Source organism: Arthrobacter sp. 210 2 (genome assembly GCF_059093025.1).
Genome location: NZ_JBNHIE010000003.1, coordinates 110,212 through 164,509, shown reverse-complemented (window position 1 = coordinate 164,509; position 54,298 = coordinate 110,212). Strand labels below are relative to the sequence as shown.

General features: G+C 66.8%; 58 protein-coding genes (2 of these 58 running past the window's edge). 35 read left to right on the top strand and 23 right to left on the bottom strand.

The window, feature by feature from the left end:
• The 5 genes from AC5RWA_RS08080 to rplI all read left to right on the top strand — a co-directional run.
• Positions 1 to 534, top strand: partial view of an amino acid permease gene (locus tag AC5RWA_RS08080; protein WP_494057199.1) — the end only. Its footprint begins 882 nt before the window's first position; 534 of the gene's 1,416 nt are visible here — the last part of the coding sequence; the start codon falls outside the window, past its left edge; it ends in the stop codon at positions 532 to 534.
• A 289-nt stretch (positions 535 to 823) separates the two neighbouring features.
• Positions 824 to 1,129 (top strand): 30S ribosomal protein S6, encoded by a 306-nt coding sequence (gene rpsF, locus AC5RWA_RS08075; protein WP_015939036.1) that lies wholly within the window; start codon positions 824 to 826, stop codon positions 1,127 to 1,129.
• 74 nt (positions 1,130 to 1,203) lie between these two features.
• The gene (locus tag AC5RWA_RS08070; protein WP_079597906.1) at positions 1,204 to 1,782 is read left to right on the top strand and encodes a single-stranded DNA-binding protein; all 579 of its coding nucleotides are present in this window, start codon (positions 1,204 to 1,206) and stop codon (positions 1,780 to 1,782) included.
• Between the two features lie 128 nt (positions 1,783 to 1,910).
• Positions 1,911 to 2,150: a 30S ribosomal protein S18 gene (rpsR, locus tag AC5RWA_RS08065; RefSeq protein WP_003800144.1), complete on the top strand. Its 240-nt coding sequence runs from the start codon at positions 1,911 to 1,913 to the stop codon at positions 2,148 to 2,150.
• Positions 2,151 to 2,167: 17 nt separating this feature from the next.
• Positions 2,168 to 2,620: a 50S ribosomal protein L9 gene (gene rplI / locus AC5RWA_RS08060; RefSeq protein WP_079597905.1), complete on the top strand. Its 453-nt coding sequence runs from the start codon at positions 2,168 to 2,170 to the stop codon at positions 2,618 to 2,620.
• A gap of 63 nt (positions 2,621 to 2,683) precedes the next feature.
• Here rplI and AC5RWA_RS08055 read toward each other — a convergent pair whose 3' ends face one another.
• Positions 2,684 to 3,106 carry a DUF1801 domain-containing protein gene (locus AC5RWA_RS08055; RefSeq protein ID WP_494057198.1) on the bottom strand — a complete coding sequence of 141 codons (423 nt, stop codon included), beginning with the start codon at positions 3,104 to 3,106 and terminating at the stop codon, positions 2,684 to 2,686.
• 129 nt (positions 3,107 to 3,235) lie between these two features.
• Between AC5RWA_RS08055 and AC5RWA_RS08050 the strand changes: the two genes are divergently transcribed.
• Together AC5RWA_RS08050 and AC5RWA_RS08045 are read left to right on the top strand one after the other, a co-directional pair.
• Positions 3,236 to 3,862 (top strand): FMN reductase, encoded by a 627-nt coding sequence (locus AC5RWA_RS08050; RefSeq protein ID WP_494057197.1) that lies wholly within the window; start codon positions 3,236 to 3,238, stop codon positions 3,860 to 3,862.
• Positions 3,863 to 3,922: 60 nt separating this feature from the next.
• Complete coding sequence (locus AC5RWA_RS08045) at positions 3,923 to 4,249, top strand: TFIIB-type zinc ribbon-containing protein (protein ID WP_079597903.1); 327 nt, start codon at positions 3,923 to 3,925, stop codon at positions 4,247 to 4,249.
• A 32-nt stretch (positions 4,250 to 4,281) separates the two neighbouring features.
• Here the strand turns inward: AC5RWA_RS08045 and AC5RWA_RS08040 are convergent, their stop codons facing one another.
• Positions 4,282 to 4,854: a hypothetical protein gene (locus tag AC5RWA_RS08040; protein WP_079597902.1), complete on the bottom strand. Its 573-nt coding sequence runs from the start codon at positions 4,852 to 4,854 to the stop codon at positions 4,282 to 4,284.
• A 4-nt stretch (positions 4,855 to 4,858) separates the two neighbouring features.
• Positions 4,859 to 5,317, bottom strand: a complete 459-nt coding sequence (locus AC5RWA_RS08035; RefSeq protein WP_494057196.1) for a hypothetical protein — start codon at positions 5,315 to 5,317, stop codon at positions 4,859 to 4,861.
• A 661-nt stretch (positions 5,318 to 5,978) separates the two neighbouring features.
• On the opposite strand from AC5RWA_RS08035, the gene dnaB reads away from it, so the two are divergent.
• Positions 5,979 to 7,361, top strand: a complete 1,383-nt coding sequence (dnaB, locus tag AC5RWA_RS08030; RefSeq protein WP_079597900.1) for a replicative DNA helicase — start codon at positions 5,979 to 5,981, stop codon at positions 7,359 to 7,361.
• Between the two features lie 9 nt (positions 7,362 to 7,370).
• Here dnaB and AC5RWA_RS08025 read toward each other — a convergent pair whose 3' ends face one another.
• The 3 genes from AC5RWA_RS08025 to AC5RWA_RS08015 all read right to left on the bottom strand — a co-directional run bounded on the left by AC5RWA_RS08025 (position 7,371) and on the right by AC5RWA_RS08015 (position 13,630).
• Positions 7,371 to 8,342, bottom strand: coding sequence for an acyl-CoA thioesterase (locus AC5RWA_RS08025; RefSeq protein ID WP_494057195.1), 972 nt, complete (start codon positions 8,340 to 8,342; stop codon positions 7,371 to 7,373).
• 112 nt (positions 8,343 to 8,454) lie between these two features.
• The gene (locus tag AC5RWA_RS08020; protein ID WP_494057194.1) at positions 8,455 to 12,858 is read right to left on the bottom strand and encodes a rhamnogalacturonan lyase family protein; all 4,404 of its coding nucleotides are present in this window, start codon (positions 12,856 to 12,858) and stop codon (positions 8,455 to 8,457) included.
• Between the two features lie 337 nt (positions 12,859 to 13,195).
• Entirely contained in the window at positions 13,196 to 13,630 is a 435-nt protein-coding gene (locus AC5RWA_RS08015; RefSeq protein ID WP_079597898.1) for a DoxX family protein, read from the bottom strand.
• A 191-nt stretch (positions 13,631 to 13,821) separates the two neighbouring features.
• Here AC5RWA_RS08015 and AC5RWA_RS08010 point away from each other — a divergent pair, with 191 nt between their 5' ends.
• The 3 genes from AC5RWA_RS08010 (at position 13,822) to AC5RWA_RS08000 (ending at position 16,251) form a co-directional block, all read left to right on the top strand.
• Entirely contained in the window at positions 13,822 to 15,174 is a 1,353-nt protein-coding gene (locus AC5RWA_RS08010) for an MATE family efflux transporter (protein ID WP_494057193.1), read from the top strand.
• 25 nt (positions 15,175 to 15,199) lie between these two features.
• Positions 15,200 to 15,790, top strand: coding sequence for a DUF308 domain-containing protein (locus AC5RWA_RS08005; protein WP_494057192.1), 591 nt, complete (start codon positions 15,200 to 15,202; stop codon positions 15,788 to 15,790).
• A gap of 104 nt (positions 15,791 to 15,894) precedes the next feature.
• Positions 15,895 to 16,251: a hypothetical protein gene (locus AC5RWA_RS08000; RefSeq protein WP_494057191.1), complete on the top strand. Its 357-nt coding sequence runs from the start codon at positions 15,895 to 15,897 to the stop codon at positions 16,249 to 16,251.
• Positions 16,252 to 16,276: 25 nt separating this feature from the next.
• On the opposite strand, the gene AC5RWA_RS07995 is transcribed toward AC5RWA_RS08000, so the two are convergent.
• Positions 16,277 to 16,822, bottom strand: a complete 546-nt coding sequence (locus tag AC5RWA_RS07995; RefSeq protein ID WP_079597894.1) for a CGNR zinc finger domain-containing protein — start codon at positions 16,820 to 16,822, stop codon at positions 16,277 to 16,279.
• 71 nt (positions 16,823 to 16,893) lie between these two features.
• Here AC5RWA_RS07995 and AC5RWA_RS07990 point away from each other — a divergent pair, with 71 nt between their 5' ends.
• On the top strand, positions 16,894 to 17,955 hold the full coding sequence (locus AC5RWA_RS07990) for an EamA family transporter (RefSeq protein ID WP_494057190.1): 1,062 nt from the start codon (positions 16,894 to 16,896) through the stop codon (positions 17,953 to 17,955).
• Between the two features lie 93 nt (positions 17,956 to 18,048).
• Here the strand turns inward: AC5RWA_RS07990 and AC5RWA_RS07985 are convergent, their stop codons facing one another.
• Positions 18,049 to 18,315 carry a WXG100 family type VII secretion target gene (locus tag AC5RWA_RS07985; protein WP_079597892.1) on the bottom strand — a complete coding sequence of 89 codons (267 nt, stop codon included), beginning with the start codon at positions 18,313 to 18,315 and terminating at the stop codon, positions 18,049 to 18,051.
• Positions 18,316 to 18,527: 212 nt separating this feature from the next.
• Here AC5RWA_RS07985 and AC5RWA_RS07980 point away from each other — a divergent pair, with 212 nt between their 5' ends.
• On the top strand, positions 18,528 to 18,800 hold the full coding sequence (locus tag AC5RWA_RS07980) for a DUF2277 domain-containing protein (protein WP_079598081.1): 273 nt from the start codon (positions 18,528 to 18,530) through the stop codon (positions 18,798 to 18,800).
• Here AC5RWA_RS07980 and AC5RWA_RS07975 read toward each other — a convergent pair whose 3' ends face one another.
• From AC5RWA_RS07975 to AC5RWA_RS07950, 6 genes are all read right to left on the bottom strand, one after another.
• Positions 18,801 to 21,131, bottom strand: coding sequence for a heavy metal translocating P-type ATPase (locus AC5RWA_RS07975; protein ID WP_494057189.1), 2,331 nt, complete (start codon positions 21,129 to 21,131; stop codon positions 18,801 to 18,803). It abuts the gene before it with no gap.
• 21 nt (positions 21,132 to 21,152) lie between these two features.
• A complete protein-coding gene (locus tag AC5RWA_RS07970; RefSeq protein ID WP_115526069.1) occupies positions 21,153 to 21,392 on the bottom strand; it encodes a heavy-metal-associated domain-containing protein in 240 nt (79 codons plus the stop codon).
• A gap of 58 nt (positions 21,393 to 21,450) precedes the next feature.
• Positions 21,451 to 21,792, bottom strand: coding sequence for a metal-sensitive transcriptional regulator (locus AC5RWA_RS07965; protein WP_494057188.1), 342 nt, complete (start codon positions 21,790 to 21,792; stop codon positions 21,451 to 21,453).
• Positions 21,793 to 22,058: 266 nt separating this feature from the next.
• On the bottom strand, positions 22,059 to 22,577 hold the full coding sequence (locus AC5RWA_RS07960; RefSeq protein ID WP_494057187.1) for a universal stress protein: 519 nt from the start codon (positions 22,575 to 22,577) through the stop codon (positions 22,059 to 22,061).
• 54 nt (positions 22,578 to 22,631) lie between these two features.
• On the bottom strand, positions 22,632 to 23,408 hold the full coding sequence (locus AC5RWA_RS07955; RefSeq protein ID WP_494057186.1) for a class F sortase: 777 nt from the start codon (positions 23,406 to 23,408) through the stop codon (positions 22,632 to 22,634).
• 108 nt (positions 23,409 to 23,516) lie between these two features.
• Positions 23,517 to 24,221 (bottom strand): hypothetical protein, encoded by a 705-nt coding sequence (locus AC5RWA_RS07950; RefSeq protein WP_494057185.1) that lies wholly within the window; start codon positions 24,219 to 24,221, stop codon positions 23,517 to 23,519.
• Between the two features lie 280 nt (positions 24,222 to 24,501).
• On the opposite strand from AC5RWA_RS07950, the gene AC5RWA_RS07945 reads away from it, so the two are divergent.
• The 3 genes from AC5RWA_RS07945 to AC5RWA_RS07935 are packed head-to-tail and all read left to right on the top strand — an operon-like array spanning position 24,502 to position 26,126.
• Positions 24,502 to 24,702, top strand: a complete 201-nt coding sequence (locus AC5RWA_RS07945; protein ID WP_079598089.1) for a hypothetical protein — start codon at positions 24,502 to 24,504, stop codon at positions 24,700 to 24,702.
• Positions 24,703 to 24,739: 37 nt separating this feature from the next.
• A complete protein-coding gene (locus AC5RWA_RS07940) occupies positions 24,740 to 25,846 on the top strand; it encodes a WD40/YVTN/BNR-like repeat-containing protein (RefSeq protein WP_494057184.1) in 1,107 nt (368 codons plus the stop codon).
• Positions 25,839 to 26,126 (top strand): MoaD/ThiS family protein, encoded by a 288-nt coding sequence (locus tag AC5RWA_RS07935; RefSeq protein ID WP_494057183.1) that lies wholly within the window; start codon positions 25,839 to 25,841, stop codon positions 26,124 to 26,126. Before AC5RWA_RS07940 ends, AC5RWA_RS07935 begins: the two co-directional genes overlap by 8 nt.
• 92 nt (positions 26,127 to 26,218) lie before the next feature.
• Here the strand turns inward: AC5RWA_RS07935 and AC5RWA_RS07930 are convergent, their stop codons facing one another.
• On the bottom strand, positions 26,219 to 26,455 hold the full coding sequence (locus tag AC5RWA_RS07930; RefSeq protein ID WP_079598073.1) for a hypothetical protein: 237 nt from the start codon (positions 26,453 to 26,455) through the stop codon (positions 26,219 to 26,221).
• A 178-nt stretch (positions 26,456 to 26,633) separates the two neighbouring features.
• Between AC5RWA_RS07930 and AC5RWA_RS07925 the strand changes: the two genes are divergently transcribed.
• Positions 26,634 to 27,044 carry a hypothetical protein gene (locus tag AC5RWA_RS07925; RefSeq protein WP_494057182.1) on the top strand — a complete coding sequence of 137 codons (411 nt, stop codon included), beginning with the start codon at positions 26,634 to 26,636 and terminating at the stop codon, positions 27,042 to 27,044.
• Here the strand turns inward: AC5RWA_RS07925 and AC5RWA_RS07920 are convergent.
• From AC5RWA_RS07920 to AC5RWA_RS07910, 3 genes are read right to left on the bottom strand one after another with little or no spacing between them, the layout of a single operon-like run.
• The gene (locus AC5RWA_RS07920; RefSeq protein ID WP_494057181.1) at positions 27,041 to 28,267 is read right to left on the bottom strand and encodes a pyridoxal phosphate-dependent aminotransferase; all 1,227 of its coding nucleotides are present in this window, start codon (positions 28,265 to 28,267) and stop codon (positions 27,041 to 27,043) included. The genes AC5RWA_RS07925 and AC5RWA_RS07920 overlap by 4 nt on opposite strands.
• A 54-nt stretch (positions 28,268 to 28,321) precedes the next feature.
• Entirely contained in the window at positions 28,322 to 30,016 is a 1,695-nt protein-coding gene (locus tag AC5RWA_RS07915) for an alpha-amylase family protein (RefSeq protein WP_494057180.1), read from the bottom strand.
• Positions 30,013 to 31,029, bottom strand: coding sequence for a TIGR03885 family FMN-dependent LLM class oxidoreductase (locus AC5RWA_RS07910; RefSeq protein ID WP_494057179.1), 1,017 nt, complete (start codon positions 31,027 to 31,029; stop codon positions 30,013 to 30,015). Before AC5RWA_RS07910 ends, AC5RWA_RS07915 begins: the two co-directional genes overlap by 4 nt.
• Before the next feature lie 151 nt (positions 31,030 to 31,180).
• On the opposite strand from AC5RWA_RS07910, the gene AC5RWA_RS07905 reads away from it, so the two are divergent.
• Positions 31,181 to 32,104, top strand: a complete 924-nt coding sequence (locus AC5RWA_RS07905) for an AEC family transporter (protein ID WP_494057178.1) — start codon at positions 31,181 to 31,183, stop codon at positions 32,102 to 32,104.
• A 57-nt stretch (positions 32,105 to 32,161) separates the two neighbouring features.
• Positions 32,162 to 33,238 (top strand): ATP-dependent DNA ligase, encoded by a 1,077-nt coding sequence (locus AC5RWA_RS07900; protein ID WP_494057177.1) that lies wholly within the window; start codon positions 32,162 to 32,164, stop codon positions 33,236 to 33,238.
• Here the strand turns inward: AC5RWA_RS07900 and AC5RWA_RS07895 are convergent.
• The 5 genes from AC5RWA_RS07895 to AC5RWA_RS07875 all read right to left on the bottom strand — a co-directional run bounded on the left by AC5RWA_RS07895 (position 33,235) and on the right by AC5RWA_RS07875 (position 39,821).
• The gene (locus AC5RWA_RS07895; RefSeq protein WP_494057176.1) at positions 33,235 to 34,884 is read right to left on the bottom strand and encodes an ATP-binding cassette domain-containing protein; all 1,650 of its coding nucleotides are present in this window, start codon (positions 34,882 to 34,884) and stop codon (positions 33,235 to 33,237) included. The genes AC5RWA_RS07900 and AC5RWA_RS07895 overlap by 4 nt on opposite strands.
• Complete coding sequence (locus tag AC5RWA_RS07890) at positions 34,881 to 35,711, bottom strand: ABC transporter permease (RefSeq protein ID WP_494057175.1); 831 nt, start codon at positions 35,709 to 35,711, stop codon at positions 34,881 to 34,883. The genes AC5RWA_RS07895 and AC5RWA_RS07890 overlap by 4 nt, the downstream gene beginning before the upstream one ends.
• On the bottom strand, positions 35,704 to 36,645 hold the full coding sequence (locus AC5RWA_RS07885; RefSeq protein ID WP_494057174.1) for an ABC transporter permease: 942 nt from the start codon (positions 36,643 to 36,645) through the stop codon (positions 35,704 to 35,706). Before AC5RWA_RS07885 ends, AC5RWA_RS07890 begins: the two co-directional genes overlap by 8 nt.
• 18 nt (positions 36,646 to 36,663) lie before the next feature.
• Entirely contained in the window at positions 36,664 to 38,220 is a 1,557-nt protein-coding gene (locus AC5RWA_RS07880; RefSeq protein WP_494057173.1) for an ABC transporter substrate-binding protein, read from the bottom strand.
• Positions 38,221 to 38,501: 281 nt separating this feature from the next.
• On the bottom strand, positions 38,502 to 39,821 hold the full coding sequence (locus tag AC5RWA_RS07875; RefSeq protein ID WP_079598062.1) for an MFS transporter: 1,320 nt from the start codon (positions 39,819 to 39,821) through the stop codon (positions 38,502 to 38,504).
• A gap of 226 nt (positions 39,822 to 40,047) precedes the next feature.
• Here AC5RWA_RS07875 and AC5RWA_RS07870 point away from each other — a divergent pair, with 226 nt between their 5' ends.
• From AC5RWA_RS07870 to AC5RWA_RS07795, 16 genes are all read left to right on the top strand, one after another.
• Positions 40,048 to 40,878, top strand: a complete 831-nt coding sequence (locus tag AC5RWA_RS07870; protein WP_494057172.1) for an IclR family transcriptional regulator — start codon at positions 40,048 to 40,050, stop codon at positions 40,876 to 40,878.
• A gap of 128 nt (positions 40,879 to 41,006) precedes the next feature.
• Entirely contained in the window at positions 41,007 to 41,888 is an 882-nt protein-coding gene (locus AC5RWA_RS07865) for a shikimate dehydrogenase (protein ID WP_494057171.1), read from the top strand.
• Positions 41,888 to 43,792, top strand: coding sequence for a bifunctional sugar phosphate isomerase/epimerase/4-hydroxyphenylpyruvate dioxygenase family protein (locus tag AC5RWA_RS07860; protein WP_494057170.1), 1,905 nt, complete (start codon positions 41,888 to 41,890; stop codon positions 43,790 to 43,792). The genes AC5RWA_RS07865 and AC5RWA_RS07860 overlap by 1 nt, the downstream gene beginning before the upstream one ends.
• A gap of 55 nt (positions 43,793 to 43,847) precedes the next feature.
• Positions 43,848 to 44,714: a protocatechuate 3,4-dioxygenase subunit beta gene (gene pcaH / locus AC5RWA_RS07855; RefSeq protein ID WP_079598059.1), complete on the top strand. Its 867-nt coding sequence runs from the start codon at positions 43,848 to 43,850 to the stop codon at positions 44,712 to 44,714.
• A 4-nt stretch (positions 44,715 to 44,718) separates the two neighbouring features.
• Positions 44,719 to 45,285: a protocatechuate 3,4-dioxygenase subunit alpha gene (gene pcaG, locus AC5RWA_RS07850; protein ID WP_494057169.1), complete on the top strand. Its 567-nt coding sequence runs from the start codon at positions 44,719 to 44,721 to the stop codon at positions 45,283 to 45,285.
• Complete coding sequence (locus tag AC5RWA_RS07845; RefSeq protein ID WP_494057168.1) at positions 45,282 to 46,745, top strand: lyase family protein; 1,464 nt, start codon at positions 45,282 to 45,284, stop codon at positions 46,743 to 46,745. Before pcaG ends, AC5RWA_RS07845 begins: the two co-directional genes overlap by 4 nt.
• Positions 46,738 to 47,556: an alpha/beta fold hydrolase gene (locus tag AC5RWA_RS07840; protein ID WP_494057167.1), complete on the top strand. Its 819-nt coding sequence runs from the start codon at positions 46,738 to 46,740 to the stop codon at positions 47,554 to 47,556. Before AC5RWA_RS07845 ends, AC5RWA_RS07840 begins: the two co-directional genes overlap by 8 nt.
• Positions 47,553 to 48,008: a 4-carboxymuconolactone decarboxylase gene (gene pcaC, locus AC5RWA_RS07835; RefSeq protein WP_079598055.1), complete on the top strand. Its 456-nt coding sequence runs from the start codon at positions 47,553 to 47,555 to the stop codon at positions 48,006 to 48,008. The genes AC5RWA_RS07840 and pcaC overlap by 4 nt, the downstream gene beginning before the upstream one ends.
• Positions 48,009 to 48,092: 84 nt before the next feature.
• Entirely contained in the window at positions 48,093 to 49,310 is a 1,218-nt protein-coding gene (locus AC5RWA_RS07830) for a thiolase family protein (RefSeq protein ID WP_494057166.1), read from the top strand.
• A 3-nt stretch (positions 49,311 to 49,313) separates the two neighbouring features.
• Positions 49,314 to 49,997, top strand: coding sequence for a 3-oxoacid CoA-transferase subunit A (locus AC5RWA_RS07825; protein ID WP_494057165.1), 684 nt, complete (start codon positions 49,314 to 49,316; stop codon positions 49,995 to 49,997).
• 1 nt (position 49,998) lies between these two features.
• Positions 49,999 to 50,676, top strand: coding sequence for a 3-oxoacid CoA-transferase subunit B (locus tag AC5RWA_RS07820; RefSeq protein WP_115526094.1), 678 nt, complete (start codon positions 49,999 to 50,001; stop codon positions 50,674 to 50,676).
• A gap of 36 nt (positions 50,677 to 50,712) precedes the next feature.
• Complete coding sequence (locus AC5RWA_RS07815) at positions 50,713 to 51,519, top strand: IclR family transcriptional regulator domain-containing protein (protein WP_494057164.1); 807 nt, start codon at positions 50,713 to 50,715, stop codon at positions 51,517 to 51,519.
• A gap of 3 nt (positions 51,520 to 51,522) precedes the next feature.
• On the top strand, positions 51,523 to 51,855 hold the full coding sequence (locus AC5RWA_RS07810) for an MmcQ/YjbR family DNA-binding protein (RefSeq protein ID WP_494057163.1): 333 nt from the start codon (positions 51,523 to 51,525) through the stop codon (positions 51,853 to 51,855).
• A 174-nt stretch (positions 51,856 to 52,029) separates the two neighbouring features.
• On the top strand, positions 52,030 to 53,199 hold the full coding sequence (locus AC5RWA_RS07805) for a Re/Si-specific NAD(P)(+) transhydrogenase subunit alpha (RefSeq protein ID WP_494057162.1): 1,170 nt from the start codon (positions 52,030 to 52,032) through the stop codon (positions 53,197 to 53,199).
• On the top strand, positions 53,199 to 53,513 hold the full coding sequence (locus tag AC5RWA_RS07800) for an NAD(P) transhydrogenase subunit alpha part 2 (RefSeq protein WP_494057161.1): 315 nt from the start codon (positions 53,199 to 53,201) through the stop codon (positions 53,511 to 53,513). Before AC5RWA_RS07805 ends, AC5RWA_RS07800 begins: the two co-directional genes overlap by 1 nt.
• Positions 53,510 to 54,298, top strand: partial view of an NAD(P)(+) transhydrogenase (Re/Si-specific) subunit beta gene (locus tag AC5RWA_RS07795; protein ID WP_115526098.1) — the 5' portion only. 585 nt of this gene lie beyond the right edge of the window; 789 of the gene's 1,374 nt are visible here — the first part of the coding sequence; it begins with the start codon at positions 53,510 to 53,512; its stop codon lies off the right edge, out of view. Before AC5RWA_RS07800 ends, AC5RWA_RS07795 begins: the two co-directional genes overlap by 4 nt.

Below are 54,298 nucleotides of genomic sequence, written 5' to 3'. Positions count from 1 at the left end.
TCCTGCCTGAACTCGGGCCTTTACACGGCCAGCCGGATGCTCTTCTCGCTGTCCAAGCGCGGAGACGCGCCGGCCTCCTGGACCAAAATCTCCCGGCGGGGCGTGCCGGCTTCGGCAGTCCTGGCCTCCACGGTGGTCGGTTTCGTGACAGTCGGCCTGAACTACATTGCACCCGACACTGTCTTCCTGTTCCTGGTGAACACCTCAGGTGCCATCGCCCTGTTCGTCTGGCTGGTCATCGCCTCATCCCAGCTCGTCCTCCGCAAGCGTATGGGCAGTGCCGCCAAGGACCTCGCACTGAAAATGTGGCTGTTCCCCTACCTGACGTGGCTGGCGATCGGCAGCATCGTGGCTCTGCTCATCGGCATGGTCATCCTGGAGTCCACCCGGGAATCGCTGCTGCTGTCCGTCGCCCTGGCCGCGGTTGTGGTGGCCATCGGGGTATGGCGCTACCGCAGGTCCGGTCCGGCCGCTGCCGCCGGGGACGCCGGCGAACCGCAGGACGTGCCCGTGAAGGCGGGCCCGGCGTCGTAATTCCCGCCCACCTTGCCTGACCCTGACTGAAAACCGCCCGCCCGGAGCCGCCCTCGGCCCCGGGCGGGCGGTTTTCCACATACGGGTTGCCCCTGCTGCCGTTTGGCAAACGTCCGCCCTAGGCTCGTGTCAAGCGCGAATCGCCTATCCGGTCCAAATGCACTAAGATATTGAAGTCTGTGCTGCGTCCTGCCTCCGTTCCGGCGGCGGGGCATCGCACGGCATCGCAAATGAACCTCCTGTTACGGAAATGCCGTAACCGCTTAGCCCAAAGGAGGTGGGTTCACATATGCGTCCTTACGAATTGATGGTAATCATCGACCCCGAGGTCGAAGAGCGTACCGTTGAGCCGTCGCTTCAGAAGTTCCTGAACGTCATCACCAACGATGGTGGAACCATCGAAAAGGTTGACATCTGGGGCCGTCGCCGGCTGGCTTACGACATCAAGAAGAAGTCCGAAGGTATCTACGCCGTGGTGAACTTCACCGCCAAGCCGGAAACCGCCAAGGAACTTGACCGCCAGCTGTCTCTTAACGAGACCATCATGCGCACCAAGATCACCCGCCCCGAAGAGCAGAAGGTTGTTGCTGAGTAATTTCAGCACCGATTTTCATTCTTTACCCCGCAGGAAACGCACTCTTCACCCAGGATCGAACAAGGAGGCAGTAGATGGCAGGCGAGACCACCATTACGGTCATCGGTAATCTCACCAATGACCCGGAATTGCGGTTCACACCGTCCGGTTCGGCAGTAGCGAACTTCACCATCGCTTCCACCCCGCGTACCTTTGACCGCCAGTCCAACGAGTGGAAGGACGGGGAAACCCTGTTCCTCCGCGCCGCCGTCTGGCGTGAAGCAGCCGAGAACGTCGCCGAGTCCCTCACCAAGGGCATGCGTGTGATTGTTACCGGCCGCCTGAAGAGCCGTTCCTACGAAACAAAAGAAGGCGAAAAGCGCACCGTTATCGAGCTTGAGGTCGATGAAATCGGCCCCAGCCTGCGCTACGCCAATGCCAAGGTCAACCGCACCCAGCGCTCCGGCGGCCAGGGTGGACAGGGCGGCTTCGGCGGCGGCAACAGCGGCGGTGGCTTCGGAGGCGGCAACTCTGGTGGAAACCAGGGCGGCAACTCCGGTGGCGGCTGGGGCGGCGGCAACCAGCAGGCTGCACAGGACGATCCCTGGGCGACGCCCGGTGTCTCCAACGCAGGCGGCTGGGGCAACGGCCCCGACTCCGAACCTCCCTTCTAAACAAACCAATAAAGGCCCGACGCCGGGACCGCACCAAGTGCCTCACGGCACCTGAGCGGCTGCCGCCGTCGGACCACCACCATCCCGTGGATCAACATCCACGGGCTCCCTAGATTAGGAGCTCCACGATGGCTAAGGCTGAACTCCGTAAGCCCAAACCAAAGTCCAACCCCTTGAAGGCCGCTGACATCACTGTCATCGACTACAAGGACGTAGCATTGCTGCGCAAGTTCATCTCCGACCGCGGAAAGATCCGCGCCCGTCGCGTCACCGGCGTTACGGTCCAGGAACAGCGCAAGATCGCACAGGCAATCAAGAACGCCCGCGAAGTTGCTCTGCTGCCTTACTCCGGCGCTGGCCGCGGCTAAGGAAGGGATTAACTAACATGGCAAAGCTCATTCTGACCCACGAAGTAACCGGTCTCGGTGCTGCTGGCGACGTTGTCGAGGTCAAGGACGGTTACGCACGTAACTACCTGCTGCCCCGCAACTTCGCCCTGACCTGGTCGAAGGGTGGCGAAAAGCAGGTTGAGTCCATCAAGGCTGCCCGCGCCGCCCGCGAGCACGCTTCCCTGGAAGACGCTCAGAAGCAGGCCGCTGCACTCTCCGCCAAGCCGGTCAAGCTGGTCGTCAAGGCCGGCGAGACCGGACGCCTGTTCGGCACGGTCAAGCAGGCCGACGTTGCCGACGCTGTTGAGGCCGCCGGCCTCGGCCGCATCGACAAGCGCAAGGTTGAACTGCCGGCACACATCAAGTCGGTAGGTTCCTACCAGGCCAACGTCCGTCTGCACGACGACGTTGCTGCTGTGATCGACCTTGAGGTCGTAGCTGGCAAGTAGTCTCTGACTGCAGGAAAGACCCCCGTCGCCGTAACCCGGCGGCGGGGGTTTTCTCTTGCTGTTTCACGGGGTATGAAGTTCAGCCATCACATGCTGGTACCCGCTCCGGATCAGCCCGGCGAGGACGTCACGGTCAACGTCGTCCAGCCTATTGATGTAGAGGCACGCCGCCCCCGTCTTATGCTTGCCGAGCACCGGGAGCAGCCTGTCCGCGTCCGGGCCGTAGGTGAGGCCGTAGAGGGCGAGGTTCGCCTTGCGCGGTGAAAATCCGACCGCGGCGGAATCGCCCTCCCGTCCGCTGCCGTACCGGTAGTGGTACCTGCCGAAGCCGACGATGCTGGGACCCCATATGATGGCGTCCTGCCCGGTAACGGACCTCATCAACTCCAGCAGTTCAAACCCGTCAGCGCGCCGGGCCGGGTGTTCCACGGACGCCAGGAACTCCTCCACGGGCACGTCCGTGGGCCCGGTCTTGTTCTCATTCATCCAGGTAGTCTGGCAGACGGGCGGCAGCACGGGGAACATTCCCCGCGGGAATACTTCCGGGGCAGCATCAGTTCACCGTATAGATGCAAATGCATGTACGGTGAAGTGAACGAGCAACAGGAGAATGCCATGGAAACCCGCCGCATCACAGTTCTTTCCGCAGGACTTGGCGTACCGTCGTCGAGCCGCCTGCTGGCTGACCAGCTGGCCGCGTCGGCTAAGCGGCAACTGGCCGCGGCCGGATACGACGTGACAGTGGACGTCGTGGAGCTCCGGGACCTGGCCGTGGACATCGCCAACAACTTCGTGACCGGCTACGCGGCTCCCCGCCTCGCCGACGTGATAGCCGGCGTGGAGGCGTCCGACGGAATTATCGCCGTGACCCCGGTATTCAGCGCATCCTTCAGCGGATTATTCAAGTCATTCATCGACGTCCTGGACCCCAAATCCCTGGACGGCAAGGCGGTCCTGCTGGGCGCGACCGGCGGTACGGACCGCCACCAGATGGTCCTGGACTACGCCATGCGCCCGCTGTTCAGCTACCTCCGCACGCGAATGGCGGCAACCGGTGTCTTTGCCGGCCCCCAGGACTGGGGCAGTGTGGACGGCGGCGGATCGTCCCTGGGGGAGCGAATCAACCGTGCGGCCGGCGAGTTCACCCGGCTATTGGAAGGACCCCAGCCAGGCCGTAAGGCGGCTCCGATGGAGTCCCTGCCCTTCGAGCAGCTATTGGCCGGCATTTCCGGAAATCGCTGACGCCTGGCGGTGGCGAACTTTCGGGAGGCGCCGGTCGTTGTGCGGGACATGAAATGCCCAGTGGATTCCGTAGACCTTCTGATGACCGAGCGCAGCGGGGTGGAGATCGATTACTGCCCGCAGTGCCGCGGCGTCTGGCTGGACCGTGGCGAGCTCGACAAAATCCTTGACCGGGCCGCGGACATGCCTGCTGCATCTCCGGCAATGCCGGCGCGTCCGGCACCCGGGCCCACGCCGCCACCGCTCTACCCCAACTTCGAGCCCCGGCGGGAGCAGCCTCGCTACGACGACCGCAAGTACGGGAAACAGGGGCACGACCGTGACTATGACCGCCGGCACCAGCAAAAGAAGAAGGAAGGCTGGCTGGGCGAGCTGTTCGACTTCTAGGCGCGGCGTCCCGGCCCTTCCGGGCGCCGGCCTTAGTCGTCCAGCAGTTCGATGAACTCCCGGGCCTGCTTCATGGAAATGTCCGAGTGCCGGGTGAGTGCCGTGGCCGCGGCCTCCGTGTCGCCGTTGCGTGCCAGGGTGCGGATCCTGCCGTAGATCTCGTCATTGAGCATGTTGCTGCTCACCTCGCGGGTCACGTCGCCTTTGCTGGCGATGGCCCGGTACCGGTACGGGAACCTTTGGGGCTCATCGTCCTCGTCATCGTCCTGCTCCGGGCCGGCCACCTCGGGGCTTCGGTAAGGCTGCGGGTGGGCTGCCAGTGCGCCCACCGCATCGCGGGAAGCCCGCAGGCCATCGCCAGTAGCTTCGTAGTACAGCTTGATGGCGGCCATGGCCTGCCCCTGCGCTATCAGCGCATAGAGCCGCCGGTGTTCGTCCTCTGACAGCTTCGCGGCGGCAGTGCGCGCCAACTCTGCGGACGTCGCCGCCGGCTGTGCCGGTTCGGCCGTGCGTGTTGCCTTCCGCCTGCCCATGGCGCGGACTGCCAGTGCAACTCCGGCGATAACAGCCAGGAGGATGAGGACAGGGACCACAAGCGATTCCATTGTTCTAGAGCCGTTCTATGTATTTTTTGGCGGTGGCCAGATCTGATTGCGTTGCTTGGCGGAGCAGTTTGATGGCCTGCACCTTTTGACCGCTCCGGACCATGGCCTGCAGTTGCATGGTCAGCTGATGGTTCAGCTGGGCACCCCCGGCAGACATTACTCCGTTATGGCCCGAACCCGCGGTGGCCGCCTGGTTCAGCATGTCCATCCGGGCATGGTCCTGCTGCTGGGTGTGCTGCTGCGTGTTCTGGCTGGGGCGGGTCTTGGCCTCCAGCCTTGCACGCGCTGCAGTGGCGGCCTCGACCTGGGCTGCATAGTGCCGGGCTGAGCGCTCCGCGAGGTCGCGCTGGTATTTTTCCGCGTCCGACATGCCGGCGTCGCGGGGGCTCAGCGCCGTGAACAGCCCCCAAATGAGCGCCACCAACACAATCGCAGGCAACAGCACCAGCAGTAGTTCGCCCATACATAGAGCTTATGCCAGATCCACTTTATCCACAGCAATATTCACCGGTGCGCATACAGGAGGAAGGGCTGCAGGGCAAACGCTTGACCGGGAATATGAGGATGGCCACTTCCCCGGCATGAACTTGGTCACGGGTACGGATCGGGCTGGATACAGGGCCCCCGGCGCGTCGTGGCCTGTGGATGAAATTCCACAGAAGAAATATTTACTCCACATCCCCCGATAAGCGTTTCCGCAGGTCAGCGGGTTGCAGGGAGGCAAACTTTTTTATTATCCACAGCCTTTCGCACAGGCTGTGCACAAGCTATGCCGGTTACTGCACAGGTTATCCACAGCCCTTCGGGGCTTCCGGCTTTGCTGCCGGGTCCCGGGGGGCTAGCGTAGCGGGGTACCTGTTCTTAGGGCAGTCAGCGGCTCCGGGATCCCCGGGAAAACTGCAGTCCCGGGCCCTGTGTGGGCCCACGGAACAGGCCTCTGTGGAAAACCTGTGGACAGTGGGGATAACTCCATAATTTCCGGTTCCAGGGACTGGCGGCAGCATTGTCAGACCCTGCCGATACACCTGTACGGGTGGCGGAGCACGGACTTTTCCGGATGAGGCCTCAACAGGACAGCAATAACCGGGCAACCCAGGCCCCGGTACAAATGGAGGACGGCAGCTTTGTCAATCGCGCATCTGGACCAGGTCGAGACCACCCGCGGATCAGACACCAGCCGGAAGCCTCCCCAGGACATCGCCGCCGAGCAATCGGTGCTGGGCGGCATGATGCTCTCCAAGGATGCCATCGCCGATGTTGTGGAAATCCTCCGCGGCCAGGACTTTTACCGGCCTGCCCACGAGACCATCTACGAAGCGATCATTGACCTGTACGGCCGGGGCGAACCAGCCGATGCCGTAACGGTCTCCGATGAGCTCACCAAGCGCGCAGAAATCAACAGGATCGGCGGCCCTGCCTACCTGCACGAGCTGATCCAGACCGTTCCCACCGCTGCCAATGCCGGGTACTACGCCGAGATCGTGGCCGAACGGGCCGTCCTCCGGCGCCTCGTGAACGCCGGCACCAAGATCGTCCAGCTGGGCTACGGCTCGGACGGCGAGGTGGAGGACCTGGTCAACCAGGCCCAGGCCGAGGTCTACGCTGTGGCGGAACGCCGGACGGCTGAGGACTACGTGGTCCTCAAGGACGTCATGGAGTCCACCGTGGACGAGATCGAAGCGTCCGGTCACCGTGGTGAAGGCATGACCGGTGTGCCCACCGGCTTTTTTGAACTCGACGAGCTCACGCACGGGCTCCACCCGGGCCAGATGATCGTTATTGCCGCCCGTCCGGCCGTGGGTAAATCCACCTTCGCCCTGGACTTTGCCCGCTCCGCCGCGATCAAGAACAACCTGTCCACGGTCATGTTCTCGCTCGAAATGGGCCGGAACGAGATCGCCATGCGCCTCCTCTCGGCCGAGGCCACCATCGGTCTGCAGGACCTCCGCAAGGGCACCATCAAGGACGAGCAATGGTCCAAGATCGCCACCACCATGGGGCGCATGAATGATGCCCCGCTGTTCATCGACGACAGTCCCAACATGTCCCTGATGGAAATCCGCGCCAAGTGCCGCCGCCTGAAGCAGCAGCACGATCTCAAGCTCGTCATCCTCGACTACCTGCAGCTGATGAGTTCCGGCAAGAAGGTGGAGTCGCGGCAGCAGGAAGTCTCCGAGTTTTCCCGTGCTTTGAAGCTGCTGGCCAAAGAGCTCCAGGTCCCCGTCATCGCGCTGTCCCAGCTGAACCGTGGGTCCGAGCAGCGCTCGGACAAGCGGCCCATGGTGTCGGACCTCCGTGAATCGGGCTCCATCGAGCAGGACGCCGACATGGTGATCCTGCTCCACCGCGAGGATGTCTACGACAAGGAATCCCCGCGCGCCGGCGAAGCGGACATCCTGGTGGCCAAGCACCGTAACGGCCCCACCAAGGACATCGTGGTGGCTTTCCAGGGCCACTACTCCCGGTTCGCCAACATGGCGGCTGACGCCGGCGGTGGCGGCTTCTAGGGAACCGGGTCAGCCCTGGGTCAGCAAGTGGTTGGGGAGCCGGTTGCCCGGCGCCGTACCCCTGATCTCGAGAAGTTCCCGCGCGTGGGCGTGCAGCCTCTTATCCTCGTCGCTGACAGGCACCCAGGCGGGAATCGGCACTGAGTTGCCTTCGTCGTCGCGCGCCACCATCACGGTGAGGCAGTACGTCGTGAGGTTGAGCCCGCCGCCCTTGGGGTCGCCGGAGCGGACGTGTACCGCAATATGCATACCCTTGGTTCCGGTGTACACGAGGCGGGCCTCCACCTCCACCACGTGCCCGATCAGCAGGGGCCGGTAGAAACGGACTCCGCCCGAGAACACCGCCACGGTGTCCCGGCCGCAGTAGCGGGTGGCACAAACGTAGGCGGCTTCATCGATCCACTTCATGACGATTCCGCCGTGGACCTTGCCTCCCCAGTTCACGTCCGTCGGGGCGGCCATGAACCGGAGTGTCACCCGCTCGGCCGTGCCGGCATCCGTATATTCCTGCCGGTTCATCGCTTCGACGATCTGCTCGCGGACCTTGATCCGGGCCAGCGCGTGGTCCCGCTGCTCAATCTCTTTGGGCGCGACGGGCTCGAACTGCTGCACGGGGATCGGTTTGCCATCCTCTCCGACAGCCACGAAGATGACCATGCACTGGCTGCGCATGGTGGCCGCGCCGCCCTTGGGATCTCCCGAGGACACAACAGTCCGGATGTGCATGGAGGACCGCCCGGTGTACACGATGGTCGCCTCCACCTCCACCATGTCGCCGCTGTTCACGGGATCCGCAAAGTGGATGTTCCCCACGTAGGCCGTGACGCAATAGGACTTCGCCCAGCCCACGGCCGCCGCATAAGCCGCCTTGTCCACCCACTCCAGGACCGTGCCGGCGTCCACCGATCCGCTGTGGCCCACGTCCATCGGCGCGGCCAGGAAGCGGAGGGTTACGGAATTCGGGGTGCCGGTGGACGTCATGCTGTGATCATACTGACGCCCCCGGTTACCCGCCGGTCGCCCCGGCAAAGAGACAAACAGAACTGCCCCGCCCGCCGAATCGGCGGACGGGGCAGGTCGGTGTTAATCGGGACTAGCCGGCGCGGGTGTAGACGATGTCCGGCTGGGCAGGAAGCTCCATGCCTTCCCCGATGAAGAAGCCCGGGTGCGGCGGCTGGTTGTAGGAGATGTTCTCCCTTGCCACGGAGAGGCGGTACACCGGATCGTGCATCAGCGTCCGCAGGCGGACGTCAGTACCGGAAGAGGTGGTGTAAATCCGCAGTTCGGTGCTGTCTGCTGACGGCCAGGCGATCTCTTCCCGCCAGTCACCCAGCAAGTCGGCCTGGATGGCCGGGTTGCCCTTGGTGCTGTTGTTGGTCTTGGCACCGGTTGCTGTCAGCAGCCTGTCGCTGGACTCCGTCCCCCAGTTCCACTTGGCGATGCTGGGCGTACCTGTGTTGGTGGTGGCATCCCAGTCGTGGTCGACGATTTCGCGGAGCAGGTCGCCGTCCCACCAGGCCAGGAAGTTCGCGGCGGGAATCTTTTCCGCGATCAGTTGGCCCTTGGCCGACCGGAGCTCACCAACGGGGGAGTTCCACGCCGCATCGCCGCCGATGGCCCAGCCTTCGGCACCCGGGTGGCGGGGGTCGATGTCTCCGGCAGCAGCGCGCCCCGTGTCCTTGGTGGCCGGGATGCTCCAGAGCACTTCACCTGTCCGTGAATCCCGGAACGTAGCGCCCTTGTTGCCGCTTGAGCCCATATCCTCGTGGGCGGCGAAGGTCTCCAGTCCCGGCCGGGACGGATCGAGATCGCTGGTGTGGATGGCATCGCCGTGGCCCAGGCCCGTGCTGTAGAGCGCTTTGCCGTTGTCGTCGATGGTCATGGATCCGAAGACGAACTCGTCCTTGCCGTCGGCGTCCACATCCGCGACGGACAGGTTGTGGTTGCCCTGGCCCCGGTACTGCGATCCGCTGATGTCCGAGTCGAACGTCCAGCGCTTGACCAGCTTGCCGCCGGAGAGGTCGTACGTGACCAGGACGGCGCGGGTGTAGTAGCCGCGGCTGAACATCATGGACGGACGCTCGCCGTCGAGGTAGGCCACGGCTCCCAGGAACCGGTCCACACGGTTGCCGTAGGTGTCACCCCAGGCCCCCACGTCTCCCCGCGGCGGCTCATACGCAACGGTGTCCATGACGGTGCCGGTGGCGCCGTGGAAGACGGTGATGAACTCGGGCCCGGTCAGCACGTAGCCGCTGCTGTTCCGGTAATCGGCCCCGGCGTTCCCGATGACGGTGCCGGCACCGTCCCGCGTTCCGTCCGCCGTCTTCATGGCAACCTCGGCCTTGCCGTCGCCGTCGAAGTCGTAGGCCAGCAGCTGGGTGTAGTGGGCGCCCGCACGGATGTTCGGGCCCATGTTGATCCGCCAGAGTTTGGTGCCGTCCATCCGGTAGGCGTCCACGTAGACAAGACCGGTGTAGCCCGCCTGGGAGTTGTCCTTGGCATTGGACGGGGACCACATCTGGAGGATTTCGTAGGTGCCGTCGCCGTCAAGGTCGGCGACGCTCGCGTCACCCGCCGAGTAGCTGTAGGGCTGCCCGTCCTTGGTGTAGTCGTCCGCCGGCTTGTCCAGCTTCACGGACAGGTAGCCCCGGGCCAGCGGCGTGAACTCGCCCGTGAGCTGTTCCCCGCCGTTACCCACGCTCTTGATGACGTAGCGGGAGGCGGCTGTGCCCGAGGGGTCCAGGAAGGTGGTGCTGTTGCGGATGGGCTCGTCGGTGAGCTGCACGCCGTCGCGGATCACGTGGAAGCCCACCTGCTCCGGGTCCAGGCCCAGCATGCGCCAGCCAACGCGCACTCCGCCGTCCGTCAGAAGTGCCACGGGTGCCCGGTCAAGCTGCTCCATCTGCCGGTTGACCACGGTGACCTTTTCCGTTCCCACAACGTGTGAAGGCGCGGATTCACCGCCCTTGTTCACGGTGGTGACGCGGTAGTAGTACTTGATGGTGGTCAGGACCGTGTAGTCGGTGTAGTTCACCTCGGTGGCCCGGCCAACGTATTCGAACGGGCCGTCAGGTGAGGTGGAACGGTAGACCTGGTAGGCGGCGGCGTTGGCCACCTTCTGCCATTTCAAGGTCACGCTGGTCTTCTCCACTGCCTTGATGTCCACCTTGGTTGTGGGCGCGGGCACGGGCGTGCCGGGGTCCACAAGGGCGGTCTCCAGCGTGTTGGAGGGGACCGATTCAAGGCCGGTGCTATCCACGGCGGTGACGAAGTACTTGTAGGTCAGGCCGGCGAAGGCAGTGGTGTCCTGGAACCCAGGGGCGGCCACGTTTTCCGCGATGACCTGGGGTTCGGACTCGAAGGACGCCTGACGGAAGACCTTGTAGCTGGCGGCATCGGCCACGGCATCCCAGGCCAGGTCGACGGCAGGGGGTTCGGCCGCCGCGTTGACCGCTGTGGTGTGCAGGTTCGTCGGGCCCACCAGCAGCGGGGTGACCTCCAGGCCGTTAAGCCGCTGGCCCGAGCCGCTGATGGCCAGGTTCAGCTGCCCGTCCGAGACCAGGACCTGGTTGATGATCTTGGTGGCGGAGGAGGCGCGGCTGGAGGAGACCTGGCCGAAGGGAATGCCTTCGGCGGCCACGTCGGTCCGCGTGGAGCCGATCCAGTCGCTGTGGTACGTCTTCAGGGCATAGGTGCCGTTGGGCACGTCCAGCTGGAACTCGAAGCTCGAGCCGCTCAGGACGAAGTCCCGCAGCAGGTTGGTGGTGACGGCGCCGCGGTCCCGGTCGCTGAGGACCGGGATGTCCTTGAAGCCGAAGGCGCGTTCCGGGGTGTAGCCCATGGTCCGGTTCACCTCGGTGTAGCCGGGTTCGACGGGCGCGCCCACGGGGCCAAAGTCGAACTTGTACTTCGCCTGTTTCGTGGTCACGGCCAGTGCGTCGCTGGGTTCGGACGGACCCTTGCCGTTCATGGCCGCGACGCGGACGCTGTAGGCGGTGCCTTCGGCCAGTCCCGCCAGGTTAGCGGTGGGCACAGTTGCGGTAGTGGTGAGCTTGTAGGCGCTGTCCGGCTCGGAGGCCAGCTTGCGGTACACCTTGTAGATGTCCGCACCCTCAACGGGCTGCCATTTCAGGAGTGCCCCCGCGTTGGAAACGCTGCCGGCCACGAGTCCCTGCGGCGTGGCGGGAACGGACGACGGCGGCGCGATTTCCTTGACGCGGGAGGACAGCGGAACGCTGAGCTGCTTCACTCCGCCGGCCACCAGGCGGGCGATCTGGATGGCGCCGTATTCCTGGAAGTGCGTGTTGTCCACTGTTCCGGTGGGGCGGTTGGGGTAGACGCCGGCGTCGACGTGGAGGAACACGGACTTGGTGTCCTCCGGACCGATCGCGTCGTAGTAGGCGCGGCTTGAGGCGGAGAGGTCCACCAGGGCCACATTCTCCTCGGTGGCCAGTTCCTGCATCTTGGCTACGTACTCGGGGAAGCTCACCCGGAACTTGCCGGTGGCCTCGTCAAAGTCGCGGCGGCCCACGGGGGTGACCAGGATGGGGGTGGCACCGCGCTGCCGGGCACCATGGACGTAGGTCCGCAGGTACTCCTTGTAGTCCTCGGGGGAGGCGTAGCGGTCGTCCACGCCGATGGTGGCATCGTTGTGCCCGAACTGGACCATGAGGTAATCGCCGGGGTTGATGACCCGCAGGATCTCATCGAGCCGTCCCTGGCTGATGAAGTTCTTGGAGCTCCGGCCGCCGATGGCGTGGTTGCGGAAGGTCACAGCACCGTCGAAATACCGGTCGATCATCTGGCCCCAGCCGGCCTGGGGCACGAATCCGGGGTCGTAGGTCTGCACGGTTGAATCACCGGCGAGGTAGACGCCGGGATCGGTGGTGGCCGTGCGGGGAGCCCGGGCGGAGATGACCAGTGAGTTGATCTTGGCCGCTGTGCCGCTGAAGTCGAGGTTCAGCTGGCCGTCCACCAGCGAGATGGGAAATTCCATCTCCAGGTACTGGCCTGCCGGCTTGTCCGTGAGCTGGACTTTGGCCATCTTCTCCGCGGTGATGGCGATGTTGGTTGCTTCCGCAGCGTCGCCTGCTGTCAGCTTGACGGTGTAGTCGCCATTCGGCAGGTCAACCAGGAAGGTGCTGCCCTGGGCCTGGACGAAGTCCGAGCGGAGGGGGTCACCTGTGCCGCGGTCTGCTCCCGAGGTGACGGCGGTATCGGTGAAGCCAAACTTTCCGGCTGCGGAGTATTGGCTGTCGGCGTCCACGTGCGTGTAGCCCTCAGCCGTGGAACCGGGGCCAAAATCAAACTTGAACCCGCTGCCCACGGGCGGCAGTGCGGTGGTGTCCGCGTGGACCGGCGGGAGGCCGGTCAAAGCGATCGCGGCAGAGGCAACAGCCGCGGTGGCAGCCTTGGTGCCCGAGGTAAGGATCCTGCGGCGCTGCGGCGGCCCTGCCTCGGCGCCTGGTTTTGCTTGCGGGGGTTTCTTCACGGACATCTCCTTCGATGAGCGGTGGTGAAGCGGCCCCGGCCTTACTTTGGAACGATTCAAAAGAAAAGCGCAGCAGTGCAGACGCGCGCGACGCAGGAGAAGGTTCCCGGAAGTAACCAGTTGAAGAAAGGCTGAGACCTGGGGTGCGGTGATGCAGCTCTCACTGCAACAGTCACAGGTTTACCAGCAGCAACAGCAGGCTGGCAAGCGTTTCCCCAATCTTTCCTGCGCCTTTATGGTCCGGGCTGTTCCTCAATGTTCGATATTTCGCCGAATAAACGCCGACGGCGGCCGGGCACCCTAGGTGCTCAGCCGCCGTCGAGCGGTGTTTTGGTGGCCGTGGTTAGGCCAGGACTGCCAGCTTGGAGTTGCTGCGGCCAAAGAGGGCGCGGTCCACGGAGACGCGGCCCGCGCCGGTGAGTGCCAGTGCGAATGCGGCAGCGGCCAGGAGCAGGACCAGTTCGTAGCCGCCGTTGGCGGCGAAGACGCCGGCTGAGGCGTGCACCAGGAACAGGGCGCCGAGCATATCCAGGGCCAGGAGGGCGGCAACCACCCGGGTGAGGATGCCCAGGATCAGGGCGATTCCGCCGGCCAGTTCCAGGACGGCGACGGCCGGGGCTGCAATCTCGGCGGCCGGCACGCCCATCTTGGCGAACGAGGCCTGGGTGCCTGCGATGGTCCACTCGCTGAACTTCTGCCAGCCATGGGCGGCAAAGAGGAAGCCCAGGACGATGCGGAGGGCGGTGATGGCGGTAGTGGTAAGTCGGGACTGGTTCATGGAAGATCCACCGTTTCGGATTTTGGTCGGAGCTGGACAGGTGTGCAAGCAGGGACGGATCACAGCGGCTTGAGGTATCCAGTCTTCCGCACGAAAGGTTGAAGAGTCAACTATTTAGGTGGAACTGTGGGCTTTGTCATGTCCGGCCGCACGACCGGCGGGTGAATGTCACGGAAGGTTAAGCTGGCACGGTGCCGCAACAATCGCCCTCCCTTCCCGTGGAGTCCCGCAGGGGCCATGCCCGGGAAATACTCCGCCTCGCCGTCCCTGCTTTCGGGGCACTCGTGGCCGAGCCGCTGTTCCTGCTGGCGGATTCCGCCATCGTGGGGCATCTCGGCGTGGCACAACTGGCCGGCGTCGGACTGGCGTCCGCGGTGCTGCACACCGCCGTCGGACTGATGGTCTTCCTCGCGTATTCCACCACCCCGGCCGTCGCCCGCGCCATTGGCGACGGGCAACTGGGCAAGGCCCTGGCGGCCGGGCGCGACGGCGTGTGGCTGGCACTGCTGCTCGGCGTGGGCCTTGCGGTTGCCGGCTTCGCGGCTGCGGAACCGTTGATTGGCCTGATGGGCGCGGAAGGCGAGGTGCAGGCCTTCGCCGTGGACTACCTGCGCTGGTCCATGCCCGGCCTGGTGGCCATGCTGCTCATCTTCGCCGGCACGGGCGTTCTCCGCGGACTGCAGGATACGCGGACCCCGCTGGTGGTGGCCACCGCCGGCTTCGGCCTGAACATCGTCCTGAACCTGTGGCTGGTCTACGGACTGGGCTGGTCTGTCACGGGCTCGGCGGTGGGAACCAGCGTGGCGCAGTGGGCCATGGCGGCGGTCTACCTCGTAATGGTGCGCCGCAACGCGGTCCGCCACGGCGTCAGCCTCCTGCCCAGCTGGCGGGGCATCCGCAGCATGACCCGCGTGGGGTCCTGGCTGATGCTGCGCACGCTCAGCCTGCGCGCAGCCATCCTCGTGACCGTGCTGGTGGTTACCGCGCAGGGCGCAGTCAACCTCGCTGCCCACCAGCTCGCAATGACCATCTTTTCGTTCCTGGCCTTCGCACTGGATGCCCTGGCCATCGCCGCGCAGGCACTGATCGGCAAGGAACTGGGCGCCTCCAACGCGGGCAAGGCGCGCCTGCTCACCGGCACCATGATCCGCTGGGGAACCGGCTTTGGAGTGGCGACGGGCCTACTGCTCGCCGCGGTGGCCCCCTGGGCAGGAGCCCTGTTCACGTCCGACCAGCAGGTCCAGTCCGTGCTGGCCGTCGCTTTATGGATCCTTGCGGCGGGGCAGCCAATCGCCGGCTACGTCTTTGTGCTGGACGGCGTGCTGATCGGCGCCGGCGACGCCAAGTACCTGGCCCTTGCGGGGCTGGTCAACCTTGCCGTGTATGCGCCGCTGCTCGCCGCTGTTGCGATCTCCGGTGCGGGGGGCGCAGCCGGCCTGGGCTGGCTGTGGGCCGCTTTCGCGGTGGGCTATATGGCGGCCCGCGCCGTCACCCTCGGGGTGCGCGCGAGGTCGGACCGGTGGATGGTCCTGGGTTCGGCCTAGCGGTCCGCCCCACTAAACTGGACCGGTGACGCAACCAATAACACCCGCAGGCGCAGCAGCGGGAACTACACCCCGGCCCGACCTGTGGAAGCCGGTGCTGCTCCGCTCGGCGGCGGCCCTCGTGTTTGGTGCAGTGACCATTTTCTGGCCATCGCCCTCCGTCGAGGTCATGGGCTGGGCCGGCGGACTGTACCTGCTGGCCACCGGCGTTGTTTCCCTTTGGGGCGCTCCCGCCACCGGGTTCGCCCGGGAATCCACGCCGGGCAAGCTGCTCTCCGCTGCGGGTTCAGTGCTCACGGGTGCAGGTTTCGCCCTGGTGCTGATGCACAGCGACCTGCTTTTTGGCGTCATAGCAGCCCTCGGCCTGGGCGTGGCCGGAGCCCTGGAGCTGTGGTGCGGCCTGCGGTTCCGCGGCCGGCACGTCCTGGCACGGGACTGGATTGCGTCCGGCATCATTGGCCTGGGAACCGCCGCCGTCCTGCCCTTCTTCATCAACCTGGGTGCGCATGCCCTGCTCGGAGTGGCCGGTGGCGGGGCAATCATTTCGGGCGTCCTGTGGGTACTCTCCGGCCTGACGCTCAAGCACGATGCCCGGGGCGGGGCCGGAAAGCCGTAAACTAGGAAGGCGCGGTTCTACTCGCTGTAGAAAAATAGGGCCGGGCGAACCACCGCACTACGTAAACCAGGACGGCAGCGTGCCGCCTGCAGGGAGGATTCACCGTGGCAGACCAGCATCCAGGAAAACCGCGCAAGCTGCGGACCTCGGTGAAGGGGCCGCTGATGTTCTCCGCGTTCTGGGCCGTCGTCACCTTCGTGGCAGTCCTGATCTTTGCCTCCGGTGGCAGCGCCAAGACCCCGCGCTTCGACCTTGCCTTCACCGGCGCCGGCATTGCGTTCATCGTCACCCTGGTGATAGCGGCCATGCTGTCCATGAGCTACAAGGAAAATGCCGAGCACCTTGGCAAAGGCTCGGGCGTCAACCTCACCTCGAAAAAGCCATCCCACGGCTTCGGCGCCCCTGGCGCACAGAATCCGCCCGCTTCCGAGGCCGGACCCGAGGGGCCCTCGGACCGCTGACCCGCCACCCTGAATGGCAGTACTGCTAGCCTGCTGCTGCCTGCCGCGCCCGGTAGGCAGCCACGTGCATCCGGTTGGCGCAATTACCGGTGTCGCAGTAACGCTTTGACCGGTTCCGGCTGAGGTCCAGAACGGCGGCGTCGCAGTCTTCGGCCTCGCATGTGCGCAGCCGGTCCATCTCCTTGCCGCGGATGACGTCCGCCAGCGCCATGGCCGCTTCCGTGCTCATCCGGTCTGCCAGCGGCGCCTCCGGCGTAGTGGCGTGCAGGTGCCAATCCCAGCGATCGTGCTTGACCAACTGGGGCAATGCGTTCGCCTCGCGCAGCAGCCGGTTCACAGTTTCCACCGCTGCATCTTCACTTGCGGTCCACACTGCCGCCAACTGGCGCCGGAGCTCCCGGACGCTCGCGAGCTCCGCCTCGTCCCGGGTCCTGGAACCCGAAAAGCCTTCGGCGGCCAAAAAACTGTCCAGGTCCGCCTGTGCCGCAAGCTCTTCCCTGCCGTTCGCCGCGGAGTTGATGAGATTTACCACGGTGCGCAGTGCCACCTCAGTGTCAGGGGCAAAAACCATCTTGACTCCTTACAGCGCGGAAGCGTAGTGTCATGACCATTACCCCACTTTACTCCTGACAGGAGGCGACGGTGCCTGCCGCCAACAACCACGCCCAGAACCGCCAAACACCCACTGCCCGGCGGGGGTTCCTGGCATCCGGGCTGGGGGTGGCGCTGTTCTCCTCCGCCGTCTTCGGGCTTTCCGGCTCATTCGCCAAAGCGCTGCTGGAAACCGGATGGACGCCGGGAGCCGCCGTGACGGCCCGGCTCACGGGCGCCGCGTTGATCCTCGCCATTCCGGCCATTCCCGCACTGCGGGGGCGCTGGCACCAGCTGCGGGACAACTGGGTGACCGTCCTCCTGTTCGGACTGATCGGCGTGGCCGCATGCCAGTTGTTCTACTTCAATGCCGTGGCCCGTCTGTCCGTGGGCGTTGCCCTCCTCCTCGAGTACCTGGCACCCGTCATCATCGTGTTGTGGCTCTGGGCCGCCAGCCGGAAGCGTCCCCGGGCACTCACCTTCGGGGGAACCCTGCTCTCCTTGGCCGGCCTTGTGCTGGTCCTGGACCTTACCGGTGCGGTAAAGGTGGATCCGGTGGGCGTGCTCTGGGGCATTGCAGCGGCGGTCTGCCTGGCCATCTACTTTTTCATCACCGCGAAGGAAAACGACACCCTGCCGCCCATCGTGCTGGCCTCGGGCGGCCTGATGGTGGGTGCGGCCGTGATGTGGCTTGCCGCAGCCACCGGCCTTCTCCCCATGGCCTTCAGCGCCGCAGACACGAAACTCGGCCCCTGGACCACGCCGTGGTGGGTCCCGCTGGCCGGCCTGGTGGTCCTGGCGACGGTTTTGGCCTACGTCTCGGGCATCATGGCCGCCCGCGCGCTGGGTTCCAAGGTGGCGTCCTTCGTGTCGCTGACCGAGGTCCTCTTTGCCGTGATCTGGGCCTGGCTGCTGCTGGGGGAACTGCCGGGGGCTGTGCAGCTCCTGGGCGGCGTCCTCATTGTGGGCGGTGTCATCCTGGTCCGGCTTGACGAACTGCGGGCCCCGGTGCCGCCCCTGCGCGGTGCAGTCACAACCACGGCGAACAAGGAAGCCAGGGCACAGGCGACGTCACCGCTGGAGCACGCCAACGACGTCGAACCCGTCCCCTAAGTGCCGCACCGCGAGGGCCGGCCGGAGGGTTAAAACCAGCAGGGCCGGACACCACACGGTGTCCGGCCCTGCCAAGTGTTTCCAACGCGAAGGCTAGCCCTGGGAGGCCTGGAACTGCTGGTCGGCGTTCTGCTTTGCCCGGTTGCTGGCTTCCTTGAGTGCTTCAGCGACCTGGTTCAGCCTGGTGGTGTGCTCGCCCCTCCACTGCTCCTTGAACTTGTCAGCATCCGGTCCCAGCCACTGTGTGTTGTCCAGAAGAGCGGTGAGATTGCTGCGCTGCGATTCGATGACGTCCGCGCCCTGCTGTAGCCTGCTGCCGAGCGTACGAAGCTGCTCAACGTCTGCACCCCAAATAGCCATCAGTTTCTCCTTGTGTGGTGAGTGGATCCGAACCAGGTCGGCATCCCCAGCGGCCCCCGGCTTGTCCGGAAGATCCATTGCCTAAAACCTACCCCGGCCGTCAAAACAGTGTCGATGGGCACCCCTGCCCATGCCGTGCTCCCCATAGTCGGGTGCCCGCATCCTGTGCAGGAGGGGTCGATCCCAGGCGCTCCAGAGCCTAGCATGGCCTTATGTGCCGGAATATCCGAACCCTCCACAACTTCGAGCCGCACGCCACTTCCGAGGAAGTGCACGCCGCAGCGCTGCAGTATGTGCGGAAAGTCAGCGGCAGCACCAAGCCTTCCAAGGCCAACCAGGAAGCCTTCGAGGAGGCGGTGCACGAGATCGCCCACATCACCCAGCACCTCCTGGATTCCCTGGTCTCGCAGGCGCCTCCCAAGGACCGGGAAACCGAGGCAGCCAAAGCCAAGGCCCGCGCCGCAGTGCGGTACGGCGCGGCCTGACTAGTTTTTCGCCGCCCGCTGTGGTTGTTTTCCGAAGCTGCGCAGCCTCAAAGAATTGGCTACCACCAGGACGGAACTGGCTGCCATCGCGCCGCCGGCGATCATTGGGTTGAGCAGCCCCAGTGCGGCCACCGGGATGCCCACGGCGTTGTAGAAAAACGCCCAGAAAAGGTTGGTCTTGATGGTGGCCAGGGTCCTCCTGGACAGCTCGATGGCCTGGGCCACCTGCGCGAGGTCGTTGCCCATCACCGTCAGGTCGGCGGCCTCGATGGCCACGTCCGTTCCGGAACCCATGGCAATGCCGAGGTCCGCCTGGGCCAGGGCGGCAGCGTCATTCACGCCGTCACCGGCCATGGCCACGGTGGCGCCTTGGGCCTGCAGTGTGCGGACCGCCTCGACTTTCCCTTCCGGCAGGACACCGGCATGGACGTCCTTTGGATCGATGCCGACGGCGGCCGCCACCTGGGCGGCCACTGCGGCGTTGTCACCCGTCAGCAGGATGGGGCGCAGCCCCAGTTGCTTCAGCCTGGCCACCGCTGCGGCCGAGCCTTCCTTGATGGTGTCCCGCAGGCTGATGATGCCGGCAGGAGTCCCATCCACGGCAACCCAGACGGCGGTGGCGCCGGCGGCTTCCGCTGCCGCCAGTACCGCCTGCTGACTACTGGCGGGCGTGACGCCGTTGTGCTGCAGCCACCCGGTCCTGCCGGCGGTCACCAGCTTCCCGCCCACGATTCCCGAGACTCCGCCGCCCGGGGCGGAACGGAAGTCCTGCACGGGAGGGAGGAAACCGCCGTCGTTCGCTGCCTGTGCGTCTCTGGCCGCTGCCGCAATGGCGTGGGCCACGGGGTGCTCCGACGCCGACTCCACCGCTCCGGCCAGCCGGAGGACCTCATCTTCCCGGAAGCCCTCGAATGCCACCGTGGCATCAACGGCGAGGACGCCCGTGGTCACGGTCCCGGTCTTGTCCAGCAGGATGGTGTCCACGGACCGGGTGTCCTCGAGGACCTGCGGTCCCTTGATGAGGATGCCCAGCTGCGCGCCCCGTCCCGTGCCCGTCAGCAGGCCCACGGGAGTGGCGAGCCCCAGGGCGCAGGGGCAGGCGATGACCAGGACGGCGACGGCGGCGGTGAACGCGGGCCGCAGCCCGTCCGCAAGGTCCGGGCCGGCCAGCAGGAGCCACAGCAGGAAGGTGGCCGCGGCGATGGCCAGGACCACCGGAACGAAGACGGCGCTGATGCGGTCGGCGAGGCGTGCGATGGGTGCCTTGCCGGTCTGCGCCTGGGACACGAGGCGTGCCATCTGCGCCAGGGTGGTTTCTGAGCCGACCCGTGTTGCCTTGACCAGCAGCCTGCCGGAGGTGTTGATGGTTGCGCCGGTCACGGGGCTGTCCGGTCCCACTTCCACCGGTACTGACTCACCTGTCACCAGGGACGCGTCCACCGCCGAATGCCCCTCGACCACCAGGCCGTCGGTTGCAATTTTTTCGCCGGGCCGCACCACCAGGACGTCACCCACCTGGAGCTGGTCCGCCGGGATTCGGTGTTCCATGCCGCCGCGCAGCACGGTGGCATCCTTGGCGCCCAGGTTGAGGAGGGCCTGCAGGGCGTCGCCTGCCTTCTGCTTGGCGGTAGCCTCCAGGTACCGGCCCAGCAGCAGGAAGGTGGTGACCACCGCCGCTACCTCGAAGTACAGGCCACCGGTCTCCATCCCCTCCATGCCCGGGTGTTCGGTCATGCGGGGATCCAGGAACAGCTGCCAGGCGGAGAATAGGTAAGCCGCGGCAACACCGATGGATACCAGCGTGTCCATGGTGGAGGCCAGGTGCCGCGCGTTGATGGCCGCTGCCCGGTGGAAGGGCCAGGCCGCCCACGTCACCACCGGCAGCGCCAAGGCAGCCGCCGCCCAGCCCCAGTGCGGAAACTGGAATGCCGGGAACATGGAGACCAGGAATACGGGCACCGTCAGGACGGCAGCCAAAATCAGGCGGGGCCGGAGCCGTGATGCCGCGGCGTGGGCCATGTGGTCCTCGGCGGCAGGTACTACTTCTGGGGCATCGGTGGCCTGGCCGGCACTTTGGCTCGGACGGTGCGGCTGGCGGACTTTTGCCTTGTAGCCTGCCGCGTTGACCGTGTTAATCAGTTGCTCGTCCGTGATTCCTGGGGGCACGGTTACGTGGGCGGATTCCAGCGGGAGGTTGACTGAGGCCTGCACGCCGTCGAGTTTGCCGAGCTTCTTTTCCACGCGGTTGACGCAGGAGGCGCAGGTCATGCCCTCGATATCCAGCTCCACCACCCGGTTGCCCGGCGGGTGGAGCAGTTCCTGGGAACTCATGTCCGTTGTCCCGGGACCTTTCTAGGCTTCGTTGGCGACGACCAGGTAGCCGGCCTCTGCCACCGCCTCGCCGATTTCGGAGGGCGAAAGCTCTTGCGCGGACGTGATGGTGACGGTGGAGATGCCGCCCGCATTGAGTTCGACGTCCACGGCTTCCACCCCCGCGAGGGCTTCGAGTTCTTCACTGACCGCCGAGATGCAGTGGCCGCAGGTCATTCCGGAGACGCTGACGGTCGTGGTGGTGGGGGAGGTGGTGCTCATGGCTGGCTCCTTTAGGTCTTGCCGGCGGTAGCCGGCGATGGCGTTGGGGGGGTAGCTGTCAGCGAAGCAGCCGGCCGATGGCGTCGGCAGCTTCCTTGACTTTGGCATCAATGGCTTCGGCGCGGGCGGCCGGGTCCGGTTCGGAGGCGGCACCCACCACGCAATGGCCGATATGCTCTTCCACCAGGCCCAGGCTGACGGCATGCAGGGCCTTGGTGACGGCGGAGACCTGGGTGAGGATGTCGATGCAGTATTTGTCCTCATCCACCATCCGCGCGATTCCCCTCACCTGGCCTTCAATGCGCTTCAGGCGCCGGAGGTAGGCCTCCTTGTTGCCGGTGTACCCGTGGTCCGGTGCGGAGTCCGCTTCGGACGCGACTGCTTCTTCCGTAGGGTTCATGTGTCCACGGTATACCCCTTGGGGGTATAACGCCAAGTACCCATAGGGGGTATGCCGCGGGTCGCCGGTTTTGGCACAAAAAAGATCCGGAGTGCGTTATTGGGGGATACGCACTCCGGAGCAGCTTTTGGGCAAACGCGGGATCCACCTCAGGTGGATCCGGCCTGCTTGAATCAGCTTACTGGCTGGTAGCGCCCTCCGCCAGCACTGCGAATAACTACTTTCGCTTTATTATTCGAGGGCCTGAGAAGCGGTCCCGGCAGTGCTTAGGGCCGGTCCTCGTGGGCGGGCATTTTGTACGGGACCACCAGTACCGGCCTGCTTTGGTGATGGCTCAGCCAGGCCCCCACCGATCCGTTCAGCGCTTCCGAGAGGCGATGGGAGAAGCCGCGTTCCGAAGTACCGACAATAATCATCGGCGCGTTGGTTTCCGCCGCCAACCGGCCCAATGCCCGGGCCGGATCGCCGGAAAGCGTGCGGAGCGTCCACTCCACGCTGCCGCTCCCGGACGGCACCTTTTCCACCGCGGCCTGGACGTCCGCCTTCAATCCGGTTGTCAGGGCGCGGATGTCATCATCGTCAGCATCCGGGTGCAGGGAAAGCCGGTGTGCTGAGCGCGCCGGGTCCCATTCCACCAGGTAGCTGGCTTCATCCACGTAGGCGCACACCAGCGGCGCGCCCAACCGGGCGGCGAGGACAGCCGCGGTCTGCAGGACCTCCGGGTGCTGCTTGGGCATGATCCCCACCAGCAGCGGGGCCGTGCCGCTGAATCGTTCGGATGTCATAGCCCATTGTCCGCCCGGTAACAGGCCCCTGAACAGGTACGGGACCTTGATTCCTTATGAAACCGCAGGTGAGGCCGTCACCACCACGTTCTTTCCCCACGGGTCCTCGGTGTAGCAGCTGATGAGGACCAGGCGGTTGGGCACGATGTCCCAGACAGGACTGTCCTTCAGGCTGGACTTCAGGTACGTCGTGACGTTCTCCACCTGGTAGGTCATGGTTCCGGCCGTGGTGTCGACGTCGAAGCGGTGGCCCACCGCAGCGGCGGAACTCAGGTGGTTGAAGGGCGCCTCGGCGCCATCCCAGCTATGGCCGATCACATAGGTTGTGTTGGCCGACCCGGCTCCGGGCATCCCGAACGGTGTAAGCCAGTAACCGTCCTTCGTCTCGGGCGGCACAATCGTTTGGCTCGCCTGTGCGGCACTGTCGGGCTGCAAAGGGTGCACCGGCACATCGAAGCCTGCAGACGGATAGCGGATGCGTACCGGGGCTGCCGCCGCTGGAAGGGCCGGCTCCTGCACAGGCGGCGCCGCCGTCGTGCCTTCCCCCGGCGTCGCGGGAGCAGCCGGGGCAGCAACCGTTCCTTCCGGCGGGCCGGTTGCCGCGATGGGCGCCGGCTCCAAAGACTGAACGTCGGCGGCAGTGGGCGCTGAGCTGCCGACGGCGGCCGGTTGGGTCAGCTGGAGAAGCGGCCCGCCGAACGTGATGGACAGGAAGGCGAGGACGCCGCACAGCAGGATGGCAAGGTCGCCGCGGTTCCAGCGGCGCCAGCGGCGCCAGCGGCGCCAGCGGGGCCGGATCTGGGCGGAGTGCCGGCTGCGTTCCCGGGACATTGGGCTCCTCATCGCTGTTCTCGGAATGAAAAGGAAGGAAGGCGTCCCGCCGGGCACTGGCGGAACGCCTTCCTTGTCAGGTGGCCGCTGGTTGCGGCACGGGCGGCGTCAGTTCGCCATGGAGGAGCCGGAACGGCGGCGCAATGCCACAGCCGCTCCCGCCGCCATCAGCGCACCGAGCCCGCCAAGCCACGCAGGGGAGCTTTCAGCGCCGCCGACCGCAGTCTGGGCGTTGTACCCCTGGTTGGTTCCGAGGCTGTTGGTTGCGGTTGCCGCAGCACCAGCCCGCGGAGCTGCCTGCGGAGCGGCGGCGGCCGGCTGCGCGGGAACCACCACGGCACCGGACGCAGGCGCGGCAGCAGCCGGAGGATTGGCAATCGGAGCGGCTGCGGGCGGTTCAACGACGACGGCCGGCACCTCAACAGGCGGATCCACCACCGGCGCGGCTGCGGGCGGTTCAACGACGACGGGCGGCTGCTCGACGACGATCGGCGGCACCACCACAGGAGGCACAACGGGCGGCACGACGACCGGAGGCACTACGACGGCGGCGGCAACGCAACCGCCGGCATGGATTGCGATCCCGGCAGCGTCCCAGTTCTGTCCGCCCCGCAGGTGCTCGTTAGGCGGGATGATGTCATCGCCGTGGCGATCGTGGCCATGGAGTCCGGAATCGTCAATGCTGTTGGAGGTGTAACCGCCCCCTGCTTTCGCGTGACAAAGGCTGACGTTGTCGGATGCTGCCATGGCAGGGGCGGTCAGGCCGACCAGCCCCAGCCCCAACACCCCCGCAGTGATGATGGTGCGTTTCATAATTCTTCTCCCCAGTGTGATGTGAAACGGACCATGTTGAGGAGGGCCAGCGGTGACGCCGATGCCCCAGCACACGGTCAGCTTGCTTGAGGTTTCAGGCTAGGAGCGACGGCGGGGGCCGGTCGCCAGTAGGTGGTACTCGTCTTTTGCGTGCGTCCGGAGGCCCGGTTACTTGTGAATACCCGAACATTGGCCCGGGCTACTTGCCGGACAGGATGAGCCTTGTCCACGAAAAGCGCCGCGCCTAACGTTGAAGCAAACGAAAGGGTGCGTGGACGTCATGGAAATCTACATGTGGTGGCTGGACCTGGATCTTGAGACCAAGGAATGGCTGCGGGAGAACCTTCGTGCGGAGGAACTGCCGCTGCCGGTGCTGCAGGGTATCGCCGAAGCGGGCGGGCCCCACCCGGACAATCCGGCAGCGGTGCTGACGGAGGATGACTGGGACTTTATCGAGACGCAGTCGGAGTTCGTGGACTAGCCAAAAGTCGTTGCGGGCAGCCCACCGCGGTGGTTGCATGGTGGGCATGGCAACCGCAGAGAGTTTTGTCTTAGCGATCGGCACCAAAAAAGGCCTGTGGCTGGCCACCAGCCAGGACAGGCGCGACTGGTCGTTTACCGGCCCGCATTTCCTCATGAGCGAGGTTCCCAGCATCGGGATTGACACCAGGGACGGCCGAACCCGGATCATGGTGGGCGTCCGGAACGAGCATTGGGGTCCCACCGTTGCACACTCCGATGATCTCGGTGCCACCTGGTCCGAGCCGGAACAGGGCGCCATCAAATTTCCGGAGGACACCGGCGCCGCGCTGGAGCGCATCTGGCAGATCTATCCCGATGCCGCTTCCCGTCCGGGAGTGGTGTGGGCCGGAGCGGAACCCATCTCCGTGTGGAAATCGACGGACGGCGGCGAACACTTCGAACTGAACCGGGGCCTGTGGGACCATCCGCACCGCAGCGAATGGGGTGCAGGCTACGGCGGCGCGGCCGCCCATTCCATCGTGGTCCACCCGGCCGGGGAAACGGTCCACGTAGCCATGAGCACGGGCGGCGTGTACCGCTCGCTCGACGGCGGCACCTCCTGGGAGGCCCGCAACAAGGGGATCTCCGCCTACTTCATGCCGGACCCCAATCCCGAGTTCGGCCAATGCGTCCACAAAATCGCGGCCGACCACGCCGTGGACGGACGCCTGTACGCGCAGAACCACCACGGCGTGTACCGCACGGACGACAATGCGGACACCTGGACCTCGATCGCCGACGGGCTGCCGGCCGACTTCGGCTTTGTGATGCTGACCCATCCCCGCCGCGAGGGAACGGCCTGGGTTGTGCCGCTGAAAGCAGACGGGGAACGCATTCCCCCCGGCGGCGAACTCGCCGTCCACCGCACGGACGACGCCGGATCCACCTGGACTCGGCTGTCCTCCGGGCTGCCCACGGCGGAGTACAACAGCGTGTTGCGCGACGCTGCCTCCGTAGACACGGCGGAGCCTGCCGGCGTGTACTTCGGCACGCGCGGCGGCAGCGTCTACGCAAGTGCTGACGAGGGCGAAGCGTTCAGGGAAGTGGCAGCCCACCTGCCGGACGTTCTCTGCGTGCGGGCCGCAGCGGTGGCCGGTGCCTGACATCACGGTGGTGCTTCCCGGCGTCCTGCAGCCACTGGCCGGCGGGCAGTCCGTACTGACTGCGCCCGCCGACGGGCCGATGACGGTGGAGAAGCTGCTGGATTCCGTGACCTCTGATTTCGCCGTACTTGCCAGGCGGCTGCGCGACGAAACCGGCGCGCTGCGCCGCTTCGTCAATGTTTACGTGGACGGCGATGAGGTGCGGCGGCTGCGGGGGCTGGACACCAAGGTAGTGCCGGGCCAGGAGGTGCTGATCATCCAGTCGGTGGCCGGCGGCTGAGCGCCACTCCGCCGCGGTTGCGGGCAGTCCTTACTGACTGCGCCCGCCTCCGCGGTGTGTAGTGCCCCGGAAAGGTATAAAAGCGGCAGGCCTCAGGCGACCCGCCACACGCTGCATTCGTCCGTATTGATCGCTTTCCGCAGGCCCGTGACCCGGTCCATGATCCAGACGACGCCGATGCCCGGCGCCGTTTCCTGGACGCTGCCGCGGCGGATCACCACATCGTCGTAGGAAGGCCCAACGGAAAGGCGGGCTTCGATTTCATCACCGCGGTGGAGCTGGTCCAGCGCGCGGACTCTGGTTACATGCGTGGTCGCTTTCTTCATCATGGCGGGGCCTCCTGGCTGGGGCTGGTGCCGGCTCTTGCCTGCACTACCAGTGTGGCCGGGCAATGTTGCGTGCTGGTTTCCCCGCGGTTAGGTACCGGTTAGTTCTTCGAACCGGCGGTGTTTCTCCGGCACGGCAGTTGTCCGCGGGGCCGGCGCGGGCGGCCCCTAAGGTAGTCCCATGGAGATCGTGCAGGGGATCTGGACGTCGGTGCTGGCTGCGGCGGCGCTGGCGCCGCTGGCAACGTTCGGCGTGGTGCTGGTCGCCTTCCTGGCGTACCGGCAGCGGGACCGGGCAGACCGGCGGGACCAGTGGTGGAAACGCGCGCAATGGGCCATTGATTCAGCCCTTAATGACGCTGATCCGCAGCGTCGGCTGGCCGGGCTGAAGGTGCTGGTCCAGCTCATCGGCAGCGACCTTGCCACTGCAGAGGATGCGGACCTGATGAGCGCCATCGCCGTCGGCATCCGGAACCAGGAGCAGGACAGCAGGCGCAGCGTCACCGTTTCCGCCTCCACCCAGGAACTGATCGTGGCGGAAGCCGGGACCCTGCTGCGGCTGGCCGACGCCCGCAGGCAGCGCTCCGGCTAGGCCGCCGCGCGGTTGCGGTAGCCGGACAGGAACGTGGAGATCCGGCCCACTGCCTCCTCGATGTCCAGCACCGACGGCAGGATCACGAACCGGAAGTGGTCCGGCGCCGGCCAGTTGAACGCCGAGCCGTGGGAGACCAGGATCTTCTGTTCCTGCAGGAGGTCCAGGACGAACTGTTCGTCGCTGGCGATCGGGTAAAGTTCCGGGTCCAGGCGGGGGAAGAGGTACATGGCCCCCGACGCCGGGACGCAGGTAACGCCGGGAATGGCCGTGAGGAGCTTAAACGCCAGGTCCCGCTGTTCCCGCAGCCGCCCGCCCGGCTGGACCAGCGCCTCGATGCTTTGGTAACCGCCAAGGCACGTCTGGATGGCGTGCTGGGCGGGAACGTTCGGGCACAGCCGCAGGGACGCCAGCAGCTCCAGGCCCTCCCGGTAGGCGGCGGTGGCGGCCAGCGGCCCGGTGACCGCCACCCAGCCCGCCCGGTAGCCGGGCATGCGGTAGGCCTTGGACAGGCCGCTGAACGTCAGGCAGCACACGTCCTCGGCCACGGATGCGGTGTGGATGTGCTGGGCGTCTTCGTACAGCACCTTTTCGTAGATCTCGTCCGAGAACAGGACCAGGTTGTGCTTCCGGGCCAGCGCCGCGAACTGCTCCAGCACGTGCCGGGGGTAGACGGCCCCGGTTGGGTTGTTGGGGTTGATGATCACGATCCCCTTGGTGCGGCTGGTGATCTTGGCCTCGACGTCGGCCATATCAGGCCACCAGTTCTCGGCCTCGTCACAGAGATAGTGCACGGGCACGCCCCCTGTCAGGGTGACGGCGGCCGTCCAGAGGGGATAGTCCGGTGCGGGGACCAGGATTTCGTCCCCGTTCTCCATGAACGCCTGCAGGCACATGGAGATGAGCTCGCTGACGCCGTTGCCGATGAAGATGTCCTCCACTCCGATCTGCATCAGGCCCCGGGTCTGGTAATACTGGGAGATGGCCGTCCGGGCCGAGAAGATGCCCTTGGAATCGCTGTAGCCCTGCGCGCCCCGCAGGTGGTGGATCATGTCCACCACCACGGACTCCGGCGTCTCCAGTCCGAACGGGGCGGTGTCCCCGAGGTTCATCTTGAGGATCCGGTGCCCCTCGGCCTCCATGTTCTTGGCAGCCTGGAGGATGGGCCCGCGGAGTTCGTACCGGACGTTCTGGAGTTTGCTGGAGTGTTGCATGGCGCGCATGGTTGATCTTTTCATAAAGGCCGACGCCGGGTGTCCCCGTTAAGTGCCGGAGCGTTAGGGAGCCAGCCGGTCGCCTTTCCGGTGCAGGCGGTACCAGCGGTAGCCGTAGCGTTCCAGCTTGACGCTGAAGCTGCCGTCGGGCTCCAGGGGAATATTGTCGCCGTCGAACAGGTCCAGCAGGACAGCGTCCCTGTACCCCCGCCCGGAGCCGTCCGGCGGGCTGAGGCAGGCCTGGATGTTTGCCGCGCCTTCGCCCAGGTTGTGCAAAAGGACCAGCATGCCGCCGTCGGAACTGCACGTGTGCGCAAATACTGCGGGTTCGGGCTGGTCGAGGACGGCGAACTCCCCCCACCCCAGTTCCGGGGATTCGCGGTACCGGTGGATCAGGGTGGACATGAAGTTGAACAGCGAGTTCGGATCCCGCTTCGCGGCTGCGGCGTTGACGTGCTCCGGCCCGTACTCGTCCCTGGCCAGGGGTGCCACCAGGTCGGAGGCCTTTGCGGTGGAGAATCCGCCGTTCTTTTCGCTGGTCCATTGCATGGGCGTACGTACCGCAGCGCGGCTTTTCTGCCGAAGGTCCTCGCCCATGCCGATCTCTTCGCCGTAAAACAGCACGGGGGTGCCGGGCAGGGAGAACATCAGGGAATACACCATCCGGAGGCGCTCCTGGTCGCCGCCGAGCATCGGGGGGAGCCGCCGCCGCAGGCCACGGCCGTAGATCTGCATGTTCTTCTCCGGCCCGAAGGCGGCAAAAACCTCTTCCCGCTCGCCGTCGCTGAGCTTGTCCAGCGTCAGTTCATCGTGGTTGCGCACGAACATGGCCCACTGGTTGTCCGGGTGGAGCGGCGGGCGGCCCTTGAGTGTTTCCGCGAGCGGACGGGCGTCCTGCCGGGCCAGCGACAGGTAGATGTGCTGCATGGACATAAAGTCGAACTGCATGTTCAGCTCATTGCCCTCCGGCCCGCCGAAGTACTCCACCTGTTCCTTGTACGGCAGGTTCACTTCGCCCAGGAGCACCGCACTGCCGTTGCGGCGGCTGACGAAGCTGCGCAGCGCGGCGAGGTATTCGTGCGGATCCAGGTTGGCCGCCTCGTCCTTGGGCTGGCCCCGGGTCTCCAGGAAGAACGGCACGGCGTCCAGCCGGAAACCGTCCAGCCCCAGTTCCAGCCAGAGCCCCATGGCCTTGGCGATTTGGTCATGGACTCCGGGGTGCGTGACGTTGAGGTCCGGCTGGTGCTTGGCGAACATGTGCAGGTACCACTCTCCGGTGGCCTCATCCTGCGTCCAGAGGGAGTCCTCCTCCCCGGGAAACACCACCTCGGAGGACGTGTCCGGGGGAGTGTCCTTCCGCCACACATAGAAGTCCCGGTACGGGTTGTCGGTTGATTTCCGTGCCTCGACAAACCATGGGTGCTGGTCCGAGGTGTGGTTCACCACGAAGTCGGCAATCACGCGCATGCCGCGGTCCTTGGCGGCCCGGATGAACTCCACCACGTCTCCCAGCGTGCCAAGCCGGGGATCCACGCCAAAGAAGTCGGTGACGTCGTAGCCGTCGTCCCGGTCGGGGGACGGGTAGAACGGCATGAGCCAGATGCACGTCACGCCCAGGGCGGCCAGGTAGTCCACGCGCTGGGTGAGGCCCGCGAAGTCACCCAGGCCATCGCCGTCGTCGTCAAAGAATGTCTCCACGTCCAGGCAGTAGATGACAGCGTTTTTCCACCAGAGGTCGGAAGTCTCGGCGATCCTCATGCGGACGCTCCGGCGGCCGGTTCGCTGGAGGCACCGGCAAGCTGCGGGACACCGGCTGCGCGCAGCCGGGGCAGGACCTCCGCCGCAAACGCGTCGATGAAGGGAGCCTGCTCCTGCCCCACGAAGTGCAGGTACAGCTCGTCGAAGCCCAGCCCGGCGTACTCCGCCAGCCACTCAACGTGCTGGTCCAGGCTCGATGACACGTTCACGGTCTTGCGGACCTGATCCTCTGTCACGTGTTCGCCCACCAGGTCGAAGTGCCCGGCCGTGGGCAGGTCCCAGGGGATGGGCGGATCGTAGGTGTTGGTCCTCCACTGATCCAGGGCGATGGCGGCGGCGTCAGCTTCACGCGGAGCCCAGGACAGGTGGACCTGCAGCGCCGCTTTTCCCCGCCCGCCGTTGTCCCGGTACGCGGCCACCACCTCCCGTAGTTTCGCGGCCGGCTGATTGACGGTGACCAGGCCGTCGGCCCAGGCGGCGGCACGGCGGGCGGTGTCCACGCTGACAGCGGGAGCAATCAGCGGCGGTGGATTCTCCGGAACGTCCCAGATCCGTGCCTGCTCCACTGTCACCAGCCCGCGGTGGGTGACCTCCTCGCCGCGGTGGAGGCGGCGGATCACGTCCACGCACTCCTCCAGGCGCCGCTGGCGGACATCCTTTGCGGGCCATCCGTCACCGGTGATGTGCTCGTTCATGTTCTCCCCGCTGCCGGGCGCGAACCAGAACCGGTCCGGGAACATGCTGGACAGCGTGGCGGAGGCGTGGGCGATGATGGCCGGGTGGTAGCGCTGGCCCGGTGCCGTCACCACCCCGAACCTCAAATTGGTGGTGGCCAAGGCGGCGCCCAGCCAGGACCAGGCGAAGCCCGAATGCCCCTGGCGTGCCGACCAGGGCTCAATGTGGTCCGAGCACATGGCGGCATCGAAGCCGGCGCGCTCCGCGTGCTGGACGTCCTTGAGCAGCTGGCCGGGGCTGATCTGTTCATGCGATGCGTGAAAACCGAGGGTAACCATCGTTAACCTCTACCGTCCGTAGTGGTGCCGTGTCGAGGGCCCGTGCCCAGCGGTTCCTGCGCGCGCCTGCTTGTCGGATAAGTTTGTAACTTGTAGTACTGCCTCCCGCCTTCCCGGCGGGAGGCGGATCGACGGGAAGGAAGTGCCTCTGATGGGCGGCGTGCTGATCGGGCTGGCGGTGATCGGCGTCGTTATTGCCGTGGGATATTTTGCCGCCCGGTGCGGGCTGGGTGGCGAGGCGACGGTGTCGGCGCTGACGCGGACCGCCTTCTTCATCACCAATCCCGTCCTGCTCTTCACGGTGGTGCTGGAATCGGACATCTCGGTGGTCTTTTCCGCCTACGTGCCGCTCGCGCTGATCACGGCCGCGGCCACCGCCCTGCTGTACGTCATGGTCAGCCGCCTGTGGTTCCGCCGTCCGTTGGCGGAAACGGCCATTGGCGCCATGGCGAGTTCCTATGTCAACGCCAACAACATCGGCATTCCCATCACGCTTTACGCCCTGGGCGACGCAACCCCGGTGGCGCCGGTGCTGCTGGTCCAGCTGCTCCTGCTCGCCCCGCTGGTCCTGACGCTGCTGGATCTTTCTGCCGCGGGCCGCTTCTCGCCGCGGCTGTTGCTCACCCAGCCGTTCCGGAACCCCATGATCATCGCCTCCCTCCTGGGTGTGGTCCTCGCTGCCTTCAACGTGGAGCTTCCCGAGCCGGTGATGGCACCGCTGACCCTCCTGGGCGGAGCCGCCGTGCCGGTGGTGCTGCTGGCATTCGGAATGTCGCTGCGCGGCACGCGCATGCTGAAAAGCGGCGTGCATACGGCGGAGATCCTTACAGCCACGGCACTCAAGTCCTTGGTGATGCCGGCGGTGGCGTTCGTCGTCGGGCGCTTCCTGTTCAACCTGGACCAGCAGATGCTCCTGGGAGTGGTGCTCATGGCCGCGCTGCCCACCGCCCAGAACGCGTTCCTCTTCGCCAGCAAGTACGGCCGGGGAGTGGCGGTGGCACGGGAAACGATCCTCCTCTCGACGGCGGCCGCCGCGCCGGCGCTGGTCCTGATCGTCTGGCTGCTGGCCGGCTGAGCCGCGCAGCCTCCCCGGGGTTCCGCGAAGGGCAGTCGCCGGGCAAGAATGGGCAGCATGGAACTTCCCGTGATGCCGCCCGTCCCGCCCATGCTCGCCAAGTCCGTCAGCGGCATCCCGGAGGGCGACCTCAGCTATGAGCCCAAATGGGACGGCTTCCGGTCCATCATTTTCCGTGACGGTGACGACCTGGAGATCGGCAGCCGCAACGAAAAGCCCATGACCCGCTACTTCCCCGAGCTGGTGGCGGCGCTGAAGGAGAACCTTCCGGCACGGTGCGTGGTGGACGGTGAGATCGTGCTGGTGGGCGCGTCCGGGGACCGGCTGGATTTCGACGCCCTGCAGCAGCGCATCCATCCCGCGGCCAGCCGCGTGAAGCTCCTGGCCGCGCAGACACCGGCCTCCTTCGTGGCGTTCGACCTCCTGGCGCTGGGGGACGACGACTACACGGGCAGGCCTTTCGCTGAACGGCGGGCGGCGCTGGAGAAGGCGCTTGCGGCCAGCAAGGCCCCGGTCCACCTCACCGCCGCGACGACTGACCAGGACATCGCGGGGCAATGGTTCAGCCAGTTCGAGGGGGCAGGCCTGGACGGCATTGTGGCGAAACCCCTGGGCGGCACCTACCAGCCGGACAAGCGCGTGATGTTCAAGATCAAGCACGAGCGCACCGCGGACTGCGTGGTGGCCGGCTACCGGGTGCACAAGAGTGGCCCGGACAGCATCGGTTCGCTGCTGCTGGGCCTGTACAAGGACGACGGCGGCCTGGCCAGTGTGGGCGTCATCGGCGCCTTCCCCATGAAGCGGCGCAAGGAACTGTACGAACAGCTCCAGCCGCTGGTCACGGATTTCGAGGGCCACCCCTGGGCGTGGGGCAAGCAGGAAGAGGGTGAGCGGACGCCGCGCAACGCCGAGGGCAGCCGTTGGAGCGCCGGCAAGGACCTGTCCTTTGTGCCGCTGCGTCCCGAGCTCGTGGTGGAGGTCCGGTACGACCACATGGAGGGTGACCGGTTCCGCCACACGGCGCAGTTCAACCGCTGGCGGCCGGACCGGGACCCGGAGTCCTGCACCTACGCGCAGCTGGAGGAGCCCGTCAACTTTGACCTGGCGTCGGTGCTGGCGACCGGCCGGTCCTAGCCTTCCGCGGCCTGCCGCTCCAGCCCCGCCCGTGCGGCATGGTTCCGGGCGTCCAGCATGGTCCACAGGCCGTCCGCACGGCAGGGGATGGAGGCTGCCACCAGGGACCGGCTGTGCGGGTGCCGGGGTGCCGCGAAGAAGTCACGGGTCTCCGCCAACTCCACCACCCGGCCTTCGAGCAGCACGGCAACCCTGTCGCACATGTACCGCACCACATCCATGTCGTGGGAGATCACGATCAGGGACAGGTTGCGCTCCCGCTGCAGCCGCAGCAGCAGGTTCAGGATGGTCCGCTGCGTGAGTGCGTCCAGTGCCGAGGTGGCTTCGTCGCAGATCAGGACCTGAGGCTCCAGCAGCAGGGCGCGGGCAATGGTGGCCCGTTGAAGCTGTCCGCCGGAACATTGGCCGGGACGTTTGTCCAGCAGCCCGGCGTCCAGCTCCACCTCGGCCAGGGCGGCGGCGATCCGCTCCTCCCGCTGCGCGGGTGTCAGCCCCCGGCGCGGCAGCAGCGGCGCCCGCAGGCTGGCCCGCAGCGTCATCCGGGGGTCAAAGGCACTGTGCGGTTCCTGGAACACCAGCTGGACGGCCGTGGGCCGCTGGGCTTCGGCGCCGTCCAGCTGCCGGGTAATGGTCCCGGTGCTGGCAGCTTCGAGGCCGACAATTGCTTTCGCCAGCGTGCTTTTTCCCGAACCTGACTGGCCCAGCACGCCCAGGATCTCGCCGCGGCGGAGGGACAGGGAGACGTCGTCCAGCGCGGCGCTGCCCGGCTTCCGCCGCGGACCAAAGCGCTTGCCCACACCGTCCAGGACCAGGACGTCACGCTCAGCCGAGGACGGTCGGCGCCGCGATTCCGGGGCAAGCTGCGCTGCCGCCAGGAGGTCCCGGGCGTACGTTGTTTTCGGCCGGGTGAGCAGCTCGTGGGCCGGGCCTGCCTCCACAATGCTGCCGGCATTCATGACCAGGACCCTGTCCGCGTAGGCGGCCACGGAGGCGAGGTTGTGGGTGATGTACAGGATGCCCAGCCCGCGTTCCCGGCGTTCGCGGTCCAGCAGCTGCAGGACCTGGCGTTCCAGCACCTTGTCCAGGGCGGACGTCGGCTCATCGGCGAGCAGCATCTCCGGCTGCCCTGCCAATGCCAAAGCCGTCATGGCGCGCTGTGCCATGCCGCCGGAGAGCTGGTGGGGGTAGGCGCGGAACCCCCTGACGGGATCGGAAAAGCCCACCTCCTCGAGCAGCTCCACTGCCTTGGCCCTGGCCTTCGGCCCGCGGAGCCCGCCATGAAGGCGCAGGGGCTCCCGAAGGTGGTGGCCGATGGTCCGGTTCGGGTTGAACATCCGCTTGGGCTGCTGGAACAGCATTCCCAGCCGGCCGCCGCGGACCGTATTGAGCTCTGGTTCCGTGGCCCGCACCAGGTCAAGGCCGTCCAGCCGGATGGAACCGGCCGTGATCTCCAGCTGCGGCGGGAGCAGGCGGAGGCAGGACATGGCGGTCAGGGTCTTGCCCGATCCTGAACTGCCCACCAGCGCCACGAACTCGCCCGGATCCACGGACAGCGAGACGCCGGACAGCAGCGGCCTTCCCTGCCGCCCGCCGTCGTCCCTTGTCAGGCTGACTTCCAGGTCCTCGAGGACCAGCGGCGTGCTCATGCGTCTGCCGCCGCCGTAATCAGCAGGGGAGCGGCTGCCATGCGTGCCGCGCACTGGCCCAGCAGCGTGACGCAGAGGGCCACGGTGAAGATGACAAGGCCCGGGGCAAGGATGCCGAGCGGCGCGCGGTCGGCGAAGGGCTGGGCGGCGGCCAGCATGGAGCCCCAGTCGGACTGCGGCGGCTGGACACCGAGCCCGAGGTAGGAGAGGGCGCCCACGCTGATTAGCAGGTGCCCGAACCGCAGCGTCGCCTGGCCCAGGACGGGGGCGGCGAGGTGGGGCAGGACATGGCGGAAAATGATGAACGACGGCGTGCAGCCCACCACGCGCGCGGCGTCCACGAAGCCGCGGGCGGAGATGTCATACGCCAGGGTCCTGGCCAGCCGGGCGAAGGGCGTCCAGCCTGTGACCGTGAGCGCCAGCAGCAGGGGACCGAACCCGGTGCCGAGCGCAGCCACGATGAACAGCGCCACCACCATTTCCGGCAGTGCGAGCAGGACGTCATTGGTGCGGGTCAGGAATTCATCCACCCAGCCGCGCCGCCGTGCACTGACGATTCCGACCGCCACCCCCAGCAGGCAGGTCAGCACGGTGGCCAGTGCGGCCACCGACATGGAGAACCGGCCGCCCTCCAGGACCCGGCTCAGGGTGTCCCGTCCCAGGTTGTCCGTGCCCAGCCAGTGCGCGGCCGAGGGCGCAGCCAGGCGCTGCGCCAGGTTCTGTTCCGCCGGCGGGTAGGGCGAAATCCACGGCGCCAGCAGCACCGCCAGGACGATCAGGGCAAGGACTGCCGCGGCCAGGGTGGTGACTATGCTCCGGCTACGCAAGGGAGTCTCCCACTGTGGGGCTGAGGAAGCGGTGGACGAAGTCCGCCAGGGTGGTCACGCCGACGGCGAGGGCCACAACCACTACCACCCCGCCCTGGGCGAGCGGGATATCGCTGTTGATCACGGAGTCAAAGAGCAGCCTTCCCATGCCCGGCACGGCGAAGATCACCTCCACGATCACCGAACCGCCCAACAGCCCGGCGAACCACACGGCGAAGAGGGTGGACAGAGGCACCAGTCCGTTCGGAATGACGTGCCGCAGGATGGATTGTGCATGGCTCAGGCCGCGCGCCCGGGCCGCCGAGACGTGATCGGCGCCGGCGGCGTCAATGATTCCGGCGCGGACCGCGGAGGTGAAAAAGCTGATGGGCCGCAGGGCCAGGGTCAGGGCCGGAAGCACAGCCGATGAGAGGTCGTTCCAGCCGGCGGTGGGCAGCACGGACAGCTTGAGGGCGAACACCAGGACCAGGACGGGCGCCACCCAGTATTCCGGCATCGCAATGAAGGCCTGCGTGACGGCGGTAATCGCCTTGTCCGCCATGCTGCCCGGCCGGAGCCCGGAGATGATGCCGAGCGGAAGGGCCACCGCCGCGGCCAGCGCCAGTGACATGGCCACCAGGCTCAACGTGACGGCCAGTGCCGGCAGCACCTGCTCCGCCACGGGAGTCCGGCTGACAAAGGACAGCCCCATGTCGCCGGTGAAGAAATCGCCCAGCCAGCGGAGGTACTGCGCGGCCAGGGGGTCGTTCAGGCCCAGGCTCTCGGCGAGGCCCCGGACAGCCGACTCATCCACCGCATCCCCCGCCACCCGCGAGCGGATGATCTTCCGGACAGGATCGCCCGGGGTGACGTAGGGGATCAGGAACACCGCAAAGGAGGACACGGCAACGGCGGCCAGCAAGGTGGCGGTCCGTTTGGTGATGAACTGCAGCATGCGGTGTATCCCGGAGGACTAGGAGGCGGACTTTGCCGTGTTCGCCGTCAGGACGTAGCGGGACAGCGGGTCCTGGACGTAGGAGAGGACGTTGGTGCGGACCGCGTCGGTGGCCTGTTCGTTCACGAGCCAGGCGTTGACCGCCTTGTCCTTGAGGATCCGGCCTGCTTCTGCGTACAGCTTGTAGCGTTCGTTGGCATCAATGGTTGTGGCAGCTTCGGCGATGATCCTGTCGTACTCCGCATCGCAGAAGTGGCTCAGGTTGTAGGTGCCCTTGCAGGTGTAGTCCGCGGTGAGGAAACCGATGGGGTCCGCGATGTCGATCAGCCGGTTCCGCTGGCTAAGAAGCATGTCGTAGTTGCCGGCCATGACGTCCGGTTCCGCCGAGGCGTATTCCTTGGCCTGGATGGACAACGGGATGCCAATGTTCTTCAGGTTCTCCTGGATGACCGCGGCAACGTCGGCGAATTCCGCGCGCTCCACGATGGCGATGATTTCCAATGGACGATCCGCGGTGTAGCCGGCGGACGCCAGCAGCTTGCGGGCTTCGTCGAGATCCTGCTTGTGCTTCTCCTGGCCTTCGCCGGCCCAGGGCTCGGACGGCGCGAACGGACCGGTGGCGGGAAGGGCAGCGCCTTCGTAGACGCTTGCAGCCAGGGCATCCAGGTCCAGGGAGTCCCGGATCGCCTTGCGGACGTCGACGTTGTCCAGCGGTGCGCGGCCGTTGTTCATGTACAGCGTGGCGGTGCGCGGCGAATCGGCACCCAGCACGGTGACGCCCGGAGCGCTCTTCAGGGCGGCGAGGCTGGCCACGGGAATGGACAGGGAGATGTCCGCTTCACCCGTCTGCACCTGCGCGGCGCGGGTGGCACCGTTGGTGATGAACCTGATTTCTGCGCCGGCCAGCTGGACGTCGCCGCCCCAGTAGTTTTCATTGCGGTCCAGCGTCAGCGACTGCTTGGCCTTTTCCGACACCGGGGTGAAGGGGCCGGTGCAGTGGCCGAACGGGTTCACTTCGGCGTCCTTGTAGGCAGCGGGGGCCAGGATGCCGGTGTTGACGCTGGCCAGGCGGTACGGGACCAGGGGGTTCTCGGCGGGGGTGCTCACCCGGACGGTGGTGGCGTCCAGCGCGGTGACGCTGCTGATCATGGTGCGGTTGAAGGCGCGGGCGGGCACCTTGGCGTCCAGGACGTGGTTCAGTGCGGCCACTACGGACTCCGCTGTGAGTGCGGTGCCGTCCTGGAAGGAAACGTCCTGCCGGATGCTGAAGTCCCAGTCCAGCGGGGAGCTCTGCTTCCATTCTGTGGCCAGGAAGGGAGCTACTTTGCCCTCGGCCTGGTCGTATTTGGTAAGGGTTTCGAGGCAGCCGGAGAGGGAAAGGATGTAGGCGGCGTCGGATTCGACGGCCCAGTTGGCTACCGGTGCCCGGAAGTTGTCCACCACAATCCGCTGGCTGGTGTCCGCGGCTGCAGTGCTCTGCGCAGGCTGGGCCTGGTTGCCGCTGAAGCCGCAGCCGGCCAGCGTAAGGGTGGCCAGGGCTGCCACGAGGACGCGGGGACGAAGGAAGGAACGCACAGAAACCGCCTAGCAGGGCTGCCCGGGGGAGGGCAGGAAAAAGAGGGGACTACTTAGGGTAGCCTTCCCTGCCTCTAATTCGAGAATTGATGAAGTACCTGTTCAGCGGCGGGAAGGTGAGGCCGCGGCTCCGCCTGCCACCCGTCGTCGTACCTTCCTGCCCGGTTGGTACCCACCCGGCCGGTGGCCCGGACATGCGAAAGCCCGCCGTTCCTGGGCCAGTGCAGGCGGAACGGCGGGCTTTCGGAAAGCAACCGGGCGGGAAGGTACGCGCCCGCGGCCTACTTCAGGCCGAGCTGCTGGGTGGGGACCTTGAAGGTTTCCTTGGCAGTGAGGGCCGAGATGGCCGCGATGGAGCAGATGACGGCGGTGAAGACGCTGATCTGGACCCAGCCGCCGGGCTTGATGCCGCCCATGGCTGCAACGATGGCCGGTGCGAAGCCCGCCATCAGGAAGCCCAGCTGGGTGCCGATGGCCAGGCCGGAGAAGCGGACCTTGGTGCTGAACATCTCGGCGTAGAAGGACGGCCAGACGGCGTTGGAGGCGGCGTAACCGCAGGAGAAGAAGCCGATGGCGGCGAGGAACATCAGGGGGACGCTGCCGGATTCGAGGCTGAGCAGGAATAGCGGGGTGAGGGCGGCGCTGGAGAGCGCGCCGTAGATGAACACCGGCTTGCGTCCGATCTTGTCCGCCAGCATGCCGAACAGTGGCTGGGTGCCCAGGGCCACGAGGTTGGCGCCCACCACGAGCCAGAGGGTGGTGGTGCCGTCAACGCCGGCAACGGTCTTGGCGTAGCTGATGGCGAGGGTGCCGAACACGGTGGAAACGGCGGCGATGAAGGCACAGCAGATAACGCGCAGGACGTCGCGCCAGTGGGCCTTGAGGAGGTCGGCCACGGGGAGCTTGGAGATCTGGGCGGACTTCTGGGCTTCCTCGAACGCGGGGGGCTCGTGCAGGGTGCGGCGGATGAAGAAGGCAACAACCACCACGACGGCGCTGAGCCAGAACGGGATGCGCCAGCCGATGCCGTACTTGATCTCGTCCGGGAGGGCGAGGACGGGGATGAAGACCAGGGCTGCGAGGATCTGGCCGCCCTGGGTGCCGGTGAGGGTCCAGGAGGTGAAGAAGGAGCGGCGGTTGTCCGGGGCGTGCTCAAGGGTCATGGAGGACGCGCCGGCCTGCTCGCCGGCGGCGGAAAGGCCCTGGCAGAGCCGCGCCAGCACCAGCAGTGCCGGAGCCCACCAGCCCACGGTGTTGAAGTCGGGCAGGCAGCCGATGAGGAACGTGGAGGCACCCATGAGCAGCAGGGTGAACATCAGGACTTTCCGCCGGCCCACCCGGTCGCCGAAGTGGCCCAGGATCACGGCGCCCACAGGGCGCGCCACGTACGCGAAACCAAAGGTTGCAAAGGACATGATGGCGGCGTTGGCATCAGCGTCCGGGAAGAAGACGGTGGGGAAGATCAGCGCGGCTGCGGAGCCGAAGATGAAGAAGTCGTAGTATTCGACGGCACTGCCCAGGAAGCTGGCGAGGGCCGCCTTCTTGGGCGTCCCGCCATGGGTGGCGGTGCCCGCTCCGGCGGACGGAAGTGTCTGGCTCATGGAGTTCCTTTGTGTGACGACATTGTCGCGAATTTAAAACTTGGCGGCAGCCGCCTGGGTGCGGGCGGGGGGCGCTATGCGCTGGATCGAACAGTAGATCCGGGACAAGTAGCCGCATGGTGAGAGCTGCTTGTGCGATACAGCAATGATGGCTGTGAGGACTGTCACCTGTCAAGAAAATAATCACGATCTAGAAATAGCTCTCACATTGTGGCAACATCGAGTTATGAGTGTGAACCAAACCACAGTGGCCGATGATGTTCCCGCTGAAGCCGGCGAGTCCGGGGCGGCAGCGAAAAAGGCCGACCGTACTGACATGGTGGGCAAGGCGCTGAGCCTCCTGGTCCTCCTGGGGGATGAGCCCCGGGGCGCCAGCGCGGCGGAGATCTCACGCCGCGCGGAGCTGCCTTTCAGCACCACCTACCGGCTCCTTGGCTCGCTGGCCCGGGACGGGTTCGTGGATTATGAACCCGATGGCCGCCGCTACCATCTTGGGCTGCGGATCTTCCAGCTGGGCCAGCGGGTTTCAAACCACCACGGCTTTGCCGGCACGGCCATGCCTGTGCTGCGGCGCGTGACCGAGCAGACGGGCGAGGCGACCATTCTGAGCGTCCGCGACGGGAACCACCACCTCACCGTCAACAAGGTGGACGGCCCGCAGATCTTCCGCGTCACCTCCGACCCCGGGCACCTGGGCTCCCTCTCCACCACCGCGGTGGGCAAGGCCTTGGTGGCCTTCGCGGAGGATGCGGAGCGCGAGCGGCTGCTGGCGGAGCTGCCGCTCGAGGCACTGACCGACAAATCCATCACCGACAGGCAGCTGTTCCGCGACGAGATTGAACGCACGCGCCGCCGGGGCTACGCGGTGATGGACGAGGAGAACGAGGCCGGCATGCGCGCCGTTGCCGTGCCCCTGCTGAACGGCCAGGGCCACGCCTTTGCCTCCCTGGCCACTGCGGTTCCGGTCTTCCGCCTGAGCCTGGAGGCACTGGAAGCGCACGTGCCGCTGCTGCAGGACGCTGCCGCGGAGCTGGCCGCACGGCTGCCGCAGCGCTAGTTGTTCGCATTACGAACGCTAGTGCGATAGATGAACAACTGTTGTACTGTTATTTCCAACACCGGAACCGCACCTTCCGCCACACGCGGACGTCCGCTTCCGGTGCCGTTACCAAAGGAGCTGCACGGATGAGTAATCGAACTGAGTCCTACCTCGTGGGACTGGTCGGCGATGGCGTGACGCCGTCACTCACCCCCTACATGCACGAACGCGAAGGTGATGTGCAGGGCCTGCGCTACCTTTACCGCCCCATTGACCTTCTGGAACTGGGCCTGCCGGGCGAATCCGTCGGCCAGCTGCTCCAGAACGCCCGCACCCTCGGCTTCAACGGACTGAACATCACACACCCCTGCAAGCAGCTGGTCCTGCAGTACCTGGATGTCATCTCCCCGGACGCCCTGAAACTTGGCGCCGTCAACACCGTGGTGATCGAGGACGGCCGCTTCATCGGCCACAACACTGACTTCTCCGGCTTCGGTGCCGCCCTCGCCTCCGGCCTGCCCGGCGCGAAGCTGGACCGCGTGGTCCAGCTCGGTGCCGGCGGTGCCGGTTCAGCTGTCGCCTACGCCCTGCTCTCCGCCGGCGTCAAGGCACTCGACCTGGTGGACGTGGCTCCTGAGCGCGCCGCCGAGCGTGCCGCCGAACTGGCCGGTTTCTTCCCGGACGCCATCGTGACGGCACACACGAGGGCGGAGCTGCCGCAACTGATGCCACTTGCCGACGGCCTGGTCCACTGCACCCCCGTGGGCATGGCCGCCCACCCCGGGCTCCCGCTGGACCTGGACCTGCTCGAGTTTCGACACTGGGTGGCGGATATCGTCTACCGACCCATCGACACCGAACTGGTCCGGGGTGCCCGGGCCAAAGGCTGCGACGTCCTGGACGGCGGCCGCATGGCAGTAGGCCAGGCCGCCGACGCCTTCCGCATCTTCACCGGACTGGAACCGGATCCGGAACGCATGCGCTCGCATTTCCTGGAACTCGTGGCCGCCGAGGAGGTGGCAGCCTGATGCGCACCGGAATCGCCACCGTCTGCCTCTCCGGCACGCTGAAGGAAAAGATGCAGGCCTGCGCCATTGCCGGGTTCGACGGCATCGAGATCTTTGAGCAGGACCTGGTCACCTCCACCCTGGGTCCCGAGGACGTCCGGAAGATGGCGGCGGACCTGGGCCTGGGGCTTGACCTCTACCAGCCGTTCCGCGATTTCGACGGCGTCACCCCGGACCTGCTCAAGGCCAACCTCCGGCGGGCCGAGGCAAAATTCGGGCTGATGTCCCGCCTTGGCATGGACACCATCCTGGTCTGCTCCAACGTTGCCACGGCAACCATTGACGACGACGGACTCAGGGCCTCACAGTTGGCGCAGCTTGCCGGGCTGGCCGGCGACCACGGTATCAAGGTGGCCTACGAAGCATTGGCCTGGGGCAAGTACGTCAACGACTACGAGCACGCCTACCGCCTGGTAGAGATGGTGGACCATCCCAACCTTGGGACCTGCCTGGACTCCTTCCACATCCTGTCCCGCGACTGGGACACGGCGCCCATCGAGGACATCAACGCGGACAAGATCTTCTTCGTCCAGGTGGCAGATGCCCCGAAACTCACCATGGACGTGCTCTCCTGGAGCCGCCACTACCGCGTGTTTCCGGGCGAGGGCCAGTTCGAGCTCGCCAAATTCATGGGCCACGTGGTCCGCGCCGGCTACACCGGCCCGGTCTCCCTGGAGGTCTTCAACGACGTCTTCCGCCAGTCCGATGTCGAACGTACCGCCGTGGACGCCATGCGCTCGCTGATCTGGCTGGAGGAACAAAGCGCCAAATGGCTCGCCGCCGCGGCGGAAGCCGAAGGGGGCGGCAGTGCCGCCATCCGCCGTCGGTATCCCATGGAGCTGGCCACCCTGCCCAAGGTGAACGAACCGGCCGGCTTCAACTTCGCCGAGGTGAAGGCGGACGATACCGCGCAGCTCGAAAAGCTCCTGGGCCAGCTCGGCTTCGCATTCGAGGGCCGGCACCGCACCAAGGACGTCCAGCTCTGGACCATGGGCCAGGCCCGCGTGATCATCAACGAGCAGGCGGCCTCGCATACCGAACCCGCCATCGCCGCGCTGGGCTTCGACGTCGATTCGCCGGTCATTGCCTCCGCCCGGGCCCAGCAGCTCAAGGCGCCGGTGGTGGCCCGCAAGGTCCAGGCCGACGAGGAAGTGTTCCAGGGCATCTCGGCCCCGGACTCCACCGAAATCTTCCTGTGCCAGGGCAGCCCGGACGGCACCGCCGCCTGGACTGCGGAATTCGGGCAGGCCGGTGAGCTCGGCGAGGGTCTGGAGCGCTCCTCGAGCGGAGCCGGCGCCGTCATCGACCACGTCAACCTGGCGCAGCCGTGGCAGCACTTTGACGAAGCCGTGCTCTTCTACACCAGCGCCCTGGCCCTGGAGCCGCAGCCCTTCGCCGAGGTTCCCAGCCCCAGCGGGCTGGTCCGCTCACAGGTCATGCAGACCACCGACGGCGCCGTGCGGCTGGTGCTGAACCTGGCACCGGCGCAGCAGGCGCAGAGCGAAGTCCGGAAAACCTACCAGGAACACATCGCCTTCGCCGTGGACAACCTCGTGGCCACCGCCCGGGCCGCCCGGGAGCGGGGCCTGGAGTTCCTGCAGATCCCGGCCAACTATTACGAGGACCTCGATGCCCGGTTCGACCTGGAACCCGGGTTCCTGGCCACCCTGCAGGAACTCAACCTCCTGTACGACCGCGATGCCAGCGGGGAATTCCTGCACTTCTACACCGCCACCGTGGGCAGCGTGTTCTTCGAGATGGTGGAACGCCGCGGCAACTACGACGGGTACGGGGCCCCCAACGCCCCGGTCCGGCATGCCGTCCAGTACGACCACCGCCAGCACGCGTCCCTCCAGCGGCACTGACCACCAGACCCGCACACCTTCCCCAACGAGACAGAACACCAGAAAGGAGCCAGCCATGCCGCACGAAACAACCGCGCAGACGGACGAGCTTGTACCGGCTGCCGAACCCAAGGCAGGACACGCGCAGCTGGACCGCGCCGTGGAAACACAGCAGGACCTCAGCGACGAGATCAACGGCCTGGCCGACGCCTACAAGCGGGCACTCAAAGACGGTGCCCCGGCCGAGACCCAGCCCCGCCTGGACTACCCGCCGTACCGCAGCAGCATCCTGCGCCACCCCACCAAGAGCCTGCACCACGCGGACCCGGAAACCATCGAGCTGTACTCGCCGGCCTTCGGGCACCAGGACGTGCACGCGCTGGAATCGGACCTCACCATCCAGCACAACGGCGAACCCCAGGGCGAGCGGATCATCGTCGCCGGCAAGGTCCTGGACGGCGACGGCCGCCCGGTAGCCGGGCAGCTGGTGGAGATCTGGCAGGCCAACGCCTCCGGCCGCTACATCCACAAACGCGACCAGCACCCCGCGCCGATCGACCCCAACTTCACCGGCATCGGGCGCTGCATCACCGGCCCGGACGGCTCCTACCGGTTCACCACCATCAAGCCCGGCGCCTACCCGTGGAAGAACCACCTGAACGCCTGGCGTCCCGCGCACATCCACTTCTCGCTGTTCGGCACCGAGTTCACCCAGCGCATCATCACCCAGATGTACTTCCCCGGGGACCAGCTGTTCCCGCTGGACCCCATCTACCAGACCATCGTGGACCAGGACGCCCGCGACCGGCTGGTGGCCAACTATGACCACAGCCTCACCGAACCCGAATGGGCGCTGGGCTACAACTGGGACATCGTCCTGACCGGGCCCAAGCGGACCTGGACCGAGAACGAAGCGCTGGGCGCAGAGGGTGACGAGGAATAGGAACATGAGCAACCAGACCACGCAGCTTGTCCCCACGCCCGGCCAGACCGTGGGCCCGTTTTACGGGTACGCCCTGCCGTTCGAAAAGGACAACGAACTCCTCGCCCCCGGCTCGCCCGGCTCCATCCGCCTGCAGGGCACCGTGTACGACGGCGCCGGGGAGACAGTGCCGGATGCAATCCTGGAGATCTGGCAGCCCGACGCCCAGGGCAACATCGTCCAGAAGACCGGTTCGCTGGTCCGCGACGGCTACACCTTCACGGGCTGGGGCCGCGGCGCCGTAGGTTACTCCGGCGTCTACACGTTCACCACGGTCAATCCCGGCCCCACTTCGCCGGGCGCCGCGCCGTTCATCTCGGTGGCCATCTTTGCCCGCGGCCTCACCAACCGGCTCTTCACCCGCATCTACCTGCCGGAGGACCAGGAGGCCCTGGCCAAGGACCCGCTGCTGGCCTCGCTTGAGCCGGAGCGCCGGAAGACCCTGATCGCCCGGCGGGATCCCGACGGCGGACTGACCTTTGACATCCGCCTCCAGGGTGAGGGCGAAACAGTCTTCCTGGACTTCCAGTGACCAGCGGCGTCCCTGCCAGCTTCGGAAGCGGTGCCGGTGGCGACGCCGGACTCCTGAGCCCTGTCTCGGCGTCGCCCCTGGTGGCTGCGCTGACCGAGGACCGTGCGGTGCTGGCGGCGATTCTCGCCGTCGAGTCCGGCTGGGCTGCGGTGTTGGAAAAGGCGGGACTGGCGCCCGCCGGATCCGCCGCCGTCGTGGCCTCCGCTGCTGAGGCGGGACGCTACGACCTGGCCGATGTGGCGCTCCGCGCCCAGGGCGGCGGGAACCCCGTGATTCCCCTGCTGTCCGACCTCCGCAAGCACGTAACGGCGCTGGACACGGAGGGCATCGGTGCGGGGAAGGCTGTGCACACCTCGCTCACCAGCCAGGACGTGCTGGACACCGCGCTGATGCTGATGGCCCACACCACTGTGGGGGCGGTGCTCGCCGACGTGAAGCGGACGACGGCGGCGCTCGCCGCCCTGGCGGAACAGCATGCGGATACGCTGTGCGTGGGCAGGAGCCTGACGCAGCACTCGCTGCCGTTCACGTTCGGGCTCCGGGCCGCCCAATGGTTCCAGGGCGTGGCTGCGGCCGGCCGCCAGCTGGAAAACCTGGAGCTTCCGGTCCAGTTCGGCGGCGCGGCGGGAACGCTGGCCGCCGGCACCGTCCTGACCGCCGATTCCCCCGCCACACCGTTCACCCTCGCCGAATCGCTTGCCTCCCAGCTGGGCCTCGCCGCCGCTCCCGCGCCGTGGCACACCAACCGGCTGGCCGTCACCTCACTGGGACATGCCCTGGCGTCGGTGCTGGACGCCTTCGGCAAGATCGCGGCGGACGTGCTGTTCCTGAGCAGGCCGGAGGTGGCCGAGCTGGCCGAGCCGCGGGCTGCGGGCCGCGGCGTCTCCTCCGCCATGCCGCAGAAGCAGAACCCCGTGCTGTCCGTGCTGGTTCGCAGCGCGGCGCTGCAGGGACCGCAGCTGGTGGCACAGCTGCACCTCGCCGCCGCAAACTTCAACGACGAACGCCCCGACGGTGCGTGGCACACCGAATGGCCCGCACTCCGGCAGCTCCTCGCCCTCACCCTCGGCGCTGCCGGCCACCTCCGGGAGCTCACCGAAGGGCTGCAGGTCTTCCCGGAAGCCATGCGCCGCAATCTGGACCTCGCCGGTCCGCTGCTGCTGGCCGAGGGCGTCAGCGCGGTCTCACCCCTGCTCGAGGAGAAGGACGGCCGCACCGGCAAGCAGCAGCTCCAGGACGTGGTGGACCGGACCCTCCAGGCACCCTCGGCGGAACAGGGCGCCACCTACCGCAAACTGCTCCGCGAGGCCGTGCCCGCCGGGCTGCTTCCCGACCTCCGGCTGGACGAACTCCTGGATCCCGCCAGCTACCTGGGCGAGGCCGGCGGGATCTCACGCCGCATCCTGGCCGCCTACGCCGATTTTGCAACCGCTACCCCGAACGGAGCCAACCGTGGCTAAACCCACCCTGAAGGCAGTGCTGCTGTCCCCGCAACGCGCGCTGGGCGACAGGCCGCTGCTGGTCGCGGGACCATCCCTCGGCACCTCCACCCTCCTGTGGACCGAGGCGGCCACCCTGCTCGGTACCGATTACGACGTGGTGGCCTGGGACCTTCCCGGCCACGGCGTCTCGCCGGCCGCAACCGAAACCTTCACCGTAGCCGACCTCGCGGACGCTGTGGTGGACCTCGTGGACTCCATCGCCCCCGGCGCCGCCTTCCACTACGCCGGGGTTTCCCTGGGCGGTGCCACCGGGCTGCAGCTCGGCATCAAGCACGGCGAGCGTCTCAAGAGCCTCTCCGTGCAGTGCTCCGGAGCCAAGCTCGGCACTCCCGAAGGCTGGCTGGAACGCGCCGAAACGGTCCGCACCCAGGGTACCCCCGTGATGATCCAGGGCTCGGCCGAGCGCTGGTTCGCGAAGGGGTTCATGGACCGCGAACCGGCCCGGAGCAGCCGCCTCCTGCACGCCCTGCGCGACGCCGACCGCTTCAGCTACGCGTTCTGCTGCGAAGCCCTGGCCGCCTTTGATGTCCGCGCAGACCTCGGCAGCATCCGCGTCCCCACGCAGGCCCTGGCCGGTGCGGAAGATACTGTTGCGCCGCCGTCGTTCGCGGAGGAAATTGCCGCGGGCATCACCGCCGGCGGGGGCACCGCCAACGCCGCGACCCTGAGCGGCGTGGCCCACCTGGCCCCGTTCGAGGCCCCCGGGCACGTGGCCGACCTGCTCCGCAACCTCATCTCCTGGACCGAGTCCCGGGCGGCAGCGAAATGAGCGGCATGGAGCGGCATGGTGTTGTCCAGCCGGATGCCACCGGCCAGGAGATCTACGACGGCGGCATGGTGGTCCGCCGCGAAGTCCTGGGCGATGCGCACGTGGACCGCGCCAACGCCAACAAGGACGAATTCACCGACGATTTCCAGGACATGATCACCCGGATCGCGTGGGGCGGCATCTGGACCCGGCCCGGACTTTCCCGGCAGATGCGGTCCGCCGTCACCATCACGGCCATGGTGGCCCACGGCCACTGGGAAGAACTCGCCATGCACATCCGCGCGGCCCTCACCAACGGCCTGAGCCGGGATGAGATCAAGGAAATCCTGCTCCAGACTGCCATTTACTGCGGGGTCCCCTCCGCCAACACCGCCTTCAAAACGGCCCAGCAGGTGTTCCGAGACATGGACACCGCACCCGCGGCCACAGACACCCACACCCCACCCAACTAGGTAGCACTAAGTGTCGTTTTGATCCCTCATAACGACACTTACTGCGACCTAGTTGGGGAACCGGACAGAATCAGAGGAACAGTCATGAACCAGGCTTTTGTGTACGACGCCGTGCGCACCCCTTTCGGCAAGTTCGGGTCCGGCCTTGCCGCCGTCCGCCCGGACGACCTTGCAGCCCATGTGATCCGGGAGTCCGTGAAGCGGGCTCCGGGACTGGATCCGGAGCGGATCGATGAGGTGGTCTTTGGCAACGCCAACGGCGCCGGCGAGGAGAACCGGAACATCGCCCGGATGGGCACTTTGCTGGCCGGGCTGCCCGTTTCGATCCCGGGCACCACGGTGAACCGGCTCTGCGGCTCGTCCCTGGATGCCGCGATCATCGCCTCGCGCCAGATCAACGCCGGCGACGCGGACCTGGTGCTGGTGGGCGGGGCGGAGTCGATGTCCCGTGCGCCGTGGGTGCTGCCGAAGACGGAGAAGCCCTACCCGGCCGGGGACATGACGCTGGCTTCCACCACCCTGGGCTGGCGCCTGGTGAACAAGGCGATGCCCAAGGAGTGGACCATCTCCCTGGGCGAGGCCACCGAAAGACTCCGTGAAAAGTACGGGGTGACCCGGCAGGCGCAGGATGAGTTCGCCGCGGACTCGCACAACCTGTCCGCCGCCGCGTGGGACGAGGGTTTCTACGACAACCTGGTGGCCCCGGTGCCGGGCACGGACCTGGTGCGGGACGAGGGCATCCGCCCCGGTTCCACCGCCGAGAAGCTGGCGGCCCTGAAGACGGTGTTCCGTTCAGAGCCCGAGGGCGCAGAGGTGGGCGGTACGGTCACGGCCGGCAACGCCTCCCCGCTGTCCGACGGCGCCTCCGCGGCCTGGGTGGGCAGTGAAAGTGCCGCCGGGCTGCTGGGGCTGGAGCCTTTGGCCCGCATCGCCGGGCGCGGCGCACACGGCAACGATCCGCAGTACTTCGGGTTCGCCCCGGTGGAGGCGGCGAACAAGGCCCTCGTCAAGGCGGGCATCGGCTGGGACCAGGTGGGCGCCGTCGAACTTAACGAAGCGTTCGCCGCGCAGTCACTGGCCTGCATTAACGCCTGGGGCATCGACCCCTCGATCGTGAACCGGCACGGCGGCGCCATTGCCATGGGCCACCCGCTCGGCGCGTCCGGAACCCGGATCCTGGGCACCCTTGCCCGGAGCCTGCAGGCCTCCGGGGAGCGCTGGGGCGTCGCGGCGATCTGCATCGGCGTCGGGCAGGGCCTGGCCGTGGTGCTCGAAAACGTAACTACTGGCGTGAAGGGCTAGGCAATGCTGACTTTTGTTGACTCCGTAAACGAAGCCGTGGCCGGCATCAAGGACGGCTCCACGGTGATGATCGGCGGTTTCGGCAACGCCGGGCAGCCGTTCGAACTGATCGATGCGCTGATGGACTGCGGCGCCACGGACCTGACCGTGGTGAACAACAACGCCGGCCAGGGCGACCAGGGCCTGGCCCTGCTGATCAAGGAAGGCCGGGTGCGGAAAATGATCTGTTCCTTCCCGCGGCAGTCCGACTCCTGGCACTTCGACGCCAAGTACAAAGCCGGCGAAATCGAGCTGGAACTGGTGCCGCAGGGCAACCTGGCCGAGCGGATCCGGGCCGCCGGGGCCGGCATCGGCGGGTTCTTCACCCCCACCGGGTACGGCACCATGCTGGCCGAGGGCAAGGAAACCCGCATTATCGACGGCCGCGGCCAGGTCTTCGAAACGCCCATCCACGCCGACGTCGCCCTGATCAAAGCGCTCAAGGCCGACGGCAAGGGCAACCTGGTCTACCGCAAGACAGCCCGGAATTTCGGCCCCATCATGGCCGCCGCGGCGAAGCAGACCATCGTGCAGGTGTCCGAGATCGTCCCCACCGGATCGCTGGACCCGGAGAACATCGTCACCCCGGGAATTTACGTCAACACTATTGTCCGCATCCCGGCGGGCACCACCGAGAAGGCGGCCTGACATGAGCATCGCAACGTCCCTCCAGACCTCCGCCACCCCGTTGGGCCGCGACGACCTGGCCCGCCTGGTGGCCCGCGACATTGCCCCCGGTTCCTTCGTGAACCTCGGGATCGGCCAGCCCACCCTGGTGTCCAACTACCTCACCGCTGAACAGGACATCACCCTCCACACGGAGAACGGGATGCTCGGTATGGGACCCGAAGCGCAGGGCGACGAAATCGACGGCGACCTCATCAACGCCGGCAAGATCCCCGTCACCGAACTCCCCGGAGCCTCGTACTTCCACCACGCCGACTCCTTCGCGATGATGCGTGGCGGGCACCTGGACATCTGCGTCCTGGGCGCGTTCCAGGTCTCCGTCACCGGTGACCTGGCGAACTGGCACACCGGCGCGCCCGGCGCGATCCCCGCTGTCGGCGGTGCCATGGACCTGGCGACCGGGGCCAAGGATGTGTTCGTCATGATGACCTTGCTGACCCGCGAGGGCGCGTCCAAGATCGTGGAGTCCTGCACCTACCCCCTGACCGGCGTGGGCTGCGTGACCCGGGTCTACACGGACAAGGCAGTGTTCCTCACCGGACCCGAGGGCGTCAGCGTCCGCGAAACCTTCGGCTGCACTCTTGAGGAACTCCAGGAACTCGTCCCCGTCCCGCTCAAGGCCGCTCCAGCCGCTGGTTGAGCCCGTAGAAACCCGGCGGCCCTAGGATTGGTAACCATGACCGAAGCAGCAGTAGCGGGCGCCCCGCAAGCCAGCGACCAGTACGTACAGTCGCTGGCGCGCGGGCTGGCCGTGATCCGCGCGTTCGACACCGACCATCCCGTGATGACCCTGACGGAAGTGGCCGGCAGGACTGACCTGACCCGGGCCACGGCGCGGCGGTTCCTGCACACCCTGGTGGAGCTGGGCTACGTGCGGACCGACGGCAAGACGTTCGCGCTCACCGCCAAGGTCCTGCAGCTCGGTTACGCGTACCTCTCCGGGCTCTCGCTGCCCCAGCTCGCGCAGCCGCACCTGGAGGAGCTCTCGCTGAAGCTCGGCGAATCCACCTCCGCGGCCGTGCTGGACGGCACCGACATCGCCTACATCGCCCGGGTGACCACCCGCCGGATCATGACCATCGGCATCACCGTGGGCACCCGCTTCCCGGCCTACGCCACCTCGATGGGCAGGGTCCTGCTCGCACATCTTCCGCCGGCAGAACTGGACGCCTATCTGGATGCGGCTGACATCAAACCCCTGACTCCGCGGGGCCTGGGAACCGTTCCGGAACTGCTGGCAGAGCTGGAGACGGTCCGGGCCCAGGGCTGGTGCCTGCTGGACCAGGAGCTGGAACTGGGGCTGATGTCCGTTGCGGCCCCGGTCTACGACGGACCCACGAAGGTAGTGGCCGCCGTCAACGTCTCCCTGCAGGCGCAGTCCGTCGCCGCTCAGCCGGACAGGGATGCCTACCTGGCCTCGATTGCCCGCGAGATCGTGGCCACGGCCAAACTTGTCTCCGCAGATCTCAGCGCCCGGGGGTAAAGGGTGGTCACGGAAGTTGATGTCCGGGAAGCCGCCCTGGCGCTGCCGGGTGTCACCCAGCGGCTGAGCTGGGGCCAGCCCGCGTGGTTTGCGAGGACCCTGATGGCCCGGATCTGGGAACCCGGTGTCCTCACGGTCAAGACGGAGGAGCGGGAGGCGCTGGCCGGGACCGAGCCGGACACCTACTTCTGGACACCCCACCACGAGCGTTCACCCCAATTAGTGCTGGTGCGGCTTGACCGGATCGACGCCCGGCTCCTCGGGGAACTGCTCCAGGATTCCTACCGGCTGGCTGGCGGCGGGCCGTCCCGCCCGCATCAGCGGCGAAGCGCCTAATGTAACTGTTTCCCATCCAAGCCGGCCGACCCACTCCCGCCGCAGCAGTGCGGGCCATAGACTCTAGCCAACTACGTGCAGCAGCGCCGCTCCGCGAAGGTCCCGTCTCCGGAGTCATTCCGGGGCCCGGCTTCGCAGGCCGCCGCCGCACTTGTCTGCGAGGGGAGTCAGCGGGTGAAACTGGGCATTCCGCGGGAACGCCGGGACGGTGAATGGCGTGTTGCAGCCACGCCGGAAACCGTCAAGCAACTGACCGCCCTGGGCGCCGAAGTCCTGCTGGAGGAAGGCGCGGGTTCCGCCGCCGGACATCCTGACCACGACTACCGGCAGGCCGGGGCGCAGGTGGTCCCTGGGCTGGACCTCGCCCGGCTGGACGCCCTGGCCCACGTCCGCCCGCTCGACCCGGACACCGCCAAGTCCCTGAAACGGGGAGCGGTGACCGTGGGGCTCGCATCGCCGTCGTCCGAACTGCCCACGGTGGAGGCGCTCGCCGAGGCCGGCATAACGGCGTTCGCCCTCGAACTCGTGCCCCGCATCTCCCGTGCCCAGTCCATGGACGCACTCAGCTCGCAGGCCCTGGTGGCCGGCTACCGCTGCGTCCTGGAAGCAGCCATCCGGCTGCCGCGGTTCTTTCCCCTGTACATGACCGCCGCCGGCACCGTTCCGCCGGCCCGCGTCCTGGTGCTCGGTGCCGGCGTGGCCGGCCTGCAGGCCATCGGCACCGCCAAACGCCTGGGCGCCCGCGTCTTCGCCAACGACATCCGCCCCGCCTCCGCGGATGAGGTGGCCTCCATGGGCGGCACCTTCATCCGGCTGGACCTCGAAACAGCGGAGGCCGCGGGCGGGTACGCCCGCCAGCTCAGCTCCGACGCCGGAACCCGGCAGCGGCAGCTGCTGGCACCGCACGTCGCACAGTCGGACGTGCTGATTACGACGGCGGCAGTCCCCGGCAGGCGCGCCCCGCTCCTGGTGACCCGCGAGATGGTGCAGGGCATGCGCCCCGGTTCGGTCGTCGTCGACCTCGCCGCGGAGTCAGGCGGCAACGTGGAGGGCGTGGTACCAGGCCAGGACATCGCCGTCCCTACCGCCGACGGCGCCGGGCACGTCACGCTGGTGGGCCTGAAGGACCCCGCTTCGGCGATGGCTTCGGACGCTTCCCGCCTCTACGCAAAGAACGTGGCCAACCTCCTGGCACTCATGATCCATGAGGGCGTGGTGACCCCGGACTTCGATGATGAGGTGGTGGCCGGGGCCTGCCTCACCCACGACGGCGCTGTCCGGCACTTGCCCACGGCGGAACTCCTCGGCGCCAGAACCCGGGCCGGGCAGGAAGGGGTGCTCTGATGGACGGGATGAGCCTGCTGACCATTACGGTCCTGGCCGTGTTCGTTGGCTTCGAGGTGGTGTCCAAGGTGTCCAGCACCTTGCACACACCGCTGATGTCCGGCGCCAACGCGATCCACGGCATCATCCTGGTGGGGGCCATCATCGTGGCCGGGCAGGCCGCCGATCCCCTGGTCCTGGCCGTGGCCCTCCTCGCGGTGGTGCTGGCCACCGCCAACCTGGTGGGCGGGTTCGTGGTCACGGACCGGATGCTCCACATGTTCCACGCCAAGAAAGAGGTTGCCCGGACCGCGGCGAAGGCGGACAGCAAGTGAGCATCCTCGATCCCGTCTGGACCTCGCTGCTGTACCTCGTCGCAGCGGTCTTCTTCATCCTGGCGCTGCGGGGCCTGAGTTCCCCGCGGACAGCCCGGCGGGGAAACCTTATCGGCGCTCTCGGCGCGCTGATCGGCGTCATCACGGTGTTCCTGTCCATGCGCCTGGACAACATCCCCTGGATCCTCGGTTCCATTGCCGTGGGTACGGTGGTGGCGGCGCCCGTGGCCCGGGGCGTGAAAATGACGCAGATGCCGCAGCTGGTGGCCGCGTTCAACGGCGTGGGCGGCGGGGCCGCTGCCTTGGTGGCGCTTCTTGAACTCAGCCACACGGCCGATCCCTGGGTTCGGCTGGCCATCGTGTTCACCCTCCTCGTGGGTGCCGTCTCCTTTGCCGGTTCCGCGGTGACCTTCGCCAAACTGCAGGAACTGATGACCACCCGCCCGGTGGTGTTCCCCGGGCTCCCCGTGGTGATGGCCGCCGTGCTGCTCGCCGCCGTGGGCACCGCCGTCGGCGTCATCCTGACCGGTTCGGCGGCGCTCGCGGTGGTGCTGCTGCTCCTGGGCCTGGCGGCCGGCGTCCTGCTGGTGCTGCCCGTGGGCGGGGCCGACGTTCCCATCGTCATCTCGCTCCTGAACGCGTTCACCGGGCTGGCCGTCGCCGCGTCCGGCGTGGTGCTGGGCAACGTCCTCCTGGTGGTCGCCGGCACCCTGGTGGGCGCTTCGGGCACCATCCTCACCCGGGCCATGGCAGCGGCCATGGGCCGGAGCGTTGCCGGCATCCTC

Excerpts from the sequence above, each read along its gene's own strand:
- AC5RWA_RS07965 (WP_494057188.1), bottom strand. The coding sequence starts at position 21,792 with ATGAACCCTACGGAAGAAGCAGTCGCGTCCGAAGCGGACTCCGCACCG.
- AC5RWA_RS07915 (WP_494057180.1), bottom strand. The coding sequence starts at position 30,016 with ATGAGGATCGCCGAGACTTCCGACCTCTGGTGGAAAAACGCTGTCATC.
- AC5RWA_RS07940 (WP_494057184.1), top strand. The coding sequence starts at position 24,740 with ATGGTGGGCATGGCAACCGCAGAGAGTTTTGTCTTAGCGATCGGCACC.
- AC5RWA_RS07860 (WP_494057170.1), top strand. The coding sequence starts at position 41,888 with ATGCGCACCGGAATCGCCACCGTCTGCCTCTCCGGCACGCTGAAGGAA.
- AC5RWA_RS07825 (WP_494057165.1), top strand. The coding sequence starts at position 49,314 with ATGCTGACTTTTGTTGACTCCGTAAACGAAGCCGTGGCCGGCATCAAG.
- AC5RWA_RS08040 (WP_079597902.1), bottom strand. The coding sequence starts at position 4,854 with ATGGAATCGCTTGTGGTCCCTGTCCTCATCCTCCTGGCTGTTATCGCC.
- AC5RWA_RS07930 (WP_079598073.1), bottom strand. The coding sequence starts at position 26,455 with ATGATGAAGAAAGCGACCACGCATGTAACCAGAGTCCGCGCGCTGGAC.
- AC5RWA_RS07920 (WP_494057181.1), bottom strand. The coding sequence starts at position 28,267 with ATGCGCGCCATGCAACACTCCAGCAAACTCCAGAACGTCCGGTACGAA.
- AC5RWA_RS08025 (WP_494057195.1), bottom strand. The coding sequence starts at position 8,342 with ATGACGTCCACCGGCACCCCGAATTCCGTAACCCTCCGCTTCCTGGCC.
- AC5RWA_RS08055 (WP_494057198.1), bottom strand. The coding sequence starts at position 3,106 with ATGAATGAGAACAAGACCGGGCCCACGGACGTGCCCGTGGAGGAGTTC.
- AC5RWA_RS07985 (WP_079597892.1), bottom strand. The coding sequence starts at position 18,315 with ATGGCTATTTGGGGTGCAGACGTTGAGCAGCTTCGTACGCTCGGCAGC.
- pcaG (WP_494057169.1), top strand. The coding sequence starts at position 44,719 with ATGAGCAACCAGACCACGCAGCTTGTCCCCACGCCCGGCCAGACCGTG.
- AC5RWA_RS07830 (WP_494057166.1), top strand. The coding sequence starts at position 48,093 with ATGAACCAGGCTTTTGTGTACGACGCCGTGCGCACCCCTTTCGGCAAG.
- pcaC (WP_079598055.1), top strand. The coding sequence starts at position 47,553 with ATGAGCGGCATGGAGCGGCATGGTGTTGTCCAGCCGGATGCCACCGGC.
- AC5RWA_RS07955 (WP_494057186.1), bottom strand. The coding sequence starts at position 23,408 with ATGTCCCGGGAACGCAGCCGGCACTCCGCCCAGATCCGGCCCCGCTGG.
- AC5RWA_RS07895 (WP_494057176.1), bottom strand. The coding sequence starts at position 34,884 with ATGAGCACGCCGCTGGTCCTCGAGGACCTGGAAGTCAGCCTGACAAGG.
- AC5RWA_RS07980 (WP_079598081.1), top strand. The coding sequence starts at position 18,528 with ATGTGCCGGAATATCCGAACCCTCCACAACTTCGAGCCGCACGCCACT.
- AC5RWA_RS07865 (WP_494057171.1), top strand. The coding sequence starts at position 41,007 with ATGAGTAATCGAACTGAGTCCTACCTCGTGGGACTGGTCGGCGATGGC.
- AC5RWA_RS07870 (WP_494057172.1), top strand. The coding sequence starts at position 40,048 with ATGAGTGTGAACCAAACCACAGTGGCCGATGATGTTCCCGCTGAAGCC.
- AC5RWA_RS07995 (WP_079597894.1), bottom strand. The coding sequence starts at position 16,822 with ATGGTTTTTGCCCCTGACACTGAGGTGGCACTGCGCACCGTGGTAAAT.
- rpsR (WP_003800144.1), top strand. The coding sequence starts at position 1,911 with ATGGCTAAGGCTGAACTCCGTAAGCCCAAACCAAAGTCCAACCCCTTG.
- AC5RWA_RS08050 (WP_494057197.1), top strand. The coding sequence starts at position 3,236 with ATGGAAACCCGCCGCATCACAGTTCTTTCCGCAGGACTTGGCGTACCG.
- AC5RWA_RS07975 (WP_494057189.1), bottom strand. The coding sequence starts at position 21,131 with ATGAGTTCCCAGGAACTGCTCCACCCGCCGGGCAACCGGGTGGTGGAG.
- AC5RWA_RS07905 (WP_494057178.1), top strand. The coding sequence starts at position 31,181 with ATGGGCGGCGTGCTGATCGGGCTGGCGGTGATCGGCGTCGTTATTGCC.
- AC5RWA_RS07815 (WP_494057164.1), top strand. The coding sequence starts at position 50,713 with ATGACCGAAGCAGCAGTAGCGGGCGCCCCGCAAGCCAGCGACCAGTAC.
- AC5RWA_RS07970 (WP_115526069.1), bottom strand. The coding sequence starts at position 21,392 with ATGAGCACCACCTCCCCCACCACCACGACCGTCAGCGTCTCCGGAATG.
- AC5RWA_RS07960 (WP_494057187.1), bottom strand. The coding sequence starts at position 22,577 with ATGACATCCGAACGATTCAGCGGCACGGCCCCGCTGCTGGTGGGGATC.
- AC5RWA_RS07820 (WP_115526094.1), top strand. The coding sequence starts at position 49,999 with ATGAGCATCGCAACGTCCCTCCAGACCTCCGCCACCCCGTTGGGCCGC.
- rplI (WP_079597905.1), top strand. The coding sequence starts at position 2,168 with ATGGCAAAGCTCATTCTGACCCACGAAGTAACCGGTCTCGGTGCTGCT.
- AC5RWA_RS07885 (WP_494057174.1), bottom strand. The coding sequence starts at position 36,645 with ATGCTGCAGTTCATCACCAAACGGACCGCCACCTTGCTGGCCGCCGTT.
- rpsF (WP_015939036.1), top strand. The coding sequence starts at position 824 with ATGCGTCCTTACGAATTGATGGTAATCATCGACCCCGAGGTCGAAGAG.
- AC5RWA_RS08070 (WP_079597906.1), top strand. The coding sequence starts at position 1,204 with ATGGCAGGCGAGACCACCATTACGGTCATCGGTAATCTCACCAATGAC.
- AC5RWA_RS08020 (WP_494057194.1), bottom strand. The coding sequence starts at position 12,858 with ATGTCCGTGAAGAAACCCCCGCAAGCAAAACCAGGCGCCGAGGCAGGG.
- AC5RWA_RS07950 (WP_494057185.1), bottom strand. The coding sequence starts at position 24,221 with ATGAAACGCACCATCATCACTGCGGGGGTGTTGGGGCTGGGGCTGGTC.
- AC5RWA_RS07910 (WP_494057179.1), bottom strand. The coding sequence starts at position 31,029 with ATGGTTACCCTCGGTTTTCACGCATCGCATGAACAGATCAGCCCCGGC.
- AC5RWA_RS07925 (WP_494057182.1), top strand. The coding sequence starts at position 26,634 with ATGGAGATCGTGCAGGGGATCTGGACGTCGGTGCTGGCTGCGGCGGCG.
- AC5RWA_RS07875 (WP_079598062.1), bottom strand. The coding sequence starts at position 39,821 with ATGAGCCAGACACTTCCGTCCGCCGGAGCGGGCACCGCCACCCATGGC.
- AC5RWA_RS07900 (WP_494057177.1), top strand. The coding sequence starts at position 32,162 with ATGGAACTTCCCGTGATGCCGCCCGTCCCGCCCATGCTCGCCAAGTCC.
- AC5RWA_RS08035 (WP_494057196.1), bottom strand. The coding sequence starts at position 5,317 with ATGGGCGAACTACTGCTGGTGCTGTTGCCTGCGATTGTGTTGGTGGCG.
- pcaH (WP_079598059.1), top strand. The coding sequence starts at position 43,848 with ATGCCGCACGAAACAACCGCGCAGACGGACGAGCTTGTACCGGCTGCC.
- AC5RWA_RS08015 (WP_079597898.1), bottom strand. The coding sequence starts at position 13,630 with ATGAACCAGTCCCGACTTACCACTACCGCCATCACCGCCCTCCGCATC.
- AC5RWA_RS07800 (WP_494057161.1), top strand. The coding sequence starts at position 53,199 with ATGGACGGGATGAGCCTGCTGACCATTACGGTCCTGGCCGTGTTCGTT.
- AC5RWA_RS07945 (WP_079598089.1), top strand. The coding sequence starts at position 24,502 with ATGGAAATCTACATGTGGTGGCTGGACCTGGATCTTGAGACCAAGGAA.